Origin of the sequence: Planktothrix sp. PCC 11201 (assembly GCF_900009135.1) — a bacterium.
In the GTDB taxonomy this organism is placed as follows: Bacteria; Cyanobacteriota; Cyanobacteriia; order Cyanobacteriales; family Microcoleaceae; genus Planktothrix.
Genome location: NZ_LT797710.1, coordinates 241,240 through 289,269, shown reverse-complemented (window position 1 = coordinate 289,269; position 48,030 = coordinate 241,240). Strand labels below are relative to the sequence as shown.

The following is a 48,030-nucleotide window of genomic DNA, read 5'->3' as shown; positions in this document are numbered from 1 at the left end:
TTATCAGAGAAAGGGTATAAATAGACCTAAATCTGTTAATCCAAAGCATCAAAAAGTTGATCTTCAATTAGGGGTAAAAGAGGTTCTAACCTTTTAAATTCTTCAGGGGATAGTTGTTTATATTCTCCTTCTTCATTGGCTTTAGCCAGAATAAAAAATGGATCAGCCGGGGTATAAATACCGTATTCCTGTTCCTCATGGTAGAAACTGGCTAACCAGAGCAGTTCCTCATATTCTTGTTCATCGGGTTCAGCAGAATCCAGATCCAGATTCGAGTCTCCATCCTCGGGAAAATCTGGTAATTCCCCGGCTGCGGTTAGGGTAATTCCTGTTCGTTTCAGATCCAAATTGTGTTCTGCTAAAACCGCTTTAGCCGTTTTAAAAATTCTGTCAATTTCTTCTTCTGATTCCACCGGAACTGCGGATTCATCATCATCCTCATCGTCATTCCAAGTTAGAATTTCGATGGGCGAGTCCACGGGTAGAAGTAACCCATAATCTTGACCTTCTAACTCAATTGAGGATTGTAAGACGCAAACGAGCGATCGCCCCTGTTCGTCCGTCAGGGTCACGGTCACTTGTTCTTCCTCAGAACGTCCATTTTCTTCGGGAAATTTAGATGGGAACATCATTTATATCGTACTATTTTTAACCATATTAAACGTTACTGGTAACAACTTATTCAGGGATAAAATAATCACTACTCCCCATGCTCCCCCTGCTCCCCCTGCTCCCCCTACTTCCCCTGCCTCCTCTGGTCTAACCATTGTTGCAAAATCAAGGCGGCGGCTTTGCGATCAATCATGCTTTTATTGCGAGAGGGAGCAATATTGTCCGCAATCATTAATTGTTCTGCTTGGTAGGAAGTGAGCCGTTCATCCATATATTCCAGGGGTAAATTCAAGGCATGGGCTAACCGTTGAGCATAGTTTTGTGTATATTTAGCCTGAGAACCCAAAGAACCGTCGAGATGGTAGGGTAAACCTGCCACTAATACCTGTACTTGCCTCTGCTGTACCAGGTCTTGAAATTGAGCAATATCCTGGGCAAAAGAACGTCGCAGAATTGTAGTGAGTCCCGTCGCAATTAAGCCCGTACCATCACAACCGGCGACACCAATCCGTTTACGACCAATATCTAATCCCAAGGCGGAAATAAACAGGGATTTTCCCATAATTACACAGGATCAGACGGTAAATCTAAGGACTTTTGGGTGGAGTTTTTCGGGTCTAATTCCGGTGTTTCAGAGATCCCCTCGACGGTAGATTTTTGTACTGGGGAAGGATGTTTAACCGTTGGCCCCAACCAAGACATCGGAGTGGGTACGGGTTTATGGGCAGGTTGCCAACTTGGTAAGACATCGGATAATTGCAACCCTTCCAGGGAAGATTTAGACTCCCGTAATTTATGCCAAACGGAACGGGACATTAACAAGGTATGTTCCACCCGGGTGGCTCCAATTTTTTCTAAATAGGCTTCTCGTTCGGGTTGATAGTCAGCCGATGCCAATTTTAGGGACTGGGGGCTAAATTCCTGGGCTAAATGGGCCATCTGGGATAGTAATTCGGGGTAAAGCCAGGTATAGGCCGGATGCACGGTTAACTCAGCAACATGGGGTTGACTGCCATCCCGGGATAACTGCACCTGAAAATATCCAATTGCCGCTTTTCGTTGGGGTTCAAACACATAGCCACTGACCTGTTCACTGCGGCTAAACCATTGTTTGATCGCATCCACAAGAGCCTGAATAAAACTGGTTTTAAAATCTAAAATATGACGGTCAAATACTTGTCGCAACAACGGAGGCATGGAAACCGTATCTAGTTGATACAGCAGTTGGGCATCCGCATTACTGACGGGTAAGAGGTTGGGTAAATCCGGTTGAGAATTTGCCAAGGTTTGCAGTAGTTCCGGTTCCACCACCCAATAGGTGATTTGAGCTAAGGGTTGAAACCCATTTTGCCGATAGAGTGCCATCAAACCGCTATCATTAACATTCACTTCTAATAGCCAGGTTCGTGCTTCCCAAAGGGTTTCAAAACAATACCGTAACAGTTGTGAACCGATACTGCTTTGATTATTTAACTGATCTACAAATACTCGATCAATTCGCCAAGTGCTGCGGGTGGTGTTGAAGGGAGAGACCTTAATCATCCCCAAAACTTGACCGAATTGTTCAGCAATATAGGCATTAAATAAATTTTGGCAGGGGTTCGGAAACCAACTTAAAAATTTTAGCAACCCATACCACCGACGCAGGTATTCTAACTCCTGGGCCGACGCCGTGTCATCAGCTTGGTCATATAGCTGTTCAATCGCCTCTAAGTCTCGGTATTGAAACGGGCGAAGATTAAACTGGTTTTGATTTTGGGAAAGAAATAAATTCATTACATAAACCTAGGTAAACCCGCCCCTAATACAGTGATCTGCAATGGGCAGTTAATTCTAAACAGTTAAGATTCAATTAATAATCAGTAGGTTTCAACTGAGACTCTGACACTGATAACTGATTACTGATGACTGATCACTGATAAAGGGCGAATGAGTACCAGTGGGGTTTGCTCATCGGCATTTCCGGCGGGATTACTTCTTAAGGCTTGCTCGATCAAAGCAGGGGAAAGACCGGAGGTTGCTGCTAATATTTTAACGGCTTTTAAATCATTCACGTCTACAATTGCCGCTCCCAATCCCGTTTCTTTTTGTAGGGTGTTGACCACGTTTTGAGGATCATCTGGCCCTAAGACAATAAATTGATCATAGGGGGGTAGGGTTCCGGTCACATCATCAATCAATCGGGCTTGTTCTCCAGCCAATTGATAAAACACCCCTGGTTTCCCGAGCAGTTTGGCGATAGTTCCTACCACGATAGCAAATAATACCCGGGCTGATCCGACCTGATTCACTAAGGTTTGCATCCCGCAGGCCGTGGCTAAACTGGAAGTAGGCATAAAGAAATAACAGACCCGTTGAGCCACCCATCCCGGCTTGATTTGGCTAGGATGATAAAATCGTCCTTGCATTAGGGCGACGGGGGTTTCTCCCAAGGTGACAATATCCCCGGCTTGAGCATGGGGAAGCACATACCTTTTAATCACCTCAACGGGATCATCGATATGGGTTAATAAATGGGTACGAATCGGATAAACTTCGGCAACTCCTTCTACGACTCGTTTATTCGGAGCCAGGGTCGGATCGGGATATTGGAGAGGGAGGACAAGGTGGCGCACTTTGGGGATGCGTCCTTGGGGCCCGTAGGTCAGATACTTAACTTTCACCCAAGCCGATTGTAAAGCTCTGAGATCAATCCCTTCGATTTCAATTAAAACTTTAATGCGGGTGGTTTTTTGGGCTTTAACAATATACCCAAACCAATAGTTATCTTCCCTAGCACCTGCATCAATATGGGCGGGAATCACTTTAATTGTGTGTTTCACCCCGTCTAAACTCGCTTTAGACAAAAGGGTCAGTTGGGCTCTGACTTCCGGTATCATAATCTCCAGATTTGAGGTCAGGTTCTGGAACTCCAGTTCTCCCCGCAAGACATAATGGCGGTCGTCGGATAAATCCAGATTCCATTCTCCCTGTGTGAGTTCTAGTTTATTCCCCGGACGCAGACGATATTGAATTTCTAGCCCCAATGTTCCTAAACCTAGTAAAACTAATGCGGCTGTTGTTACCAGGCTCAAACCTGCTGCCATTACACCACTTCCCCTTTTAAATTTGCGTAGTTAATGCAAACCGACATCCGATTTGCACTCCCATCCTACCGCAGCCCGTCTGTTCTAAAATTCTTAAGTTAAATTATAAAAACAACCTCTAAGTGCCCCAAAGTATTAATAAGACTTATCCCACCGGGATATGGGGGGAGAGTACACCTGATCTAGCACAAAAGGGTATATCCTTGTTTAAAGATTTGTAAAATTCACCCAAAACGCTTGACGTATCTTAATACTTTTTCAAGGAGTCCCATGAAGCACAAGTCAATTGCGGAACGATTTTGCCTCACGGCTCACGTTGTGTCAACCCTATTTGGACTGACAGGGTTATTGTTTATTCTCCCGAACCCTGAACTGGTCGCTAATTTACCTCCTATGGGGATGAATATCTTCGTCTGGAGTATGGCGACCGGAGGCGTAGCTTATATTGTTTTTGGGGCAGCGACGCTGGCATTATATGGCTATAGAACTTTAGGGTTAGGAACAACCTTAGCTTTTATGATTCCATCCCTATTGTTATCCTTATCCAGTGAACTTTTAGGAACCAGCACCGGATTTCCCTTTGGTCATTATCAATATTTGAGTGGTTTAGGTTATAAAATCGCCGGACTGGTTCCCTTTACTATTCCATTATCTTGGTTCTATATGGGCTTAACTTGCTATTTGTTAGCCCGGGCGGGTTTAAAATTAAAAATGGGAGACAGTTGGGTACGTCAACTTTCAGTCTTAGCGTTAGGGGCTATATTACTAACCGCTTGGGACTTAGTATTAGACCCCGCCATGAGTCAGGCTACTTTTCCCTTTTGGCAATTTCAAGAAGTTGGTGAATTCTTTGGAATGCCCTATCGTAATTTAGCTGGATGGATGGGAACTGGCTTTATTTTTATGGGCGTTGGGGCGTTTTTATGGCGCAAAACTCCGATTGCTTTGTCTCGCTCCCAATTAACCTTACCTCTGATTGTTTATATCACCAATTTCTTTTTTGGAGCGGCGATTACCGTTGTCGAATTAGATGCTCGTTTCCTGTTTCCCGTGGCTTTAAGTATTCTATTTGGAGTGGTTCCGGCGATCGTTTTCTGGTGGAATGCTAAACCCTCTTTAGATACCATGGAAAGTTTATTATCTAGTGATAATATTACTCCCTCAGCCGTTGAAGTGGTTGCAAAGTAAGCATTAAGATTTAAAGAGGATGGGCTTTGCCCATTCTTTTTTATGGGAAAATATTTAATATCCTCTTAATTATTCTTCTTTGTACCTTTGTGTTTCCTATTCCCTTCTATACTAATTTTAATGTTGAATCCAATTTTATTAACAATTCCTGATTTTTTAGAGACTAATTCCTGGGTTATATTATTTTTTGGGGTTATATTACTCTTGCAAATTCCCGCCGCAATTATTTTATTGTCTCGGTTATTAAAAGGGGCGATTCGGGTTCCGCCTCTGCAACCGCAAAACCCCACCTTAGAACTCTTAGGAACTGTGAGTATTGTGGTTCCTACCTTGAACGAAGCTGCCAGGGTAACGCCCTGTTTAGAAGGGCTAACACGGCAAAGTTATGAAGTACGAGAAATCCTAATTGTTGATAGTCATTCCCAGGATGGAACCCAGGATATTATTGAAAAATTTGCTGAATCTGATCCGAGATTTAGACTGATTTTAGATGATCCCTTACCTCCAGAATGGGTGGGTCGTCCTTGGGCTTTAAATACGGGTTTTTTAAATAGTTCTGAAAAAAGTGAATGGATTTTAGGCATTGATGCGGATACGCTCCCGCAACCGGGTTTAGTGGCGAGTGTGGTGAAAACTGCGATCGCCAATCAATATGATTTATTATCCCTATCCTGTAAATTTATTCTTAAATATCCAGGGGAATTGTGGTTACAACCTGCCCTATTAATGACTTTAGTTTATCGGTTTGGATCACCGGATTTATCGCCCCAAAAACCCGAACGAGTCATGGCAAATGGTCAATGTTTTTTATGTCGGCGTTCGGTATTAGAAAAAGTCGGGGGATATTCGAGTGCTAAAAATTCCTTTTGTGATGATGTAACTTTAGCCAGAAATATCGCTCAACAAGGCTTTAAAGTGGGTTTTTTAGATGGAGCAAATGTGTTAACGGTGAGAATGTATGATGGGTTAAAAGATACTTGGGAGGGTTGGGGGCGATCGCTCGATCTCAAAGATGCTTGTTCTAAAACCCAACTATGGGGAGATTTATTTCTCTTATTAGCAGTTCAGGCTTTACCCTTACCATTATTACTCATTAATCTAGGCTTTTCTTCTAACCTTTCCTTACCCGGTTTTTTGAGTTTAACCCTATTAGGATTAAACGGTTTTTTAGTATTTTTACGGATAATATTAACCGCCGCAATTTCTTTATCCTATGATTTGAGTCAAGCTCAAATGCCTTGGGTATTTTGGTTATCTCCCTTAGCTGATCCGGTCGCCGTATTACGATTATGGATATCAGCAACTCAGACTCAAATTCAATGGCGAGGGAGAACCTATGAAAAGAATTAAAACCTAAAAATTGATGATGAATTTTTGATTATCTGGTTTTTTTCCAAGTCTAATTTTGTGTTTGCAAATATTTGTTAAGTCTTAGAAAACTGTCCTTAGTATTGCTATAATTGAAACATCCGATTACTACTTGCCAAGAGTGCCGATTACTGAATTTTTGTGTTTCTGTAATGGTGTCAGGAATTGTTTGTTAGTGTAATTAGGGAAATATTCTTATGGAATACCAATTTGATTTTAATATTGAGAAAGGAATAGAATCTGTTCTTTACATATTAGAGCTATTAGAGAATAAGGCTCAACCAACGTTGCATCGTGTTTCTAAAGTTTTATATTTTGCAGATAAGGAACACTTAGAAAGATATGGGAGACTTATTTTTGGCGATAGCTATTACGCCATGAAACATGGCCCCGTACCAAGTCAGATTTATGATTTACTGAAATTAGTGCGTGGAGATTTGTCTCCTAGCTTTCAGCCACCTAGAGAAATATCTGAACAGGTTCTTCATGCTTTCAAGATAGTTGATAAGCATGACATCAAAAAACTAAGAGAGTCTAATACAGATTTTTTGAGTGATTCTGATATTGAATGTTTAGAACATTCAGCAACAAAATATGGAAATTTATCTTTTGCAGAGCTTACGCAGTTAAGTCATGATCGCGCCTGGGAATCTGCGGATGAGAACGATATAATTAATGTGGAAGATATGATCAAAACCTTTGATAATTCCGAAGAACTGCTTGAACATTTGCAAAATCCACACCCATAGTTTAGAACTTTATGCCAGCAAAGTGGGAAATATTTTATGTGCAATCTTGCCGTTATAGTAAGCCACCCAAGGATAAGTTTGTTTTAATCGCATATATTGATCCTTCACCTTATGGATTTATGATTAATTCCAAAATTAATAACTATATTCAGAATAGAGATTATTTGCTATGTTGTGAGGCAGAAATTATTGCGAGCGAGCATAATTTTCTGAAGTATAATTCTCACGTTGATTGTACGGCAGGGTTTACTTTTAATGCTAGTGAGTTGATTAGTTCAAGAGGATTTTTGAGTGATGCTGGACAGGCTAAGGTAATTAACGCCGTGAAGTTATGTCCTGTGTTAGAGAAAATACATAAAAACAGAATTTTAAAATAGGGCGATCGCTAAATATTTAACTTTGGACAAAATTAAAAGCCTATAAAGTTCTCCCCCGTTATGAGGGAGAACTTTACTAAATCAGCACTCGACAATAAACAATCAACGGTCAGCAAACTGCTAGTTAACTCGTTCCAACTGCCAGAGAATTTGATTACCTTCTCGCCGCACTCTGGATACTTCCCAATTGCGCCAGGCCCAGTTATCCCCTCGACTGGTGACAGCACTAGCATTAATATCCATGAGATCAGCCAGTTCAGAACTACTGATTAAGTAGCCCTTGGTAGCAATTTCATCAGCAATATGCAGGGTTTCGATCAAATTGCGAAGTTGGTTCACCCTAACCTCGCGTGGTAGGTTTTCCAGTGAATCGTTAATTAAGTCAGTCATGGCAAGATCTCAGACAGCAAGATTAGAGTCTATCACACAGCCTGTTAAGAAAAGGTTTCGTTCACACCGTTTCCTCAATTAACCCAGAGGGCGGGGTAATTTCAATCCGTTTTTGTTCTAAATCCACAACTGGAACAATCTCTTTAACAAAGGGAATCAAAACCGTAGGTAGGGGTTTAGGTTTACGTTTCTTTTTAGATTTACGATGAATCCCCTCGGGAATCGGTTCAGAAACGAGGGTATCTTGGGTGGGAGTTGGGGAATTTAACTCCACTTCGAGTAAATCATTCCCGGCTGAAATCACATCTATGACTTTTCCAATCACTTGCGCTTTTCTTTGGTCAAAGACTTCCAACCCAATTAAATCTAAAACATAAAATTCGCCTTCCTCTAAATAGGGACGATCTTGGTCGGTAATCAATAATGGACAGCCCTGTAACGCCTCCGCCTGATTTCGATCTTCAATTCCTTCAATTTCAACCACATAAATGCCTTTACTGGGCATCAAATAGCCGCCCAAAAATTCCACGGGTTCAGGTTCAGTTTGTCCGGGATGTAATAACCAGCGCTGACCCGGTTCGATAAATCGTTCAGGAAAATCCGAATTGGGATAAACCCGCACTTCTCCTGTTAACCCGTGAGCCGCAACAATAGTCCCGATCTCGATCCACTCAGACATGATAATATTTCTTAATTCTTGCTGTTCTTCAATAATTTGATCCTGGGGATATCCAATTTGGATTTCCTCAATTCACGCTTAGATGATATGAAAAACAAAAACAAATTTGCGCTCACCTTCGCCTTTTGTCGATTTGGGACAGTGGGGAAGTTCACACCTAAGCTATTTGATCAACGGAGCCAGATTGCTACCGTTACCATTTTACTGTTTTTTACCTGTTTATCCACATATTCCCTGGCTCAAAATTCCCCGTTATCAGAATCTTCTGTCCGGGAACAGGAGATTAAAAATCAAGTAGAAAATCAGGTTGATAATACCTTCCGTCGCTATCTGGCATTATTAAGTTTAATTTTACTATTGTTATTGCTGTTGAATACGATCGCAGCCTGTGGAGTTTGGTTTTTACTGAAAAAATTAGCCCAACAAACGGCATCCGCAGAGCAGGAAATTGAAAGTCTCAAAACCGATACCCTGACGGAGATGGAACGGGTACTTACCGAAGCTAGACAAATTTTATATCAATTGCAAAATAAAAATGATTTAGCCCACGAAACCTTACAAACTCTAACGACTCAAACTGCTTTACCAGTCATTGAAGCGGTTTGGGTGGAACAGGCAGAAAAAAATGAATCCCTTTCAGACATGGGAGAATTATTACCCGAAACAAATCATCAATCCGCCACACTAGAAACAACATCCCCGGTTAATAATTCTGAGAATATTTTAATCCCGGTTTTCTTACCATCTGCTTCAGAAACTGAAAAAACCGAAGTTGGGGAAAAATCTTCACCAGACACGGGGGCGGAAACTCCAGCTTCAGAAGTTGAACCGGAAGAACAACTTAGACAAGCGATTAGTTTAGCCAAACAGGGAGATAAATTATTTTTAGAAGGGGATTTAGAAGGGGCAGTTCAAAGTTATGATGAGGGTTTAAAATTCAAACCGGATTTAGCAGAAGTTTGGAATAATCGAGGGGTAGCACTGACTCGATTACAACGCTATCATGAGGCAATTGTCTCCTATGAAAGAGCGATTCAATTGCGATATAATTATGCCGATGCTTGGAATAATCGAGGAGTGGCTTTAGGAAAACTGAATCATTATGAAGCTGCGATTTTATCCTACCAACGAGCTATTGATTTAAAGTCTAATTATATGGATGCCTGGAATAATCGGGGCTTTGCTTTAGCGAAACTTCAAAAGTATGATGAGGCGATTTCATCCTATAATCAAGCGGCTAAAATTCGTCCTGATTTTTACCGAATTTGGTATAACAAAGCCCGATGTTATGCGGTTCAAGGGCAAGTGGAATTAGCCCTGGAAAATCTAAAACGGGCTACGCGCTTAAATCCTGAAGCCTGTCAAAAGTTAGTTAAACGGGAAACGGATTTTGACCCGATTCGACAGGACAAAAACTTTAAAAAGTTAAATTTTGACTCCTAATTATTGCAGTTAAATGAATATAATTGAATTGATTTTAGTTGGTTTTTCCGCTTGTTTTAGTATTTTTTATCCAGATTTATTTGATTATAAATCTTATAAATTTCAAGATTTAATCAATTACCCGTATGACAATTCCTTGGCAATATCCGATACCAGTAGCGATGGCGTAGACACCGCCTGGCGGGATCGCATTGTAATTCGAGATTTAGTTCAAACGGAAATTTCCCAGAGTTTCAGGCGGGTTAACCCGTTATTATCAACTTGGGTTTTAGTAGCTGTTTTGATTCCTAGTGCCAGTGTTTTAAGTATTTTAATTTTGTTTTTTAAAATTACCCGAGAGAGCCGGAAATTCTCCCAACATTTAGAGACGGTGAAAGATGATTTTATTCCTGAATTTTATGCCAGAATTGGTGAAGCCCAGGACATTGTTTATGATCTTCAGGATTCTTTTCAAGTCACCGAAGAAGCGATTCAAGGAATACAAGCAAGGCTAGATTCTCTTTCTACTCAAGATGATGATTTAGAAGAATATACGGTAGAAGATGATAAAAAAAGACTCAGAAATCGACGAATGACACCCTCAAAAAATTAGGATATTGCTTGAAATCTGTTTTAGGGGCAATTCATGAATTACCCCTACTTAGTCATGCACCTATTCTGAGTTAATTTTGATTAAACAAATACATATTGATTACTGTCTAATGTTGATGAAATATTACCTTGAACAACTGCTAATAACTGTTGTGACCCATTAGCATTCAGTTTGAAAATTGCCACTCCTGGGGGTACATTGGCGGGTAAATTACCAATAGTATATAAATCGGGAGTCCCGGCTAACAGTAACTTATCTTCATCCCCATTAAAATCCGTAATCAGGGTATAGCCTAAATTATCATTAGAAATGCCTACCAAAGTATCATTGCCTCGGTCGCCTAAGAGCAAATCGTTTCCCGTCCCACCAATTAAACCATCATTACCTTGACCGCCATAAATGCTATCATCCCCACCATCGCCAAACAGTGTATCCTGGTCATTATTCCCAAATATCACATCGGATTCTGTCCCCCCATAAACCGTATCAATTCCGATATCACCAAATAGAGTATCAAATCCGCTACTTCCGATCAGTAAATCACTCCCTTGACCAGAAAATAGAATATCATTTCCATTTTGTCCTTCCAGAAAATCATCTCCCAGGAAACCAATAATCGTGTCATTTCCGTCTCGACCGGCAATTACATCACGAAGCGCTGTTCCTTTTAAAATATCATCATTTTTTGTCCCAATCAGGGATGCAGCCGGGGTTAAGGGTGCAATTTGATCTCCATTACGGCGTAAAAAGAAGGAGTCTGCACCTTCACCGCCGATGAGTGTATCCACTTCATCATTAAACACAATGATGGCTGGGGTAGCAGTGTTGGTTTCTCTGGCCACGGGAATAGATACAGGTTGAAAGTTTGACATTGTACTTAAGGGTAAACAACAAGCGAGGGCAAGAATAAAAACAACATTTTACACTCAATTCACTATTTTTTATACCTTACAAACTTCTCTATAAATGGTTGTGTTGTTTTTTCGCTCTACTCCTCTTGCTCATTAGACTCCGACTAGCACAAAGAATCAGGATTGTTTTTGACAATGTTGGGGATAGGTCGTTTAAAAGGGTAACGGCTGATGGTATCGAAGGATTTAATTATGGTATGGTGTAGGGTTGAATTAACAGGACTTACGCAAAACAACCATATCTAGCGAACGGCCGTTCGCCCCTACAGATGGTGTATAATTGGGTATTCTGCGTAAGTCCTAATTAAATTTTCTAGGGTTGTTGTTTCAAAAACCCATTCTAATCCTTGAGTGTTGACCCCTTTAATTAAGATAATATCTTGCTGGGAAATTTCAGCTAAGGGAAGTTGATAAGACCAAGACCATTGAGCATCAGAATCATGGGGTTTAACAGAAAATAAGCCATTTTGAACGAATCTGCCATTAATTGAAATAAGAATAGAGTCTAATTGACCATTGGGGTTAACTTCTGCTATTGTTCCGGTTAATAAAAGATTTCCCTCTAGGGTTAATTCACACCGTTCTATTTTTCCTTGGGGATGGTGAGTAAATTTTAGGGAAGATAGGGATTTTTGAGGTGTACGAGTGACTAAATATAAATCTTGATAGCCACAAATTCCTTTAGGAATTCGAGAATAAACCGCTTCCCCTTGACTAATTGTTTTTAAACTCTGCGCCACGAAATTTTCACCAACATAACTAGTGCCATATTCATTCATATCTAAACTTCTACTTTCACTATTGGGAATAAATAAAATATCTGAGGAGGAAATAGCTAAATGGCTGGGTAATAAGTCCCGGTCATGAACACTAAACATCAATATTCCTTGAGGAGATAATAAAGAATAGAGTTTTTGTAACCAAGTTAAAAAGGTAGTTTCAGGAAGATGACTAAAAAACGAACAGGCTAAAATGCCATCAAAGGATTGTTGGATTGGATAGTCCTGGGGATAAGTGGTAGAAACAATTCCCTGCACCCCGAATTGTTCGATTTGAAACTGCACCGCCTGGGCATAAATATCAGAAATCCAAAGGTTTTGGGGCGGGATTTCCTGAACTAAAAACCGGGTAAAACGACCATAACCACTGGCAAAATCCAGGAACGAAGAAATCCGATCTAATTGTCCAAACTGCCACTTTAAAACCTGTCTAACACTATCTAAAATCCGACGCCCATTAAAATAATAACGAATACAAGCGCGATCGGGTGTACCGTGATTCGCTAAGGCAAATAAATACATTTCATCCTGATCACAAATAGTCGAATTAAAGGTATCGGGAAATAAGGTTTGATCTTGAATAAACTGTTTCAGAGCTAAGGATTGAGGGGCTAAATTAACAAACTGCATTGATTGTTTTAAAAAATATAAGTTTTCCGATCCAGTTCATCTTACAGAAGACTGGGAATCGAAACAATCTGATCCCCTTGTGAAAAATTCCCCCCTTTGGCGGTAAAATGGTAAAGCAATAGTGATCACAACTTCATCCAAAGCTATGCGAGTTTATGTACTACTGTTCAACGCTGGAACAGAAAATGAAGGAATTCATACGATTCAGATGGGCGATCGCAATAAAGTGTTAATATTTGAAGACGAGGATGATGCCATTCGCTTTGGCGTGCTTCTGGAAGCTCAGGATTTCCCAACGGCTACGGTTGAGGCTATTGACGAGGAAGAAATCAAGGAATTTTGCATTTCGGTTGACTATGACTGGGAACGGGTTGGGTCTGGAGAGTTAGCCATTCCTCCCGAAAATAACGTTGATCAAACGGATTGGCAAGTCGAGGAAGACCAACCCCCAGAGAAAGAGCCGGATTTTGTCTCACCGGAACTAGACGATATTCGCAAACGGCTAGAAGGGTTATTATAGGTGGGTTTAAAGAGTACAGATTGTAGGTCAAGATCAATATGGAACAGTGGGAATCCCGGGGACATTTATTAACGGAACAAATCAACGTCAGCAGTCAGAACTTAGATCAACTGACCTCTTTGGAATTAGTGGATTTGTTCAACAGGGAAGATGTCCAAACCTTGTTGGCGATCGCCCGTTCCCGTGAATCCTTGGCCGAAGCCATTGACCTAGCCACGGCCGCACTGCGTCAGGGGGGGCGTCTATTTTACGTTGGAGCGGGAACCAGTGGCCGTTTAGGGGTTCTGGATGCGGCTGAATGTCCCCCCACCTTCTGTACCCCTCCAGAACTAGTTCAGGGCATTATTGCCGGGGGAGCCGGGGCTTTGGTTCGCAGTTCGGAAGATTTGGAAGATCGGGCCGAAGATGGAGCCGGGGCGATCGCCCTGCGTCAAATTACCCATTTAGATGTGGTGGTGGGAATTACGGCCGGAGGGACAACTCCTTTTGTCCAGGGGGCGTTACAAGCGGCTTGTCAACGGGGGGCAAAAACCGTATTTATTGCTTGTGTTCCGGTGGAGCAGGTGGAATTTGAGGCGGATGTGGATATTCGTCTATTAGTCGGGCCAGAAATCTTAGCGGGTTCAACCCGATTAAAAGCCGGAACTGTGACCAAAATGGCCTTAAATATTCTCTCAACTAGCGTTATGGTTAAGTTGGGAAAAGTCTATGGGAATCGCATGATTGATGTGGCGGTGACCAATAAAAAATTACACGATCGCTCCTTAAGAATATTAATGGATTTGACGGAAATTGATCGAGAAGCAGCTGAAATTTTATTAGAAAAAAGTGGGAAATCCGTCAAGTTAGCTCTATTGATGCAGTGGACAGGATTAGATGCTGTATCCGGTCAAGATTTATTAAATCAGCATCAAGGACAATTAAGACAGGCGGTATTGAGTCGGAATTTGCCATTAAGATGAGATGGGTTTCTCCTACCTCAAAACAGTAGTAAAGATGTCCAGATTGATTTTTCCATGTTTTATGAGCATCCTCTTAAAACTGATTCAAGTTAAGGGTCACTTTAACCATGAATGATCAAGAGTTAAAAGAACAAATTAAAACCCTGATTCATGCGAATACAAATAATTTATTGGCATTAGCTAAACTTGTTGGTATTGATGCAAAACATGATTTAATTGGAATTAATTTACAGGGTATTGATTTAACCAAGGCTGATTTAAGAGAAGTTAACTTCAGTCAAGCTAACCTCAGCCATGTTAACCTGACAGAAGCTAATTTAAGTCAAGCTAATTTAAGTCAAGCCAATTTAAGCGGCGTTAACTTGATGGGGGCAAACCTCAAGAATGCTGATTTAACGGGAGCCAACCTGAGTAATTCCAACTTAATTGGTGCCGATTTAACCGCAGCTAATCTGAGAGAAGCTGACTTAACCGAAGCTTACCTGAGTCAAACCAATTTAAGTGGAGCTAACTTGAGTAAAGCCTATCTCAGTGGGGTCTATTTAGGGAATACAAATCTGGCGGAAGCCAACCTGAATCAAGTCTATTTGAGCAAAGCCAATTTACAAGGGGTTGACTTGAGTGGAATTAACTTGAGTCAAGCTTATCTGATGGGAGCAAATCTGAGTCAGGCTAATTTAAGTCATGCGAACTTGAGTGAAGCCAACTTAAGTCAAGTGAATCTGGCTCAAACCAATTTGACCGAAACTAACTTAAATCAAGCTAATTTGATAGGAGCAAATTTAAGTCGAGCTAACCTCACCAACACCGAACTAATTGGAAGTAATTTAAGTCGAGCCAATTTAACAAAAGCTAACCTATTTCAAGCTAATTTGAGTCTAGCTAATTTGAGTTTCGCTGATTTAAGTTGGGCAAATTTAAGTTTGACTAAAATTAGAGAAATTACTGTTAAAAAAGCTCATTTTAGATATAATTTAGGTATTTCCCAACAAACCAAAGATGAACTAATGAGTCGGGGTGCAATATTTGATGATAATTTAGGCAATGGCTTGGGTATTTTGATCTCTGATTAATTTTATAGAAAAGTTTCATGACAACTTTTTACACGAGAAAAGAATAAGTGCATCTGCCAAACTAACCAAGACCCCACTCGCCAAGCTCCCATGGAAAGTTTTTCTGTTGACGCTTGGGCAGATAATTCAAAATTCGGGTCATAGTGTAACCATTGGGCAGGTAAGTGCCCCATGGGGGTCATCGGGGACAATTTAAAGGTTAGTGCTTCGTAGTCTAACCACTTGCCCTCTTTTCGCCACCCCAGGCGCTCGCCGAGTCTCTTTTCCGTTTCATAATCAACTTGACCCCCCATTTCACTCCAAATTGTTTGCTGAATACTAAAGCCAAAATAACCATAACTATATTGTTCCCAAAGTTGATCAATTGTCTGGAGATCTTGACCAGAAAAGTTATCAATATCTTCCTTATAAACCTCATTCCAATACTTCTTACCCATGACTTTTAGCATTAATTGAGTGGTTTCAAGATCAGCTTCTTTCCAACTATGCTGGGCAAGGAGATCCCGCAATTGGGTATAATCAATATTTCGATCACTGCGAAATTCTTGGGTTAACAGAATAGGACGATTACTTAGTCCCATTGATCTTGTTTTTTCAAAAGTAGATAGGGGGACGGTAGGAACAAACGTTACTTCTGTAATGCCTAGAACTTTTCTTTGATCAGTGAGTTGGTTGGAGATATAGTTAGAGATTAAATCAATACCTTGGTCTAAAAATATACCATTTTCACCGCCATCAAAATTATGAATTTGCCAATCTAATAATTGAGATTGAATAAAAGCATCTTTTAATCGAGCTTTTTTCTCATAACTGGTCACCATAAAATCAAGAAAAGTTTCAGAAATCACCCCATCATCTTCCAGATTTACTAAATTGGCATCATATTTCAAAATATTATCCCCTAGATTTTTAATATCTCCGACCGTGGCATAAAAATATTCATCTACCTTGACAATTTCATCAATTAAAGATTGAAAAGGGCTGAAATAATCTTGTAAAGAGCTATCAAAATTAATAGCATTATGGGCAATTTTTGCTATTTTTTGACGAACTTTATAGGCTTTTCTTTGATATTCATAAATCTCTTGATGGACTTCTAAATCTTTAACTATTTGCTGAACAATTTCTTTCTGATTTTTGGTGTCTTCTGCAAGTTTTTGAATCCCTTCACTAATCAATCTTATTTTTTCTAACATCAAAAAATAAGCATTACTTAACAATAAAACTGCTTTAAAATTTTCTTGTTTCTCCCACTTTAGTTCCTCCAGTATTTTCGGATTTTCAGTGTTTTTCAACTCTAATTTTCTTCTTTCATTTTCCAAAGTTTTTATTTCTAAATATTTTTGTTTGAATAACTTTTTTAAGTCATCAGCCAGGGTTACCAAAAATCCATAATAACTATCCCTATAATTTTCTAATAAATTAATAATATGACTATAATCCTTAATAAATAATTGAATTTCATCAAAAATTTCTCCCTGGCTAATTTCTTCTTTTCGCTTAATGATTCCTCCCAACTGATAACGGTATCGAACACCCTCTTTAATTAATTTCTGATGTTCTCTAATTTTTTTCTGAACTGCTTTTACACCGTTATTTTTGAGGACGGGTAATCGATAGGTTCGTTCATAAATTAAAATGGTTTCGTAAGTAATCAGTTGTCTTTGCTGTTTGGATTGCATATTGTGAAAATCAGTTGAGGCCATTGAAATTGATCTAAGATCGAATCACTTGGTTATTTGACTCTATAGATGATTTAACCCAAAAAACGACTTAAATCAAATTCGCCTTCGGTTTGGGATGGGCGATCATGTTCTGCCATTAATATTAACAATAATCGATCCGAATAATCAACCGTTCCGCGACATTCTTCTCGTAATATCTCTAAGCCACCATTGGCATATTCTTCAAAAATCAATGCCCTTTCTTCTTCTGCTTCTAGTTCAAACGGAGATAAAAGTTTAGTATTTTGGGTTTCTGAAATTGCTACTAATTTGATAACTGCATCATACCCCCGAGAAATAAAAACCTCCAGGGAAATTGGCCCGGGATCTCGCTTAGAAAGTCCATCAACGGTCATCCGTTTTTGCCGTCGTTTTCCTAATAAGGCAGCAAAGGCAATCACGTCGGCGTAGGTTTGAAACGGCCCGGTTTTGCCTTCTATTTCTGTGAGCGATCGCACTAATTCCGCCTTATCTTTAGCAATTTTAATTCGACTAACAGCCATAATTAATCAGTATAAAAACTAAGTGGATTCAGTCCAAAGTAATTTGATTTTATGTTCAAATCCGCCTTTTTCTGCCCGTTTATGATCCCGTTCTAATAAAATCCGTTCATCTTCAATGCCGTAGGTTTCCATTAATGCCGCTATCACTTCCAATAAATCCGCTAATTCCTGGACTAATTCCCCAGGTGAGGCTTGAGCCGCTTCCTGGGCTTCTTCGATGAGTTTATCCCGTAAGGCTTGACGATATTCGGTTTCTGATAACGTTGTAATATTATACTGAAATCCTGATTTTTGAATCAGTTCTGGGATGCGATCGCGGACTAATTTGTTATATTCTTGATGCAAGGTATAATTCTCCTATAAAATAATTGCACCTAATTTTTATTTTGTGCTATTTTTTATAGTTTAACAAGAGTTGCAAGCTAAGTAAACAATGAGCAAATCTTTATATCAATATTTATCCCCGATTCTTTATAGCGTGGCGGTGATTTTGTTGGGATGTCTGTTTAACCCCGATCCCACCCTCGCCTTAACGGCCCCAAAAGTTGATTCTGTTTATGAATACCGTACCCTCCACAGTCCCGACGGGATTGGGAAATTTTATCTGGGCAGAGAAATTGCTCAGGTGATGGGCCATCAGGGAGCCGGATGGTTAGAACGTCCGAGTCGAGAAACCTCCGAACAACCGGAACAAGCGATCGCCGCCTTAAATTTAAAACCCAGCGATATTGTCGCCGATATTGGGGCGGGAACCGGATATTTTAGCTTTAGAATTAGCCCCTTTGTTACCCAGGGAAAAGTCTTAGCTGTGGATGTACAACCGGAAATGTTGGAACTGATTAATTTTGTGAAAACCCAGGAAAATATTCAAAATGTTGAACCCATTTTAGGAACTGAAGATCACCCAAATTTACCCGAATCTACCGTGGATTTAGCCCTAATGGTTGACGCTTATCATGAATTTCAATATCCCCAAGAAATGATGCAAGGAATTGTCAAAGCCTTAAAATCCGGGGGACGGGTGGTATTATTAGAATATCGTCAGGAAAATCCTTTGATTTTTATTAAAGGACTCCATAAAATGTCAGAAAAACAGGTAAAAAAAGAAATGGCAGCCGTGGGTTTAAACTGGAAAGAAACCCAAGATTTTTTGCCCCAACAACATTTTTTAGTCTTTGAAAAACCCTGACTATTAACCAGCTTTAGAGAAAAATTCCTGCCGAAAGGGAACTTAATAATGGTAGGATAGCTGTATCAGTGCGTTTTTACGACTATGTTAAATTAAGAATTGATATCAATATGACTGTTAGAGTTCGTCTTGCTCCAAGTCCCACCGGAAATTTACATATAGGAACTGCTAGAACTGCCGTTTTTAACTGGTTATTTGCCCGCAACCAAGGAGGTACTTTTGTCCTGCGGGTTGAAGATACCGACTTAGAACGCTCTCGCCCTGAATATACGGAAAACATTCTCACCGGGTTGACTTGGTTAGGCCTAACCTGGGATGAAGGGCCATTCTATCAATCCGAGCGGTTAGAATTATATCGCCAAGCTATCCAAACCCTGCTGGAGAAAGGTTTAGTCTATCGTTGCTATTGCACCCCAGAGGAACTAGACGCCATGCGAGAAGGGCAGAAGGCGAGAAATGAAGCCCCTCGCTATGATAACCGCCATCGTCACCTCACCCCGGAACAGCAAGCCGCCTTTGAAGCCGAGGGTCGTCAGGCGGTGATTCGTTTCAAAATAGACGATGATCGAGAAATTAGCTGGAATGATTTAGTCCGGGGAAAAGTCACTTGGAAAGGCAGTGATTTGGGCGGTGATATGGTGATTGCGCGGGCTTCTAGTAGCGGCGAAATTGGGCAACCTCTGTATAATTTTGTGGTGGTTGTTGATGATATTGATATGAAGATTACCCAAGTGATTCGAGGGGAAGATCATATTTCTAATACGCCGAAACAAATTCTGTTATATGAAGCTTTAAATGCCAATATTCCTGAATTTGGTCATACCCCTTTAATTCTGAATGCGGAGGGTCGCAAATTATCCAAACGGGATGGTGTGACCTCGATTTCTGATTTTAGAACTATGGGATATACGCCAGAAGCTCTGGCTAATTATATGACCCTATTGGGTTGGACTCCTCCCGATGCTACGGAAGAATTATTTACCTTGGAAACCGCAGCCAAACACTTTAGTTTTGAGCGAGTTAATAAAGCCGGGGCAAAGTTTGATTGGGATAAATTAAATTGGATTAATAGCCAATATCTTCATAAAATGCCGATCCCAGAATTAACTCAGTTATTAATTCCCTATTGGCAAGAAGCGGGTTATCAATTTGACTCTAATACGGATCAATCTTGGTTAGAACAGCTTACGGCCTTAATTGGCCCTAGTTTAACCACTCTGAAAGATGCGGTGGAAATGAGTCGATTATTTTTCACTGGAAGGGTTGAATTAGACGAGGAAGCAACGACTCAATTGCAACAAGAAAATGCGATCGCCATTGTGCAGGCAATTCAGGATAAAATAACCCAACAACGAGATCAACCCTTAACATCCGATGCTGCTAAAGCAATAATTAATAGTGCGATGAAGGAAACAAACGTCAAAAAAGGGTTAGTAATGCGATCGCTTAGAGCAGCTTTGATGGGAACTATGCACGGCCCAGATTTAATTGAATCTTGGGTATTGTTCCATCAAAAAGGGATTGATTTAATTCGTTTTCAAACTGTTTTACCGGGTTAATATTTAACGAGGCAGATATTATGGCAAATTCTCCCAGATCTCGCAAATCATCCGATGCAAAGGGCAATTCTTCCCAATCTAAAAAACCTAAGCCTACAGTTGATCCTACACCCGCCCCAGCATCCGAGGCAGAAACGGGAGTTGATGTCTCCTTATCCCCATCTTCAGAACCTCCGATCACGGTGGAAGAACCTGTAGCTGAAGAACCAATAATTGAGGAACCTCCTGTGGTTGCAGAAGAACCCGTAGCTGAGGAAACTCCGATCACGGTGGAAGAACCTGTAGGGGAGGAGCCGCCCGTCGAGGAACCTCCTGTGGTTGTGGAAGAACCTGTAGCGGAGGAAACTCCTATTGCAGAAGCACCTGCACCCGCACCCGTAGCTGAGGAAACTCCTCTGACCCTGCTGGAAGAACCCGCGCCGGAACCAATTGTGGAACAAACTATAGCAGAGGAACCTCCTGTTGTAGAGGAAGAACCCACACCGGAGCCCTTGGTTGAAAATCAACCGAAATGGGTGAATACTTCAGCAACGGAAATTTTATTCAATGCTGAACCGATCAGTGCCAGTAAAGTTGAAGTGGTGATTGATTCTCCCACAACTTTCTCCTATGATTCTGTTAACCAATCTGTACAACCCATGAAAGAAGAAATTCTCGCATTTTTATCTGAACTCCCCGAAAATTTAGGCAGTTTCTTTAAAGATTACAAACGTCCCTTAACGACGGTCGGTTTAATCGTTGCCTTCTTAATTACCTTCAAGATTTTAGTGGGATTAGTAGAAATTATTAATGAAATTCCTCTGATTAAACCCACCTTTGAAACCGTTGGTTTAGGATACTCAGCTTGGTTTATTTATCGTTATCTCCTCAAAGCAGATAACCGCAAAGAACTCAGTGCAGATTTTAATACCCTGAAAGAAGAAATCCTGGGTAAAAAATCATAAATAAAATAGTTCTAACAATGACTAATGCCACTCTCAAAAACTTAGCATTGGGCGTTGTGATGGTGACGGTTGGGTTATTACTGCCTCGTGCAGTGGAAGCTCAACCGTTTAACGGCACATCCACCCCCATGTTTGAAAATATCACCCTCAGTCCTCAATTCAGCCCCAACCCCCTGCTGATTCGGGGATTAAGTGGAGGGCCAACTTTGGCTAAGGATATCGCCGGACGCCAAGAAACCCAAACTGGAACTTGTCAGGGTTATGTGGATCAACAACCGGATCATACGGTAATTTTAACCAGTTTTTTTGATTATTTAAAACTGCAAGTCCAAAGTAGCGAAGATACGGTTTTAGTGATTCGAGGGCCAGGGGGAAGTTGGTGTAGTGATGATGCTAAAGACATTAATCCTAGTATTGAGGGTCAATGGTTATCGGGAAAATATGAAATTTGGGTAGGGTCTTATAAACCCAATGCTTATCACCCCTATGTGATTTCAATTACGGATAAACAACAATAGGGTTTTGATGATTACTGACTATGATATTGTTCTCGAACCCAAGTTCTAAAAGATTTTAATGTTGCGGTTTCGCCATCTCTTAAACTTTGACGAATATATTGGGGAATAATTTCTAAAGGCAGCCAGGGAAAATGTAAACTTTGAGTTGATTTTTGATAGAATTGAGTTGTTGTATCTAAAATAAAAACCTCTAATTTTTGACCATTATAACGCCATAGTTCAGGAATTTCAAAAGCAGCATAAATCGCCTGTTTATCTAAAGAACTACTGGTAATATCAATTTCCAATACTAAATCAGGAGGTGGGTCTGATGCCAAATCAATATTCTGTTTATGTCTAACTAAGGGTTCATTATTCAAATAATAACAAGAATCCGGTTCTGCACCTTTTAATAATTCTTCTCGTTTTAAGGTTAAAGATCCCATTTTTTTTAGGTTTAGGTTTAATTCATCTGCGATAGCTCTCACTAAATCATCAATAAACCGATTGTTATTCTCGTGTTCTCCCAATGGAGTCATAATTTCTAATACTCCTTGATCATAATATAAACGAGCAGCACGATTATCCCCTAAATCGTCCAATAAATTAATAAATGTTTGCCAACTGACTTGATTTAAAACCGTGCGCTGTTCAGGTATGGTTAAAGTCGCTGTGGTCATAGTGGGTTTCCCTCCATTAATTTAGTATAACCAAACATTTCAGATCATGATATGTCATAATCAAGGCTGACCTATCTTGATTGTTATTCTCCCAATTATCAATGGTTGCACTTCCCCTGGAACTTACAACAACGGTTTTAGAATTACAAAGACAGTTATTAGCGGTTATTAACCATGCTACAGAAACTAGTTTTGTAATCATGGAAACTTATTCTGAAACCGAAACCACGATTATCACCTTAGAAGATCTGGATAATATTCGGCAAAGGGCAAATACTTACTATTCTCGATTTTATACTCTTATGGCTAGAATGGCTGAATCACAGCGGATTTCTCATTCTACTATGCTGGAGCCACTGACTCGTTCTATTGAGGACGCAATAGTCACAATAGCCAGAGCACAAGCTACAATTGGAGAAGCAAAAAGTAACTTTAATTTGCCATGACCCAAAAACATCAACCCGATTTACAAAAAGTGCAACAAACATCTGTCAAAATTCAGGAAGTTTGCCAACGAGCAGATGCAGGAATTTCTATTTTAGATGATTTGATTTCTCAATTGGAGAGTCAAATCAATACTTCTCCTCTGTATCGTTATCGTTCAAAAAAAAGCTAATAATTTTTTCAATATTTAGCTATAACTATTGCAAAAAATTATCAAATATAATTTGATTTTCCCTACCTTCTCTCGGTTAAAGAAAGAAGAATAGGGAATTGAGTTAAATTAAGCTGTTAACTGTTTTAAGGAATTTTCAACCGCTTGTAACGCCTGATTAACTTCTTCCTCCGTCACAATTAAAGGCGGTACAAAACGTAACACTTTCGGGCCAGCCGGAACTAACAATAACCCGGCTTCCATTGCCACTTTCACGACCTGGGGAGAGGTTAATTCCACATCCTCTTTTAATTCTAAACCATTAATTAAACCCCAGCCTCGGACTTCGGCAATTAAATCAGGATATTTTTGGGCAATTTCTGTTAACTTGCTGCGAAGTTGTTCACCCCGCTTCTGGACATTTTCCAGAATATTTTCTCTTTCTAAGGTTTGACAAACCGCCAACGCCACCGCACAAACAAAAGGATTTCCGCCAAAGGTAGACGCATGACTTCCGGGTTCAAAAACATCACAGAATGCTTTACACATCATCGCCCCGATGGGAATACCACCGCCCAAACCCTTCGCCGAGGTAAAAATATCCGGCTCAATTCCTAAATTTTCATAACCCCATAATTTACCACTGCGACCCACGCCAACCTGAACTTCATCTAAGATTAAAAGAATGCCTTTTTCATCGCAAATTTGCCGAACTCGTTGGAAATATTGAATATCCCCAGGACGGACACCTCCTTCTCCTTGCAGCGCTTCTAACATAATTGCGGCTACCCGTCGCCCGTCTTTATCAACATGAGCAATTGTTGATTCTAAAGCCTGAATATCATTATAAGGAACATACACAAAACCCGGCACTAACGGACTAAAACCTTTTTGATATTTGGGTTGTCCCGTAGCCGTAATTGTGGCTAAAGTTCGACCATGAAAACTGGCGTGGGCGGTGATAATAACCGGGTCTTCAATATTTAATTTGTCGTGGGCATATTTCCGAGCTAATTTAATCGCTCCTTCGTTAGCTTCTGCTCCAGAATTACAGAAAAATGCCTTATCTGCACAGGAATGATCGGTTAACCATTTGGCTAATTCTCCTTGCACGGGAACATAATATAAATTAGAAACATGGTGCAGAGTTTTAATTTGTTGGGTGACCGCTTCAATTAATACCGGATGGGCGTGTCCTAGGGTACAAGTCGCAATTCCGGCGACAAAATCTAAGTATTCTTTGCCATTAGTATCCCAAACGCGACACCCTTCTCCCCGCTCTAAGGCAATGGGAAAACGGGCATAGGTATTCATGACATGGGAATTAAAGTCATCAATACTAAAATCGTGGGTAACAGGCTCTTTTTTCACTAAGGTTTCTGGACTCATAAATTACTCCTAAATTCGGTTTGTGTTTGATTTCTAATTTTAGGGTAAAATCTTCGTTTCAGGGGTTTGTTTTGTTACCAAATCCCTATAATTTATATTCTAAAGGTTGACAAAATTGATCAATTCCCGATTTCACCGCATAAATTACAACCGGGGTAATTAATAGGGCTGGACATTGATTTTCCGCAATTAGAGATTCTACCATGGCTGTAATATTGCCTTGAATTAATTCTTCCCGCAGGTCTTTATTACACAAACTCACTCGATATCGTTTGGCTAAACCATCTAACCAATTTTCAGAAGTATCGGGTGACTGACCCACATAAATTGCCATTTCAATGGCCGCATCTTCGAGATCTCCTTCACAATTTTCAATTCTATCTAAGGCTTCTAAAGCAACGGAATATTCAGCCAGTTGGGAGCGAAATTGAGCGATTTCTTGAGAGGTGAGAATAATCATAAATAATCCGTTATACTTCAGTGAATTAATTCGTATTGGAAAATTATATCAGGATCAAACCAAGCGGTTAAAGCGGTAGCTAAAGCATCCGCAGCATCATCAGGTCTGGGAATTTCTGTTAGATTCAATTCCCGAGCCACTGCTTCTTGAACCTGATATTTGTCCGCATTACCGTGTCCTGTTAAAGCCTTTTTAACTTGACCGGGAGTAAACTCAACTAGAGGAATTTGGTGTTGAGCTAAAACTAATAATAACACTCCTTTGGCTTGGGCAACGGCAATGGTATTTGCCATACGATAAAAAAAGAGTTTTTCCACAATAGCCAAATCAGGTTTTATATGAGTTAATAACTGGTTTAAATCCTCATAAATAATACATAAACGCTTGCCTAATTCGGTTTTGGCTGGGGTTTTAATTACTCCAAAATCAATCATAGAAACGGATTTTTGTTCCTGAGTTTTGTCATCAATTTCACACTCTATTGCCCCAAATCCTAATATTGCTAAACCCGGATCAAAACCTAAAATTATTTTTTTCATCTGAAAAATGCTATAAGTGGCTCCCGGTTTGATCCCCCCTAACCCGCCTTAAAAATGGCAACCGGAGTTATAAAATCCCTGGTTTTTTCTACTTGGGAAATTTCCTATCAAAGTCCCCCTTAAAAATGGGGATTTAGGGGGATCTGATTTCGGCTGCAATCAGGGATTTTCCACTTCAATTAACGCTACACGACCTCACCTGTCACTAGGCATCAGGTAAACCAAAAACTTGACGGAAAACCTTTTGAACTTTGAAACCCGAATCAATGGTTTCTAGGGGATCTTTGCGCAGACGGTGACGCAAACATAAGGTAATCACCCGTTGAATATCATCGACGGTGACTTCTGTACGTCCTTCAAAAGCGGCTAGGGCTTTAGCCGCCCGGTTACTGACAATATCTCCCCGTAAACCATCCACATCTAATTCTGAACAAATCTGGGAAATTTTTACCCGTAAATCATGATCAATTTGGACAGAGGGGAGGAGAGTTTGAGCTTCTACCAGTTTATTTTGTAATTGGTTTTGGTCATTAATATGGGTTTCTAAAAATGTTTGAGGATTTTGATCAAAAGAGGTTCTTTCTTCAACAATTTTAACTCGTAAATTCGGCTCTTTTACGGTTCTAATTTCGGCGTGCATTCCAAACCGATCTAATAATTGTGGGCGTAACTCGCCTTCTTCGGGGTTTCCTGAACCGACTAATACAAATCGCGCGGGGTGACGGATGGAAATGCCCTCCCGTTCTACGGTATTCCAACCACTAGCCGCCGAGTCCAATAAAACGTCAACTAAGTGATCATCGAGGAGGTTGACCTCATCCACATACAAAATCCCCCGATTAGCTTTGGCCAGAAGTCCGGGTTCAAAGGCTTTCACCCCTTCAGATAGGGCTTTTTCAATGTCAATTGTGCCACAAACTCGGTCTTCCGTGGCCCCCAAAGGCAAATCCACCATCGGGACTTTTTTCCGAGATACGGGAATATCCTGATGCTGGCTCAGACGCTCCCGCACGTTATCACTCATCAATTCCGCATCGGTGGGATGGCTATTGAAGGGGTCATCGGCGATCACTTCAATTTCGGGAAGCAGGTCAGCTAGGGCGCGGATGGTGGTGGATTTTCCTGTGCCGCGATCGCCCATAATCATCACACCACCGATTTTAGGATCGATAGTATTTAAAATTAAAGCCAGTTTCATTTCTTCCTGGCCGACAATTGCGGTGAAGGGAAAAACAGGACGACGAGACAGGTTGACCGTTGTTTGTGTATCTTTTGGCGTGACGACAGTTGAACTCACAGTTTACTCTCAATTTCCAATATTACCGTACTTGATTTTTACACATTTGGGGGACAATGGGTTCAATCATCCGTCAACCGCCTGCTGTCATTGGTTCTTGAATTAACTTTAAAGGGTTGGAAAAATGCTTAAACATCTCTATGAAAAAGATTTTCAACTTTGGCTTCAGCAAACAATTGAACAGTTAGAACAAGGCAATTTTGCTGCTGTGGATATGGAACATTTAGTTGAGGAGTTAACCGAGTTGGGAAAATCGGAAAAAAATCGTCTGGAAAGTAATTTGATGGTTCTATTGGCGCATTTACTCAAGTTAGGGGTGCAAGAAGATGCACCAGAAATGATGAAAGGAAGTTGGTATAATTCTGTTGATGAACATCGTCAGCGTGTTCAAAAGCAACTACAACAAACTCCTTCTTTAAAATCTTATTTAAAAACTGCCCTGGAAACGGCTTATGTTGATGGTCGTCGGTTAGCAATTAAAGAAGGAAAACGCGCTCAATTTGGGGTTCGTATTCCTAATCAAGAAGAATATCCTCAGATTTGTCCGTTTTCACTTGAACAAATTTTAGATGAAGATTTTTATGGTTAAAATCCTTAACTAATAAACTGAGTTTCTAGGGAAGAAAACCGCCGGAGAAATATGAAAAATATGAAGATTAACTAGACTTGAATTGTTAAAGGCTTAGGAAGTTCTTTTCCTCTCGCCTGATAATCTTCAATTAAAAGTTCTAATACTTCCTGACTATTTTTTAAGGCTTCTTCGTAGGTTTCCCCATGAGTATGAGCATAAGGCCCAAATTCAGGTAAACTCACCACATATTTTTGATCTTCGTCTGACCATTGAATTAAAATACTATATTGAGAGTTCATTGTTCATCCTCCTGTTGTAACTGTTTTAAATCTCTAAGTGCATTTCTAACATCTCGTTCTTGATAACGATCTGCATCACTTCCATCTTTCCCAGAAATAGTTAGACTATATTCTAATAAAGAATGATTCCATACAGTATGACTCCCTTTACCGGAACGATATAAAAATCCTGCTTTAAGTAGCATAGCTTTTATTTCTCGAATTTTCTTTGGCACGAATTTATTTTCCTCCTTCAGACAATTTCCTTAACCCAAAAGTTTTAGCTACTGTCGCATAAATTTTCGGAAATGGGATTATTTAATCTACAAGCCTAATTTGACTTTCATGAATCCAACCATCTGCACCCTCGCAAGCTGGGGTTCGATACCAACCATTTACAGCGTTCCCAGAAATCCAAACCCTTCTTTTGTCAGGGATCGTACATAGGACTTCACCATTCCATTAGGAGAATATCGTACATTAGAAGGTGGATCATAAACAATCCAAGTTTTCTCTCTTGTACGTTGGCTTGGCTGACTCTGATTAGATTGACGATATTGACTGTTAATTGCAATTCCACAGGCTGTAGATATAAGATTTTGCGTTGCTTGAGATTGAGGAGTATAGTGTGTCGAATCCCCTTCTACAACCCAATATTTATATCTACAGCTAATGCTTGCATCTATTCTTTCGTTATCCAGATAATATGTCGCAGTTATGAATAATCCAGTACCTGATGGTGTGCCTCTTGAGACAGAATCAGTTTGATAAAAAAGATTTTTGCACTTCCTCCGCATCCGGAATCACAACCAAACCATAGAAGAAAGGAAGTTAGATAGGTGGTATTGAGGCGGGGTATCAATTATGCAACTAAATCCGGTTAATGGTTTTGGGATGACAGCACCGACAACAGCAGAGGTCTCTCCTGAAGGTTTACGCTCCCTGGTGCGTCAAATTGAGGCGGAATTATATTGTAGTGAAGTCTATAATATTGCTCTCAAAAGTTTACAAAAAATGTTAGGACAGGCGGCTAGTAAAGCTGAAATTGTGATTAAAGCCGTGGGACGAGAAGCCATTCAATTGTCTTTAAAGCAAATAGCCAGACAAGAAACAGCGATTATTTCTACCCTGTCTTCTGCTGCTAATCATTCTATTTCCGTAACTGCTATTCCCTCGAATGATTCAGATAGTTCTACTCCTACAGAAATTCAAACGGTTGTTGTTTCTCCCCTGGGGTTAGTTGCGGGATATCAAGCACCGGATTTAACGGTAGAATCTCCAGAAAAAACTCCGGGTGTTTCTGAATCAGATAATATTCCTAAAACTAAAACTAAAAATAAACCTCAGAATCAAGCAGAAATTAACCATCAAATTCAGGAAAAACAAAAGATCTATTTACAAGAAATTGGGATAGAACTGCGTAATGCTCGAGAATCCTATAGTCTTACATTACAGCAAATGCACTATTTTACTTTAGTTCCTCTCCATCATTTAGAGGCTTTAGAACAGGGAAAACTTGAGGCTTTACCCGAAGATATTTATATTCGCGGGTTTATTTATCGGGTGGCGAATGCCTTGGGATTAGAAGGAGGAAAAATGGCATCATCTTTTCCTTGTTTGGAATTTAATCAACCCGTAGGAAAGTCTAATTCTAAGGTTGATGTGGATTCAGAATTTTACCTCAATTCAGCCCATTTATATTTAGGTTATGCGGCTATTTTAGCAAGTTCTATGGGAGGAGTTGCCTGGTTATCTCAACAAAGTGTTCCTGATGTGACTCTCCCTCCCGATATTCAGAATTTATTAGAACAACAAGTTCCTCAATCTCGCCATCAAGAACCAACAAATCCTATACCCGGGAGACAATCACAAACCCATGATATTCAGATTAGCTCGGATTTTTCTCCGCCAGAAATGATGGAGGTTGCAACTTCTTAAACCTACTTAATTATATCCTATATTTTCTTAAAAATCAAGGATAAATTATTAGCGGGCATGGGGATAACTTCTACTAATTGCAAATTTTCTAATGTTGCAATTTCGCTCACCGCCTCCAAATCCCTGACTCCCCATTCTGGATTAGATAACCGCAAAGAAGTATCAAACTCTTGATTACTGGGTGCGGTATGTTTGCCATTTTGTTTATAGGGGCCGTATAAATATAAAATTCCTCCTGGGGGTAAAATTCGATTTGCACCTGCCATTAATTTGAGGCAAGCTGACCAGGGGGAAATATGAATCATATTAATATTAACAATGGCAGTAATCGGAAATTCCTGTAAGCAAAAGGGAAATTTTAAATCGGGATTTTCGACTAACCAAATAGATTTTTGTACATCTAATTCTAAAGGAGGAAATAAATTATCTGAAGGAAAATAGGTTTCCCAAGCTAAAATACTCGCTTGCAAAATCGGATTAACTTCCGATGGCAACCATTTTCTCGGCTTCAATTCAGGTGCAAAAAATACCGCGTGTTGTCCCGTACCACTGGCAATTTCTAACACCGTCCCATTCACCGGAAGTACCCGTTTTAAGACCTCTAAAATGGGTTGTTGATTTCGTTCTGTCGCCGGGGCATATTGTCGAGCATCGTGGGAAATATTCATTTTATTCATGGGTAATGGGTAATGGGTAATGGGTAATAAACTGATAACTGATGACTGATTTTACCATTGAGGATTAGATTCAACAAAAGCTGTTACAATATCTGGAGGAACAGGTTTAAGAAAGAAATAACCTTGGGCATATCCACATCCTAAAGACCGTAATTGTGCCAATTGATAAGCGGTTTCTACCCCTTCTGCAATCACCTCTTTATTTAAGGCATGAGCTAACCGAATAATCGTGCGGACAATGACTAAATTTTCTCCTGCTTCATCTGCTTCTATTTTCCCCACAAAAGACCGATCAATTTTAAGTGTATCAATGGGAAATCGAGGTAAATAACTTAAAGAAGAAAACCCCGTCCCAAAATCATCAATACTTAATTTTAACCCTAGGGATTTTAATTGTTTTAATAAATTAATAGTTGCCTCCAAATCATCCATAATCACACTTTCTGTAATTTCCAATCTCAACCCATTGGGGTTAATTTCTGAAGTTTGAATAATCTCTTGAATTTGTTCGATTAAATCAATTTGAAAAAACTGTCTGGCAGATAAGTTAACTCCTAAAATTAATTCGGGTTGCCAATGAAATTGTTGTTGCCAAATTTTTAATTGATTACAGGCTTCTTGAATTGCCCATTTCCCCATGGGGACAATCAATCCCGTCTCTTTTGCCGTAGCCATAAATCGTTCTGGGGTAACTAATCCTTCCCCGGGATGTTGCCAACGAATTAAAGCCTCAAACCCAGAAATTTGACCGGATTTCAATTCAATCACTGGTTGATAATATAACACAAATTCTTGACGTTCTAGGGCTAATCTCAAAGAGGTTTCTAATTCTAATTGCTCAATGCCATTAACGTGCATGGTCTGTTCAAAAACCTGGATCATTCCCTTTCCTAAACTTCGGGCGCGATACATGGCAGTATGGGCATTTCTTAATAAATAATCTGCCTTTCCTTCGGCGGTTTCACTAAAAGCAATTCCCATACTTAAAGTCATAAAAATATTATGATTATTCAAGTTAAAAGGAGAAAGGAGAGTATTTTGAATGCGATTGGCGACAAAAATAGCATTTTCAGGGGACTTTAAATGTTCAATTAAAATCGCAAATTCATCTCCACCCAGCCTAGCAATAATATCTTTATTTCTCAAACAATGCTTGATTCTTTGGACAATCTCAATTAATAATTGATTTCCCGCTTCATATCCTAAACTATCATTAATTCTTTTAAATCGATCAATATTTAAAAACAGAACTGCACATTGAGATTGCTCATTCTTTGTATTTACAATTGACCATCCCACCCGATCTAAAAATAAAATACGGTTAGGTAATCCGGTCAGGGCATCATGCAAAGAATTATGAATTTGTTTATAAGCAATTACCCCTATTCCTGACAAAAATAAGGAGAAGATAGGAGCAATAACAGGAACCCAAATATTTAATAAAAATACTCCATAGCTCGTTCCCAATAAACTCACAATTCCGATTATTAAAGCTACTCCCTGATTCAGAGGATGGGAAATTTGCCACATTAATATCCCTCCAACTATTGCCCAAATTCCTATCCACAATAGTTCTAAAGATTGGGGCATAAACCTAAATAAATCTGAAGGATATAAAATTTGGGATAATAGATTGGGAGATTGATAACTTAGGGTAGAATTAATAATCTGGCTCACCATTTGAGCATGAATCAGTACCCCAGGCATTTTAAAATCATCCCCAGCCTTCATACTATAGGGGGTTAAAAAAACATCGGGAATACTCGGGGCGGTTGTCCCAATTAAGACAATTTTATTTTTAATCCAATTGGGATTAACTTGATTTGATAAAACCTCTCCGATACTGACAATTCTAGCAATTTCTGGAGTCCGATAATTGAGCAGAATTTGGTATCCTCGGTCATCGATATTAGCATAGCCTCCATCTCCCGATTTTAAAGGGAAAAATATGCTATTTTTAAGTTCCATGTATTGGGGATATCGGCTATTATTCTTAGGTTCAATTCCCTGGGCTTTTAAGTAAGTTAATGCTAGTTGTAAAGAAAAAGCAAAAACCGTTTGATTATCCTGGCCACTGGCAAATAATAACTGGCGACGCACCACCCCATCCGGGTCTAATACTAAATCATTAAATCCAATTTGCTCTGGAGAAATTCCCGGGGGCGGTGACACACTGGGATTTTTAGAATTGCCGATTTTAGTAATTACAATGACATTATCTGCTTTTAACTGCTGTAATAATTGGGTACCCCCCGGTTCTCGGGGTAAATCTCGGTATAAATCTAAGCCAATTACCCGGGGTTGATGTTGTTGAAGTTGAGAAAAAACCTGTGCCAAAATTTTATCCGTCAACGGCCATTGTTTTTGAGATTGGATATCATCTTCAGTAATAGCAACAATTAATAAGTGAGGGTCAGGTTCAGGCATAGACCGCAAACAGACCAACGCATCAAACATTCTTAATTCTAAAGGTTCTAACCAGCCTAATTTTTGACATCCGACCACAAGCACCGTAACGATTAAACTGGTCGATAAAGCCGGGGATAACCGGACTAAGGAGGGTAAAACTTCCCCTTCATCTCCGGGCATCGGTAAGGATAACCAAGTTTTGAGAAAACGCAACTTTCGAGAAAACATGAATTTAAGGTAAAATACAAATACCGAAAGGATTTTAATTAAATACTCCTTCTAGGTATAATTTACGCGAAATCTTTTCTGTGACTGGAAATTTTGACCGAGATCTATTGAATTTATTATGACTAATTCCCTTCCTATTCCTGTAATTGTTAATGGCGCTGGCGGAAAAATGGGCCGCGAAGTGATTAAAGCGGTCGCCGCCTCTCCCGATATGACCTTGTTAGGGGCGATTGATCATAACCCGGCTTATCAAGAACAAGATGCGGGAACTTTAGTCGGAATTGAACCCTTGGAAGTTCCGATTACTAATGACCGAGAAGGAATGTTAGCCATGGCAGCCCAGGAAAAACAGCCCGGGGTGATGGTAGATTTTACCCATCCTGATTCAGTGTACGACAATATTCGGGCGGCGATCGCCTATGGGGTGCGTCCAGTTGTGGGAACTACGGGGTTAAGTCCGGCACAGATTCAAGACTTAGCAGAATTTGCGGATAAAGCCAGTATGGGGTGTTTGCTGATCCCTAATTTTTCCATTGGCATGGTGTTATTACAACAAGCAGCAATTGCCGCCTCTCGCTATTTTGATCATGTAGAAATTATCGAATTACATCATAATCAAAAAGCCGATGCTCCCAGTGGTACAGCCATTCAAACGGCACAATTATTAGCAGAATTAGGGAAAACCTATAATTCTCCTCTGGTCACGGAAACCGAAAAAATCACGGGGGCAAGGGGGGCCGAAGCTGGAGAGGGAATTAGAATTCATAGTATCCGTTTACCCGGATTAATTGCCCATCAAGAGGTGATTTTTGGGGCTGCGGGTCAAGTTTATACCTTGCGTCATGATACTAGCGATCGCTCCTGTTATATGCCCGGAGTTCTACTGGCGATTCGCAAAGTCTTAGCCTTGAAAACCTTGGTTTATGGATTGGAAAAAATTTTATAGTAGGGAACAGGGAACAGGGGAGGCAGGGGAGGCAGGGGAGGCAGGGGGAGTAAACTATTACCTATTACCTATTACCCATTACCTATTCCTTTTTCTCTTTTCCCTTAAATTAAGGATTAGAACACTTAAACTTCCCTTGTCTCGATTAATAACTGATGACTGATAACTGATAACTGGTAACTGAAAAATGCTTGTTCCCATAACTCGTCAAACTTTTGAAGAATTAATTCCATCTGTAGCTACAGGTGAACAATATAAGTATTGTTGGGGAAAACCCAGAGATTTTTTAAAACGTCTATTGGTTTCTGCGGTTTGTTTAGCGGTTTGGATTTTTCTGGAATATACCGTAGAAGGAGATACCCTGAGAATCCTAATATTAATCGCCGGGATTAGCTCCTCTTTATATTGGTTATGGATGCCCGTTTGGGAAGCGAGTTGGCGGAATATTAAATATCGAAAATATCCCTATGCAGGATTTTTACAGGGAAAAATTCTTGATTCTTATATTAGTGAAGCGGTCACAGAACAACAGGAATCTGTGAATAAGCGCGGAGAACTAATTATTATTGAAAACTTGGAAAGAAGAATTAACGTAGAAATCGGAGATGCTACCGGGTTTAGTACCTTAATTCAAGCCCCCCTAAATCGCAATCATAAACGCTTACGTCGAGGTCAAGTTGCCCAGATGATTGTGATGTCTTATTTAGATGATTTAAGCGAAATTAATGAAGTTTCCGATGTCTATATTCCCAGTCAAAATCTCTGGATTAGTGACTATCCCTACGTCCGTCGAGATATTTTTAGAGAAATTAGTCATCGCTTCCAGTCCCGTCGTCCCAAAAAAGCACCCCCCTCTCCCCAGACTTCTGCTATTGAACGTTATCAACCCGCAAACGGTTATGATCAGGTTTATGATGATGATCAACCCTAACCTCAAAATCCCCCAAAATAGATTAACTAATCTAATACCTACAACCGAATAATTTTAAAATTTAAAATTATCCCCATTTCACAATTCTTAATAAAAGCCCAATTATTGAGAATAACTTCTATTAAGCCCACCACTTGACAATACTTTCAGCGAATGTTAGAGTTTTAGTAAATAGACTAAGATAGCCTTTCTTATAACCATACCCCAAATCAGGAGCCCCAAAGCCTATAAAAACTCTAAAAATCAACCAAAACCCCAAAAACCACCCCTAAAAAAAACCCATAATTAACTTTTTAAATTCCACCCTTTCCGAACACCCCTTGACAAAAACACCAAAATATGATATGGGAATCAGCAGGTTAGTATGTACAACCCCTTTGTGTCTTTGTGGTTAAATTAATTAATTAATTCCCATTCCCTTCTCGACCATAGGCTTGCCAAGCCAGATCCACCAAAGCATCCACCAAAGCCACGGCTACCACCGCACTGCCCTTGCGTCCATCAATCCGAATATGGGGAACCATCGAATCATTCAAACGAGACTTAGCCACATCAGCCCCAACAAAACCCGAAGGGGTGGCAATCACCAAAGCCGGCTTAATTTCCTCCGCCTCAATTAAATCGACTATCCCAGAAAGGGCCGTTTGTTCCTGACCAATCACAAAAATCGCCTCGGGATAGCGCCGGGCCAACGTCTCAATTCCCCAAGCCGAGCGAGTTTTTTCCCGTTGCGGTCGAGTTACCGCCTCCATGGAACAATAAACCGGATTCGCAAAAGTCGAAAGAATGCGAGGAGTAATCCCGACTTGTACCATGGGGACATCCACCACAATCGTTGTCCGGGCAGCTAAGGCCGCCGCCCCACCTTGTAAAGCTTGGTCAGAAAACCGCACTAAACTTTTATACTCAAAATCCGCCGTCGCATAGACCACCCGGCGCACAATTTCATATTCGGCTGGCGAAAAGACATGATCGCCAATTTCATCGTCAATAATTCCTAAACTCTGGGCATCCGTAATATGCCATTCCATTGTGACTCGCCGATTATTACTGAAGTTCTGGGGCTAAATAAAGTTTACTTAGGGGAACCAGATTACAACTCACCCAGTGTATCAGGTTGTTGCCGTGATTTCCAAAAAAAGTGAGGGAAAATCGGTCAGACTCTATTAACTCCCACCGACTTTCCTCACTCTGCTTAACCTTCCTGGGAGAAGGACTGATTTAATATCGGAGTCAGATAGGCTACTAAGAAACCAATTAAAAACCCCGAAATATTGCGGACAAGGGGAAGCCATTCTTGGGTACGGGAGATCACCGGGCCAATTCCGAAGGCAATAAATAAAATTCCCCATAGCGGCGAGAAAATTAACGCCCACTGCCAGGAAATCAATTGTCCCGACTTGCGGGGAATACTTGCCACACCACAAATAACCCCACCGATAGCAGAAGTAATGAGGGTTAAAATCCATTGTTCTGGAGGAAGTCCCGGAACTACCCGACAACCGCCTTGGATTAAACAACTTTGAATGGTATCAATCGATTGAATAATTGATTGGTCTTCGCCATTTTCTCTCACAAAATATTGATTTCCGAAGCGAGTTTGTAACTCCACCCAGAATGTCCGAGATAGGAAGGGGTAAATCTGACGACCGACGCTAAAGTTTAGGATATTGCCACCCCGCTCATCGGCGACGACTAATACACTTTTATCATCGAGTCCCCAATAGTCCTTAACGGCGCGACCGGGGGTTTGGTCAAATTGAGTTAATACCCGAACTTTCCAACCCGTTTGGGTTTCAAAGTTTTCTATGTCCTTGGCTAAGATATTTTCTTGGACATCGGTAAAAATTCCCGCCAGGTCAATGACCGGAGTTTGAATTTCAGGAAGTAACTCAGGATTATTAAACGCATGAGCAACCGGGGTAATTGCCCAAGTGGAGAGGGTTATAGCTAATATAGCAATAGAGAGAAGCAATCTATTGAGCCAATTCTGTTGCATGGGAGATCCTATAAATGTTTATAAGTGTGATCAATATTGGTTTTTTGTTAACCGAGAGATCATCAGACTCTCATTTTCTTTACAATTTTTAACTTTATCATAAAGTTACCACGCAGCGAGCAGATACGGGCCAGAGGCGGAGGCAAAATTTCACCCGTCGCTGGCCTAATTATTTTTCGCCAAGAAAGAAACCGGGTTTCTGACCCAATTATTAAAATAAAACCCGTAGGGGCGGGTTCGACAAAGTTTTTCAAATCCGAAAAATAATCTTGATAAACCCGCCCGACCTCACCAAAATTTAACGTTAATAAAACCGGGTTGATATTGATTCCTATTATGGAGTTGGGTGGGTTTATTTAGGTTAATTATTGTTAACAAAAATCCCGTCTAACCCGCCCCTACATTCACTAAAACCGTAGGGGCGGGTTCGACAAAATCTTTCAAATCTGACAAATAATCTTAATAAACCCGCCCGACTCACCAAAATTTAACGTTAATAAAACCGGGTTGATATTGATTCCTATTATTGGGTTGGGCGGGTTTATTTGGGTTAATTATTATTAACAAAAATCCCGGCGAACCCGCCCCTACATTCAATCAATGTCATCAATCTTTACGAATATCTGTAAGCCTTATATGTTACATTCATCAAGTCTCGACGCGAGAGAAGAAACAAACAAAGCCACCTCACCAAAGCCGCCCGTTCCAGGCCCACCATTTAGCTGACTTTAATTCTGTATTGGGTTGGGGTGTTGGTTTAACTTTTAATTGTAATGCTTCTAATACTTCTTGAGCAGTTTGAAAACAAGTCTCGACGCGAGAGAAGAGACCAACCCCACCCACCCCATAACGACCCCACCCGACCCCCAAACGGCCTGATAGAAAGGGGAGGTAGCCTACTGGTGCTGTCTGATTGAATTTTAGATCTTCGTAATATAACCAGCTACCTCCTACACGCCAACCCACCTGATCACCAAACGCTTCCCAGACTTTATCCTCATAACTCCGGGTTCCACCCAGACTTTGATAGATGCGCTTCTGTACCGAAAATCCGAAGCGTCCATTGCTATATTTTACCCAAAGTTGGTCAATGGTGCGTAAATCCTCACAGGAAAAATTATCAATATCTTCAACCCTTAACCATCCTTCCTTTGTTCTTCCGGCGACTTCTAACATTTTATTGGCCGTTTCTTCATCAGCTTCTTTCCATTTTCTCGCTTTCAAAAATTGTTCTAATTGACGATAATTAATTCCTTTAGCTGGCTTTAATTCTATATTGGGTTGGGGTGTTGGTTGGGGAGTTGGTTTGACTGTTGGTGGCGGTGTAAATTGTGGTGTTGGTGGTGATATCGGTTTAACGGTTAATTGTAATGCTTCTAATACTTCTTGAGCCGTTTGAAAACGGTTTTTTGTTCCCTGTTGTAAGAGTTTATCTAAGACTTGACCCAAAGTATTATTGACTTTAACTGTTAAATAATCTCGCCAAACCCAATCACATTCACTACTATCAAATAAATCAAACGGTTCAATATTAGTTAATAAATGAATACAAGTTACCCCTAAACTATATAAATCACTAGCAAAAGTCGCTTTTCCTATCGCTTGTTCGGGTGCAGTATATTGGGCTGAACCAATAACTGTTCCTGTCCTCGCCAACGCCGTGTGGGTGGCTGCTTTAGCTGCTCCAAAATCAACTAAAAATAATTTATTATCGCTTTTTCTTCTAATAATATTTTCCGGTTTAATATCTCGATGAATTACCTGTTTTTGATGAATAAACGCTAAAACAGGCAATAAATCTCCTAAAAGATTAATAATTTTAGTTTCTGAAAATGCCCCAGTTTGAGCTAATTCTTGTAATAAATTTTGTCCTTCAATATATTCTTGAACTAGATATTGACGGTTATCTTGGATTAAATAGGCGAATAATTCAGGAATTTGTTGATGTTTGCCTAAATGTTCTAATTGTATCGCTTCCTGTTTAAAAAGTTCTCCCGCTTTTTCTTGAGTATTCGTACCTTGATCTTTCGGTAAAAATTGTTTAATTACACAATAGGGTTGAGAAGGTTTCTGCTCATCAACCGCTAGAAACGTCCGACCAAAACCTCCTTGTCCTAATATTTCTAACGCCCGATATCGATCTGTTAACAGTAATTTAGAACCACACTTTTGACAAAAGGCTGTTTTAGAGTTAATTTGTGAACAACCGGGGTTAAGGCATTTACTCATGTTTAAGCCTATGGATAGATGACAATGCTGATTTAATTATAGCCGTAAGTGGTTCTGCTTGTATCAAGAAATCCCACTAAACTAGGTTTCTGTAATAACTTTTTTTACTAATGGCTAATCACTTTTTTCTATCCCCTATTCCCTATTTTCTTTTTCCTCCTGTTCCCTTTTCCCTATTCCCTGCTATTGAGATTAACAATTGGTTTCACAAGCCCCAATACTCACCCAACTACTTGAACCATCTTTCCCATGTTCTTTTTTCCAAATCGGTGCTGTATGCTTTAAGGTATCAATCGCATATTGACAGGCTTCAAAGGCTTCTCGACGGTGAGGACAACCCACTGCAATTAAAACACTAATTTCACCAATTCTTAACCGTCCAATACGATGATGAATCACCACACGGGTCACATCTGACCAGGAAGTGCGAATATCTGTGGCAATTTTTTCAAATACCCTTATCGCCATCGGTTGATAGGCTTGATATTCTAAAGATTCTACGGGCTGACCATTGGTTTGATTTCTCACCATTCCACTCATCACCACAATGGCCCCATTTCTTTGATCATCGGCTAAAGTATAAATTTCCTCTAATAAAAGAGGCGCAATTGTAATTAAAAAACTATCCTGAAACTGAGGTTTATTTTCCGTTAATTTCGGTTCCAAACTATTAGAAATAATCACAACCTTAAACTCCTAAATTAACTAATTAACCTGTAGGGGCGGGTTTATTGAGATCTTTGTTAATCACCTAAATCTCGATGAACCCGCCCCTACGAACTTTCCGTTGTCACTAATCCTAGATTAATTATGGATTTAAGGTTGACTGCTATCGGTCGGTTGAGATGGTTCAACCGGTTTTTGATCGGCGAGTTTTAATAGTTCAGGAACTGTGACAAAAGTATAACCCTGCTCTTTGAGTTTTTTGATTACAATGGGTAATGCTTTTACCGTTTCCGAACGATTTCCTCCCCCATCGTGCATTAAAATAATGCCACCGGATTTAGCCTGTTTTAAAACATTATCAATAATTTTGTCCGATGAAGATTTCCAGTCCTGAGAATCCACTGACCACATGATATTCACATGATTCTGCTTCAACGCATAGTCAACTAACCCATTATCCAAAACTCCCCCGGGGGGTCGAAATAAGGGACTTTCAACCCCAGTTACTTCTTCAATTAATTTATTGTTGCTTTCAATTTCCTCCGTGGCTCCGGCTGCACTATATTTTTGGTAGCGATGACTCCAGGAATGGTTAGCAATAACATGACCTTCGTTAACCACTTCCTTGCCAATATCCTTCTGATTTTTTAGAGCATAACCCACCCAAAAGAAAGTAGCTTTAATATTATTATCTTTGAGAATATCTAAAACTTGTCGGGTACTCTTGGGCCAGGGGCCATCATCAAAGGTAAAGGCAATTACTTTTTGTTCCCCAGAAAGACTCACTTGTTTAACGGTTTTCCCTTGAAACTGTTCAGGAATGGTATAGTTAAAGCGTTGAGTTTCTAGTTGTGCTAAGGTCTTTTCCAGGCTCTCCACACCTTGGGAGATCGCCTCTTTCGGATTTAAGTCCGACCTGGATATCTCGGGAGCAGTTGTCTGCACCGAAGCAGTATCTTGAGCTTTTTCAGATCCTTGAGAAATCCTCCTTTGGGGTGGTGAAGAAACCGCAGCAATACCCTGTTTACTGGCGCGTTCAACACGCAGATTAAATGGTAATATCACACCCATCACAAAACTTGTAGTCGCCGCTACAAGAGCAAAGAGGGCGATTTTTTGTTGTCGCAGGATAGGACTATACTGAGCCACGAGATTACTCCTTCACACCGAAATGAATTGTAGAATTGAGATCGATTAAGCTGCACCTAAAAATATCCACCGATCTAACCTGAAGATCAGCATTATAGACGCATAGTTTCAATAAAAAGTCAAGAAAAAGACTACAAATGTAACCTAACTAATTTTCAGAGGTTTCAAGATAAAACCCTTAAAATCTTAGTATATAAAGCTATCAACAGGAATATATTTTTTCTTATGACTAATTTATATTTGATTCGTCATGGCATTGCAGCAGAACGGGGAACCTATGAAAATGATGATCAACGTCCTTTGACCCAAGAAGGCGATCGCAAAACCCGCCAAGTGGCAACTCGCTTGAAACAACTCAACTTACAATTTGATCAAATTCTCACCAGTCCCCTAATTCGCGCCCGTCAAACCGCAGACATCCTCAAAGCCGTAGGATTATCCCCTAACCTAGAGGAATTTGCCCCCTTAGCTCCCGATGGCAAGATTGAGGATTGGATCTCTTGGTACAAAACTTGGCAGTTAACGGGGGGTAAAAGTTTAGCCTTAGTGGGACATCAACCCGATTTAGGATATTGGGCGGAATTATTGATTTGGGGACAGCCTAAAGCATCCCTGATGGTCAAAAAAGCCGGAATTATGGGAATTACCCTGCCCGCCACCCACCCGATGGGGAATAGTCAACTGTTCTGGCTGACTCCCCCCAAATTTTTGTTAAATTAAAGCGCCGAGGGTATTGCATGAGTGTCAGAAAGAGATAACAAAATCCTGTCAAAACGAAAACACTATCAATTGCTCTGGTAATGTAGCTTGATAAATATCCACACACATACACAAACTTCTATGACTACCGTTAGTGAATTCAAACCCGGTCTTGAGGGGGTTCCGGTCACCTTATCCAGTATTAGCTACGTTGATGGACAAAAAGGCATATTAGAGTACCGAGGAATTGGTATTGAACAACTGGCGAACCAGAGTACCTTTCTGGAAACTTCCTATTTACTGATCTGGGGAAAACTCCCCACCAAAGATGAATTAGTCGAATTTGAACATGAAATTCGCTATCATCGACGGATTAAATATCGAATTCGGGACATGATGAAATGTTTCCCCGAAACCGGACATCCCATGGACGCCTTACAAACTTCGGCGGCGGCTTTAGGACTATTCTATTCTCGTCGGGCTTTGGATAATCCCGAATATATTCGAGAAGCCGTTGTTCGGTTAATCGCTAAAATTCCGACAATGGTTGCAGCCTTCCAATTGATGCGAAAGGGTAACGATCCCGTACAACCCCGGGATGATTTGGATTATTCCGCCAACTTTCTCTATATGTTAAATGAGCGCGAACCCGATCCGATCGCGGCACGGGTCTTTGATATTTGTCTCACCCTGCATGCGGAACATACTATTAACGCTTCCACATTCTCAGCCATGGTGACGGCCTCCACCCTCACCGATCCCTATGCGGTGGTGGCTTCTGCTGTAGGAACCTTAGCCGGGCCATTGCACGGAGGAGCGAATGAAGAAGTTTTGACCATGTTAGAAGAAATTGGGTCGGTGGAAAATGTTGGCCCCTATGTGGATCATCTGATTGCTACAAAATCAAAAATCATGGGATTTGGACATCGGGTTTATAAAGTTAAAGATCCCCGGGCTACCATTTTGCAAGAATTGGGAGAGCAACTATTTGAGAAATTTGGTCATGATGAATATTATGAAATTGCTTTGGAATTAGAACGGGTAGTTGCTGATCGTTTAGGGCAAAAAGGCATTTATCCTAACGTTGATTTCTATTCCGGTCTGGTTTACCGCAAATTAAACATTCCCTCCGATCTATTTACCCCGATTTTTGCGATCGCCAGGGTTTCGGGTTGGTTAGCCCACTGGAAAGAACAACTCACCAAAAACCGGATCTTCCGTCCGACTCAAATTTATACCGGTTCCCATAATGAAACCTATATTCCCATTCATGAACGCAACTGCGCCATTAACCTAGAAGGAGAAACCCTGTAAAGCATTTTTACAGCCGCATTCCAGGTGAATTTTCACACTATGACCCTAAAGTTTTGAGAGCAGTCAAACGCTATACTGGTTTACGGCAAAAAATTAGTGATCAGTTCTACACTGATGACTGATGACTGATTACTGATTACTGATTCCATGAACCCAGGAATTGACTTACAAGCAAGTTTTGTAGAAGGCCTCACAGGTCTGGGCCTACCCTTAGAGATTGCCAAATTGTTTTGGCTGCCTCTGCCCATGGGATTAATGATTGTGTCTGCCACCGTTGGTGTTTTAGGAACGGTATGGCTAGAACGGAAAATTTCCGCCGCCGCCCAGCAGCGTATTGGCCCTGAGTATATGGGCCCAATGGGAATCTTAGCCCCTTTAGCCGATGGTTTGAAATTACTGTTCAAAGAAGATACGATTCCCTTTAATGCAGACCCCTGGTTATTTACCTTGGGGCCTGTTATTGTGTCCATTCCCGTGTTTTTGTCCTATTTAATTGTCCCCTTTGGACAAAACATGGTGATTACGGATCTCAGTACCGCCATTTTTCTCTGGATTGCCCTTTCAAGTATTCAACCGATTGGGTTGTTAATGTCCGGTTATGCCTCCAATAATAAATATTCTTTATTGGGAGGGTTACGAGCCGTCGCCCAATCGATTAGCTATGAAATTCCCCTAGCCTTAGCAGTTCTAGCCGTGGTGATGATTTCCAATAGTATGAGTACCTTGGATATCGTGAATCAGCAGTCTGGCTATGGCATTCTGGGGTGGAATATCTGGCGTCAACCCGTGGGCTTCCTAATCTTCTGGATTGCGGCCCTAGCCGAGTGTGAGCGCTTGCCCTTTGACTTACCCGAGGCCGAGGAAGAACTGGTGGCTGGTTATCAGACCGAATATTCGGGGATGAAGTTTGCTCTGTATTATTTAGCATCCTATGTCAACTTGGTACTGTCGGCTTTGATTGTGGCAGTCTTATATTTGGGGGGTTGGGATTTCCCGATTCCGGTAGATGTAGTTGTCCGAGTCTTGGGATTGAGTGAAACCACACCCTGGTTACAGGTGATTTTGGCGATGTTAGGTATCACCATGACGGTTCTCAAAGCCTATCTGTTGGTCTTTACGGCGGTTCTACTACGGTGGACATTACCTCGGGTACGGATTGACCAATTGTTAAATCTAGGCTGGAAATTCCTATTACCCATTGGCTTGGTCAATTTACTATTAACGGCGGCACTCAAGCTGGCTTTTCCCGTTGCTTTTGGCGGATAAGGTGGGTAGCAGTTATCAGTGATCAGTTATCAGTTATCAGTTATTCAGTGTAAGATTTTAATTTGAAAGCTACTGATTACCAACTGAGTCTGAAATGCTGATTACAGATGACTTAAAACTGATTTTTTTCTTTACTGATAACTAATTAATGTTTACTGATAGCTGTTGGAGGGAGACATCATGCTCAAGTTTCTGAACCAAGTTACCGATTACGCGAAGGAAACCTTTCAATCTGCAAAATATATCGGCCAGGGGCTTGGGGTTACCTTTGACCATATGCGTCGTCGCCCCATTACGGTTCAGTACCCTTACGAAAAATTGATTCCTTCTGAACGGTTTCGGGGGCGGATTCATTTTGAATTTGATAAATGTATCTCCTGCGAGGTTTGTGTTCGTGTCTGTCCGATCAATTTGCCCGTTGTCGATTGGAACTATAATAAGGAAACCAAGAAAAAGCAGCTTAAACACTACAGTATTGATTTTGGGGTCTGTATTTTCTGTGGAAACTGTGTGGAATACTGCCCTACCAATTGCCTCTCGATGACGGAGGAATATGAACTAGCGGCCTATGACCGTCATGAGTTGAATTATGACAACGTGGCCCTCGGACGTTTGCCCTATAAGGTGACGAATGATCCCATGGTCACACCGTTGAGGGAGTTCGCTTACCTGCCAGCCGGGGAAATTGACCCCCATGATTTACCGGAAACGGCGGTTCGACCCGGGTTACGCCCAGAATCGATTATTGAACAAAAGTCAAAAGGCAATCAGGAGTAACGCTAGCGTTTCAGGTGCAAGCCACGCATCCAACCACTGATAACTGATGACTGATGACTGATAACTGATTAAACTGATTACTGATAAGGATGAAATTGTGAATTTAGCGGAAGGGGTTCAAATTGTTGCCTTTGGCTTATTAGCTGTGATCATGATTGGGACAGCTTTAGGTGTGGTGCTGCTCAAGAATATTGTCTATTCTGCGTTTTTACTCGGGGGTACATTTATTAGTATTGCTGGATTATATATTCTGCTCAATGCTGATTTTGTAGCCGCCGCCCAGGTTTTAATTTATGTGGGTTCGGTGAATGTTCTAATCCTATTTGGGATTATGTTAGTTAACAAGAGAGAAACCTTTAAAGAACTTCCTGGAAACTGGCTGCGAAAGGGGGCAACCGCCATTGTCTGTGGGGGATTATTTGCCCTCCTAGGAACCATGGTCTTATCGACTTCTTGGTTAATTACTCCGATTGTTGAACCCGTGGGCGGTTCGGTGACCTTAATTGGACAGCACTTTTTTAGTGATTTCCTGTTACCGTTTGAGTTAGCCTCGGTATTTTTATTAATGGCGATGGTGGGGGCAATTATTCTTGCCCGTCGGGATTATATTTCTGATCTTTTACCCACCCAAAAAAGTGAGCCTCCGGTTTTAACGCTACAGGAACGTCCCCGGGAGTTGATTTCAGTGGCAAGTGATCGCCCTCAAAAGGGGGAGTAGGGGAGCAGGGGGAGCAGGGGGAGCAGGGGGATGTAAACTCTTTCTATTCCCCATTCCCTATTCCCCATTCCCCATTCCCCATTCCCTACTTTTGAATTAAAATAAAATCGGAGAAAAATAGAGAGTTATGCAATTACAACTGGAGTATTTTTTATTAATAGCAGCGGCTCTTTTCTGCATTGGTATCTATGGGTTAATTACCAGCCGTAATGCTGTTAGGGTTTTGATGTCGATTGAATTATTATTGAATGCCGTCAACTTGAACCTCATGGCATTTTCTAACTTTTCGGATTCGGCTAATATTAGGGGTCAAGTCTTCACTGTTTTTGTGATTACCGTAGCTGCGGCGGAAGCGGCTGTAGGTTTAGCAATTGTTCTGGCTATTTATCGCAACCGAGATACTATAGATATGGAAGAATTTAATTTGTTGAAATGGTAGACCCGCTCAGGATTTAAGGATGAACAGAATCCTTGTATTAATCCTTAAATCCTAGGGTTTAACCACCATTACCGCATAATTTTCTAAATTTAGCAGTTCCTGCAAAATAGCTTGCAATTCTAAGGGTTCAAAGGATTTAATTTGAGTCGGATAGGTTACCGATATCTGAGGTTCTGCTACTGTAAAATAGTATCCATATAGTCCCGCTAATTGTCCGGGGGTCTCCGTTGAAAAGGAATAGTCATTACAGAGAAACCTTTGACTTCTCCTCAGTTCTGATTCTGAAATCGGCTCGTTCATTAACTGATTAATTTCTTCACAGATCAAATCTTCTACTTTCTCTAAATTTTTAGGTTCTAATAAAGCACTAATTGTAAACAAACTAGACTCTTGTTGTAAGGAAAAGTCGCTACAAATATCATGGACAAGTTGCAGTTTTTCCCGCAGTTTTTGGACTAATCGAGAGGTTCTTCCCGAAGCAATCACCGAGGAGAGTAAATCGAGTCCATAGGCCTGTCTTAATTGCTCTACCCCTGGCCCCGTCCAAGCCAAGGTTAAACGGGCTTCTTCAACATAAGGTAAACGCAGTTCCCGACGATGAATTCCCCGAATTCGGGGCTGCACCACTTCATAAAGATGGGTGTAAGTGGTTGGGGGTAAAAAATTCCCAAAAGCCTGATTTACCAAATCTAGGGCTTGTTGTTCTGCCACATCCCCAATCATCACCACAGCCATATTGTCCGGTTGGTAGCGACATTGATGGAACCGTCGCATTTCATGGGGTGCTCGCTCCATTAATTTGGCTTCTGTTCCCAAAACAGAACGACCGTAGGGATGACGTTCATATACCGTTTCCATTAAAACCTGGAAACTCAGCCAATCGGGATCATCAGTCGCCTGACGAATTTCTTCCAAAACCACATCCCGTTCTCGATTAAATTCACCATCGGGAATCGTGGCATGGAGCAGCAACTCCCCCAGGGCGTTTAAGGTTTCCTCTAAATACTGAACGGCGGTTGTAATATAAAAATGGGCATAATCATGGCTGGTTGCAGCATTGGCGACACCCCCGCAACTTTCAATCACTTGATCGAACATCCCCGGCCCAATCCAATCTGTGCCTTTAAAAATCATGTGTTCCAAAAAATGTGCCATCCCCGACCACATATCCGGTTCGTAAATGGCACCCGCCCTAACCCAAACATCCACAACCACAACCGGGGTGGCGGTCATCTGCTGATGAATCACCGTTAAACCATTGTTTAACTTAAAAGTGCGGGCGGGAAAGGTTGAAGTTGTCAAAACTTGAGACAAATTATTAGGTGTTAAACTCCACTTAATGTAGCCTACTTCAAATTAATCAGCAGTAGTAGAGAAAATCTGAGTACCTGGATACAAAATTGCTAGAGTTCTTTTTTCCAGGGAATTTGCCTTGCCAAAAAATATCACCCTAGAGAAGAAGCTAATTCTAAAGATTAGTGCTCCCCTAGGATGAAAATTAATTAAACAGATCGATGTATCAATCAATCACTAAATTTAAACGACTGGGAATCCAGTGTTAGGAAGGAAAGGGTTTTGGGCAACGACTTGGACTCCAGGAACGGGAATCAAAGTTTTTTCGTTAATAGCGGGCTTAGGTTGAACACCAGACACACCTATAGCCAGTTGGGCAGCTTGACCCGAGCCTAAGATGACATTAGGAATTGCCGTTGTCGGGAACTTCCCGCTACTGGTTGTCCGTACAATATAGTCGCCCGGGGTGGTCAGGTTAAAGAAGCCAAAGGAACCCGACGCATCGGTAACAGAAGCCGGCTCAACCAAAGAAGTATCATTATCTCGTTTGCCGTTGTTGTTGAAGTCAAGATAGACTTGGACTCCGGCTTGGTTGGGTTCACCCGGTTGCAGAATCCCATCTGAGTTTAAATCATTGAAAACAAATCCTGTAATGCTATCACGCAGCACCGCCGTAGGTGTCTGAGCAAAAGTATACAGGAAGTTGGCTTGAGCCGAACCACCTGGAATCACAGGAGCATCAATGGTGGCTCCGGGTGTTGGTGATGT

At 40.8% G+C, this 48,030-nt stretch carries 52 protein-coding genes (1 of these 52 only partly in view); 25 read left to right on the top strand and 27 right to left on the bottom strand.

Annotation, left to right across the window (positions count from 1 at the left end):
* Positions 1 to 35: 35 nt before the first annotated feature.
* From PL11201_RS20610 to PL11201_RS20595, 4 genes are all read right to left on the bottom strand, one after another.
* The gene (locus tag PL11201_RS20610) at positions 36 to 629 is read right to left on the bottom strand and encodes a DUF3727 domain-containing protein (protein WP_079680740.1); all 594 of its coding nucleotides are present in this window, start codon (positions 627 to 629) and stop codon (positions 36 to 38) included.
* A 107-nt stretch (positions 630 to 736) separates the two neighbouring features.
* The gene (ruvX, locus tag PL11201_RS20605) at positions 737 to 1,174 is read right to left on the bottom strand and encodes a Holliday junction resolvase RuvX (RefSeq protein ID WP_079680739.1); all 438 of its coding nucleotides are present in this window, start codon (positions 1,172 to 1,174) and stop codon (positions 737 to 739) included.
* 2 nt (positions 1,175 to 1,176) lie between these two features.
* A complete protein-coding gene (locus PL11201_RS20600; protein WP_079680738.1) occupies positions 1,177 to 2,388 on the bottom strand; it encodes a GNAT family N-acetyltransferase in 1,212 nt (403 codons plus the stop codon).
* Between the two features lie 122 nt (positions 2,389 to 2,510).
* Complete coding sequence (locus PL11201_RS20595) at positions 2,511 to 3,698, bottom strand: F420-0:Gamma-glutamyl ligase (protein ID WP_079680737.1); 1,188 nt, start codon at positions 3,696 to 3,698, stop codon at positions 2,511 to 2,513.
* A 270-nt stretch (positions 3,699 to 3,968) separates the two neighbouring features.
* On the opposite strand from PL11201_RS20595, the gene cruF reads away from it, so the two are divergent.
* The 4 genes from cruF to PL11201_RS20575 all read left to right on the top strand — a co-directional run bounded on the left by cruF (position 3,969) and on the right by PL11201_RS20575 (position 7,380).
* Entirely contained in the window at positions 3,969 to 4,886 is a 918-nt protein-coding gene (cruF, locus tag PL11201_RS20590) for a gamma-carotene 1'-hydroxylase CruF (RefSeq protein WP_079680736.1), read from the top strand.
* A 120-nt stretch (positions 4,887 to 5,006) separates the two neighbouring features.
* Entirely contained in the window at positions 5,007 to 6,236 is a 1,230-nt protein-coding gene (cruG, locus tag PL11201_RS20585; RefSeq protein ID WP_144017836.1) for a 2'-O-glycosyltransferase CruG, read from the top strand.
* A 215-nt stretch (positions 6,237 to 6,451) separates the two neighbouring features.
* Positions 6,452 to 7,003, top strand: coding sequence for a Panacea domain-containing protein (locus tag PL11201_RS20580; RefSeq protein WP_079680735.1), 552 nt, complete (start codon positions 6,452 to 6,454; stop codon positions 7,001 to 7,003).
* Positions 7,004 to 7,014: 11 nt separating this feature from the next.
* Positions 7,015 to 7,380 carry a hypothetical protein gene (locus tag PL11201_RS20575; RefSeq protein WP_079680734.1) on the top strand — a complete coding sequence of 122 codons (366 nt, stop codon included), beginning with the start codon at positions 7,015 to 7,017 and terminating at the stop codon, positions 7,378 to 7,380.
* Positions 7,381 to 7,500: 120 nt separating this feature from the next.
* Here the strand turns inward: PL11201_RS20575 and PL11201_RS20570 are convergent, their stop codons facing one another.
* Complete coding sequence (locus PL11201_RS20570; protein WP_026787989.1) at positions 7,501 to 7,770, bottom strand: hypothetical protein; 270 nt, start codon at positions 7,768 to 7,770, stop codon at positions 7,501 to 7,503.
* A 61-nt stretch (positions 7,771 to 7,831) separates the two neighbouring features.
* A complete protein-coding gene (gene rimM / locus PL11201_RS20565) occupies positions 7,832 to 8,449 on the bottom strand; it encodes a ribosome maturation factor RimM (protein ID WP_079680733.1) in 618 nt (205 codons plus the stop codon).
* Positions 8,450 to 8,536: 87 nt separating this feature from the next.
* Here rimM and PL11201_RS20560 point away from each other — a divergent pair, with 87 nt between their 5' ends.
* Both PL11201_RS20560 and PL11201_RS20555 read left to right on the top strand, forming a co-directional pair.
* The gene (locus PL11201_RS20560) at positions 8,537 to 9,892 is read left to right on the top strand and encodes a tetratricopeptide repeat protein (protein ID WP_079680732.1); all 1,356 of its coding nucleotides are present in this window, start codon (positions 8,537 to 8,539) and stop codon (positions 9,890 to 9,892) included.
* Between the two features lie 13 nt (positions 9,893 to 9,905).
* Positions 9,906 to 10,484, top strand: a complete 579-nt coding sequence (locus PL11201_RS20555; protein WP_079680731.1) for a hypothetical protein — start codon at positions 9,906 to 9,908, stop codon at positions 10,482 to 10,484.
* Between the two features lie 80 nt (positions 10,485 to 10,564).
* Here PL11201_RS20555 and PL11201_RS20550 read toward each other — a convergent pair whose 3' ends face one another.
* Positions 10,565 to 11,356, bottom strand: coding sequence for a calcium-binding protein (locus tag PL11201_RS20550; protein WP_079680730.1), 792 nt, complete (start codon positions 11,354 to 11,356; stop codon positions 10,565 to 10,567).
* Positions 11,357 to 11,658: 302 nt separating this feature from the next.
* Entirely contained in the window at positions 11,659 to 12,804 is a 1,146-nt protein-coding gene (locus tag PL11201_RS20545) for a class I SAM-dependent methyltransferase (RefSeq protein ID WP_079680729.1), read from the bottom strand.
* Between the two features lie 145 nt (positions 12,805 to 12,949).
* Between PL11201_RS20545 and PL11201_RS20540 the strand changes: the two genes are divergently transcribed.
* The 3 genes from PL11201_RS20540 to PL11201_RS20530 all read left to right on the top strand — a co-directional run bounded on the left by PL11201_RS20540 (position 12,950) and on the right by PL11201_RS20530 (position 15,359).
* Entirely contained in the window at positions 12,950 to 13,324 is a 375-nt protein-coding gene (locus PL11201_RS20540) for a DUF3110 domain-containing protein (RefSeq protein ID WP_079680728.1), read from the top strand.
* Between the two features lie 38 nt (positions 13,325 to 13,362).
* Complete coding sequence (gene murQ, locus PL11201_RS20535; RefSeq protein ID WP_079680727.1) at positions 13,363 to 14,286, top strand: N-acetylmuramic acid 6-phosphate etherase; 924 nt, start codon at positions 13,363 to 13,365, stop codon at positions 14,284 to 14,286.
* A gap of 107 nt (positions 14,287 to 14,393) precedes the next feature.
* On the top strand, positions 14,394 to 15,359 hold the full coding sequence (locus PL11201_RS20530) for a pentapeptide repeat-containing protein (RefSeq protein WP_079680726.1): 966 nt from the start codon (positions 14,394 to 14,396) through the stop codon (positions 15,357 to 15,359).
* Between the two features lie 2 nt (positions 15,360 to 15,361).
* Here the strand turns inward: PL11201_RS20530 and PL11201_RS20525 are convergent, their stop codons facing one another.
* The 3 genes from PL11201_RS20525 to PL11201_RS20515 form a co-directional block, all read right to left on the bottom strand.
* Positions 15,362 to 17,041: a GUN4 domain-containing protein gene (locus PL11201_RS20525; protein WP_079680725.1), complete on the bottom strand. Its 1,680-nt coding sequence runs from the start codon at positions 17,039 to 17,041 to the stop codon at positions 15,362 to 15,364.
* A 74-nt stretch (positions 17,042 to 17,115) separates the two neighbouring features.
* Positions 17,116 to 17,586, bottom strand: coding sequence for a DNA phosphorothioation-associated protein 4 (locus tag PL11201_RS20520; RefSeq protein ID WP_079680724.1), 471 nt, complete (start codon positions 17,584 to 17,586; stop codon positions 17,116 to 17,118).
* 18 nt (positions 17,587 to 17,604) lie between these two features.
* Positions 17,605 to 17,931: a nucleoside triphosphate pyrophosphohydrolase gene (locus PL11201_RS20515; protein WP_079680723.1), complete on the bottom strand. Its 327-nt coding sequence runs from the start codon at positions 17,929 to 17,931 to the stop codon at positions 17,605 to 17,607.
* 88 nt (positions 17,932 to 18,019) lie between these two features.
* Between PL11201_RS20515 and PL11201_RS20510 the strand changes: the two genes are divergently transcribed.
* From PL11201_RS20510 to PL11201_RS20495, 4 genes are all read left to right on the top strand, one after another.
* Complete coding sequence (locus PL11201_RS20510) at positions 18,020 to 18,775, top strand: class I SAM-dependent methyltransferase (protein ID WP_079680722.1); 756 nt, start codon at positions 18,020 to 18,022, stop codon at positions 18,773 to 18,775.
* Between the two features lie 110 nt (positions 18,776 to 18,885).
* The gene (gene gltX, locus PL11201_RS20505) at positions 18,886 to 20,334 is read left to right on the top strand and encodes a glutamate--tRNA ligase (protein WP_079680721.1); all 1,449 of its coding nucleotides are present in this window, start codon (positions 18,886 to 18,888) and stop codon (positions 20,332 to 20,334) included.
* Between the two features lie 20 nt (positions 20,335 to 20,354).
* Positions 20,355 to 21,278: a CAAD domain-containing protein gene (locus tag PL11201_RS26915; RefSeq protein ID WP_200816825.1), complete on the top strand. Its 924-nt coding sequence runs from the start codon at positions 20,355 to 20,357 to the stop codon at positions 21,276 to 21,278.
* Between the two features lie 17 nt (positions 21,279 to 21,295).
* Complete coding sequence (locus PL11201_RS20495) at positions 21,296 to 21,796, top strand: hypothetical protein (protein ID WP_079680720.1); 501 nt, start codon at positions 21,296 to 21,298, stop codon at positions 21,794 to 21,796.
* Between the two features lie 11 nt (positions 21,797 to 21,807).
* Here the strand turns inward: PL11201_RS20495 and PL11201_RS20490 are convergent, their stop codons facing one another.
* A complete protein-coding gene (locus tag PL11201_RS20490; protein WP_079680719.1) occupies positions 21,808 to 22,455 on the bottom strand; it encodes a Uma2 family endonuclease in 648 nt (215 codons plus the stop codon).
* Positions 22,456 to 22,556: 101 nt separating this feature from the next.
* On the opposite strand from PL11201_RS20490, the gene PL11201_RS20485 reads away from it, so the two are divergent.
* Entirely contained in the window at positions 22,557 to 22,901 is a 345-nt protein-coding gene (locus PL11201_RS20485) for a hypothetical protein (RefSeq protein WP_079680718.1), read from the top strand.
* Positions 22,898 to 23,071: a hypothetical protein gene (locus PL11201_RS26910; protein WP_200816824.1), complete on the top strand. Its 174-nt coding sequence runs from the start codon at positions 22,898 to 22,900 to the stop codon at positions 23,069 to 23,071. Before PL11201_RS20485 ends, PL11201_RS26910 begins: the two co-directional genes overlap by 4 nt.
* A gap of 108 nt (positions 23,072 to 23,179) precedes the next feature.
* On the opposite strand, the gene PL11201_RS20480 is transcribed toward PL11201_RS26910, so the two are convergent.
* The 4 genes from PL11201_RS20480 to bchI all read right to left on the bottom strand — a co-directional run bounded on the left by PL11201_RS20480 (position 23,180) and on the right by bchI (position 26,735).
* Positions 23,180 to 24,439: an aspartate aminotransferase family protein gene (locus PL11201_RS20480; RefSeq protein ID WP_079680717.1), complete on the bottom strand. Its 1,260-nt coding sequence runs from the start codon at positions 24,437 to 24,439 to the stop codon at positions 23,180 to 23,182.
* A gap of 85 nt (positions 24,440 to 24,524) precedes the next feature.
* The gene (locus PL11201_RS20475; RefSeq protein WP_079680716.1) at positions 24,525 to 24,899 is read right to left on the bottom strand and encodes a hypothetical protein; all 375 of its coding nucleotides are present in this window, start codon (positions 24,897 to 24,899) and stop codon (positions 24,525 to 24,527) included.
* A gap of 17 nt (positions 24,900 to 24,916) precedes the next feature.
* Complete coding sequence (gene ruvC / locus PL11201_RS20470; protein ID WP_079680715.1) at positions 24,917 to 25,438, bottom strand: crossover junction endodeoxyribonuclease RuvC; 522 nt, start codon at positions 25,436 to 25,438, stop codon at positions 24,917 to 24,919.
* 205 nt (positions 25,439 to 25,643) lie between these two features.
* Positions 25,644 to 26,735: a magnesium chelatase ATPase subunit I gene (gene bchI / locus PL11201_RS20465; RefSeq protein ID WP_079680714.1), complete on the bottom strand. Its 1,092-nt coding sequence runs from the start codon at positions 26,733 to 26,735 to the stop codon at positions 25,644 to 25,646.
* Positions 26,736 to 26,859: 124 nt separating this feature from the next.
* Between bchI and PL11201_RS20460 the strand changes: the two genes are divergently transcribed.
* Positions 26,860 to 27,324: a DUF29 domain-containing protein gene (locus PL11201_RS20460; protein ID WP_079680713.1), complete on the top strand. Its 465-nt coding sequence runs from the start codon at positions 26,860 to 26,862 to the stop codon at positions 27,322 to 27,324.
* Positions 27,325 to 27,395: 71 nt separating this feature from the next.
* Here the strand turns inward: PL11201_RS20460 and PL11201_RS20455 are convergent, their stop codons facing one another.
* Both PL11201_RS20455 and PL11201_RS20450 read right to left on the bottom strand, forming a co-directional pair.
* Positions 27,396 to 27,605 carry a type II toxin-antitoxin system HicB family antitoxin gene (locus tag PL11201_RS20455; protein WP_079680712.1) on the bottom strand — a complete coding sequence of 70 codons (210 nt, stop codon included), beginning with the start codon at positions 27,603 to 27,605 and terminating at the stop codon, positions 27,396 to 27,398.
* Positions 27,602 to 27,820 (bottom strand): type II toxin-antitoxin system HicA family toxin, encoded by a 219-nt coding sequence (locus PL11201_RS20450; RefSeq protein ID WP_026795910.1) that lies wholly within the window; start codon positions 27,818 to 27,820, stop codon positions 27,602 to 27,604. The genes PL11201_RS20455 and PL11201_RS20450 overlap by 4 nt, the downstream gene beginning before the upstream one ends.
* Positions 27,821 to 28,448: 628 nt before the next feature.
* Here PL11201_RS20450 and PL11201_RS20445 point away from each other — a divergent pair.
* Complete coding sequence (locus PL11201_RS20445) at positions 28,449 to 29,522, top strand: helix-turn-helix domain-containing protein (protein WP_079680711.1); 1,074 nt, start codon at positions 28,449 to 28,451, stop codon at positions 29,520 to 29,522.
* A 17-nt stretch (positions 29,523 to 29,539) separates the two neighbouring features.
* Here PL11201_RS20445 and PL11201_RS20440 read toward each other — a convergent pair whose 3' ends face one another.
* Both PL11201_RS20440 and PL11201_RS20435 read right to left on the bottom strand, forming a co-directional pair.
* The gene (locus PL11201_RS20440; RefSeq protein WP_079680710.1) at positions 29,540 to 30,190 is read right to left on the bottom strand and encodes a DUF938 domain-containing protein; all 651 of its coding nucleotides are present in this window, start codon (positions 30,188 to 30,190) and stop codon (positions 29,540 to 29,542) included.
* Positions 30,191 to 30,250: 60 nt separating this feature from the next.
* Positions 30,251 to 32,836: an EAL domain-containing protein gene (locus PL11201_RS20435; protein ID WP_079680709.1), complete on the bottom strand. Its 2,586-nt coding sequence runs from the start codon at positions 32,834 to 32,836 to the stop codon at positions 30,251 to 30,253.
* A 118-nt stretch (positions 32,837 to 32,954) separates the two neighbouring features.
* Between PL11201_RS20435 and dapB the strand changes: the two genes are divergently transcribed.
* Together dapB and PL11201_RS20420 are read left to right on the top strand one after the other, a co-directional pair.
* Complete coding sequence (dapB, locus tag PL11201_RS20430; RefSeq protein ID WP_079680708.1) at positions 32,955 to 33,782, top strand: 4-hydroxy-tetrahydrodipicolinate reductase; 828 nt, start codon at positions 32,955 to 32,957, stop codon at positions 33,780 to 33,782.
* A 187-nt stretch (positions 33,783 to 33,969) separates the two neighbouring features.
* Complete coding sequence (locus PL11201_RS20420; RefSeq protein ID WP_079680706.1) at positions 33,970 to 34,713, top strand: phosphate ABC transporter permease; 744 nt, start codon at positions 33,970 to 33,972, stop codon at positions 34,711 to 34,713.
* 404 nt (positions 34,714 to 35,117) lie between these two features.
* Here the strand turns inward: PL11201_RS20420 and PL11201_RS20415 are convergent, their stop codons facing one another.
* The 5 genes from PL11201_RS20415 to PL11201_RS20395 form a co-directional block, all read right to left on the bottom strand.
* Positions 35,118 to 35,744 carry a precorrin-8X methylmutase gene (locus PL11201_RS20415; protein ID WP_079680705.1) on the bottom strand — a complete coding sequence of 209 codons (627 nt, stop codon included), beginning with the start codon at positions 35,742 to 35,744 and terminating at the stop codon, positions 35,118 to 35,120.
* A 164-nt stretch (positions 35,745 to 35,908) separates the two neighbouring features.
* Complete coding sequence (locus tag PL11201_RS20410) at positions 35,909 to 36,712, bottom strand: TPM domain-containing protein (protein WP_079680704.1); 804 nt, start codon at positions 36,710 to 36,712, stop codon at positions 35,909 to 35,911.
* Positions 36,713 to 37,399: 687 nt separating this feature from the next.
* Positions 37,400 to 38,941 (bottom strand): serine/threonine-protein kinase, encoded by a 1,542-nt coding sequence (locus tag PL11201_RS20405; RefSeq protein ID WP_079680703.1) that lies wholly within the window; start codon positions 38,939 to 38,941, stop codon positions 37,400 to 37,402.
* Between the two features lie 192 nt (positions 38,942 to 39,133).
* Positions 39,134 to 39,607: a molybdenum cofactor biosynthesis protein MoaE gene (locus PL11201_RS20400; protein ID WP_200816842.1), complete on the bottom strand. Its 474-nt coding sequence runs from the start codon at positions 39,605 to 39,607 to the stop codon at positions 39,134 to 39,136.
* 150 nt (positions 39,608 to 39,757) lie between these two features.
* Positions 39,758 to 40,756, bottom strand: a complete 999-nt coding sequence (locus PL11201_RS20395) for a polysaccharide deacetylase family protein (RefSeq protein ID WP_079680702.1) — start codon at positions 40,754 to 40,756, stop codon at positions 39,758 to 39,760.
* A 225-nt stretch (positions 40,757 to 40,981) separates the two neighbouring features.
* On the opposite strand from PL11201_RS20395, the gene sixA reads away from it, so the two are divergent.
* From sixA to nuoK, 6 genes are all read left to right on the top strand, one after another.
* Positions 40,982 to 41,476, top strand: a complete 495-nt coding sequence (sixA, locus tag PL11201_RS20390; RefSeq protein ID WP_079680701.1) for a phosphohistidine phosphatase SixA — start codon at positions 40,982 to 40,984, stop codon at positions 41,474 to 41,476.
* Positions 41,477 to 41,596: 120 nt separating this feature from the next.
* On the top strand, positions 41,597 to 42,769 hold the full coding sequence (locus tag PL11201_RS20385; RefSeq protein ID WP_079680700.1) for a citrate synthase: 1,173 nt from the start codon (positions 41,597 to 41,599) through the stop codon (positions 42,767 to 42,769).
* A 147-nt stretch (positions 42,770 to 42,916) separates the two neighbouring features.
* Positions 42,917 to 44,035, top strand: a complete 1,119-nt coding sequence (nuoH, locus tag PL11201_RS20380) for an NADH-quinone oxidoreductase subunit NuoH (protein WP_079680699.1) — start codon at positions 42,917 to 42,919, stop codon at positions 44,033 to 44,035.
* Between the two features lie 180 nt (positions 44,036 to 44,215).
* The gene (gene ndhI / locus PL11201_RS20375; RefSeq protein WP_079680698.1) at positions 44,216 to 44,812 is read left to right on the top strand and encodes an NAD(P)H-quinone oxidoreductase subunit I; all 597 of its coding nucleotides are present in this window, start codon (positions 44,216 to 44,218) and stop codon (positions 44,810 to 44,812) included.
* Positions 44,813 to 44,909: 97 nt separating this feature from the next.
* Positions 44,910 to 45,530, top strand: a complete 621-nt coding sequence (locus tag PL11201_RS20370; protein ID WP_079680697.1) for an NADH-quinone oxidoreductase subunit J — start codon at positions 44,910 to 44,912, stop codon at positions 45,528 to 45,530.
* A gap of 127 nt (positions 45,531 to 45,657) precedes the next feature.
* Positions 45,658 to 45,969: an NADH-quinone oxidoreductase subunit NuoK gene (gene nuoK, locus PL11201_RS20365; protein WP_079680696.1), complete on the top strand. Its 312-nt coding sequence runs from the start codon at positions 45,658 to 45,660 to the stop codon at positions 45,967 to 45,969.
* Positions 45,970 to 46,020: 51 nt separating this feature from the next.
* On the opposite strand, the gene PL11201_RS20360 is transcribed toward nuoK, so the two are convergent.
* Both PL11201_RS20360 and PL11201_RS20355 read right to left on the bottom strand, forming a co-directional pair.
* The gene (locus PL11201_RS20360; RefSeq protein ID WP_079680695.1) at positions 46,021 to 47,283 is read right to left on the bottom strand and encodes a M16 family metallopeptidase; all 1,263 of its coding nucleotides are present in this window, start codon (positions 47,281 to 47,283) and stop codon (positions 46,021 to 46,023) included.
* A gap of 222 nt (positions 47,284 to 47,505) precedes the next feature.
* Positions 47,506 to 48,030, bottom strand: the final stretch of a protein-coding gene (locus tag PL11201_RS20355; protein WP_079680694.1) for an SdrD B-like domain-containing protein. Its footprint extends 1,107 nt past the window's final position; 525 of the gene's 1,632 nt are visible here — the last part of the coding sequence; the start codon falls outside the window, past its right edge; its stop codon occupies positions 47,506 to 47,508.

Bases quoted from the DNA above. Each gene is read 5' to 3' on its own strand.
- murQ (WP_079680727.1), top strand. From the start codon at position 13,363: ATGGAACAGTGGGAATCCCGGGGACATTTATTAACGGAACAAATCAAC.
- PL11201_RS20610 (WP_079680740.1), bottom strand. From the start codon at position 629: ATGTTCCCATCTAAATTTCCCGAAGAAAATGGACGTTCTGAGGAAGAA.
- PL11201_RS20385 (WP_079680700.1), top strand. From the start codon at position 41,597: ATGACTACCGTTAGTGAATTCAAACCCGGTCTTGAGGGGGTTCCGGTC.
- PL11201_RS20550 (WP_079680730.1), bottom strand. From the start codon at position 11,356: ATGTCAAACTTTCAACCTGTATCTATTCCCGTGGCCAGAGAAACCAAC.
- PL11201_RS20510 (WP_079680722.1), top strand. From the start codon at position 18,020: ATGAGCAAATCTTTATATCAATATTTATCCCCGATTCTTTATAGCGTG.
- dapB (WP_079680708.1), top strand. From the start codon at position 32,955: ATGACTAATTCCCTTCCTATTCCTGTAATTGTTAATGGCGCTGGCGGA.
- PL11201_RS20420 (WP_079680706.1), top strand. From the start codon at position 33,970: ATGCTTGTTCCCATAACTCGTCAAACTTTTGAAGAATTAATTCCATCT.
- PL11201_RS20440 (WP_079680710.1), bottom strand. From the start codon at position 30,190: ATGAATATTTCCCACGATGCTCGACAATATGCCCCGGCGACAGAACGA.
- cruF (WP_079680736.1), top strand. From the start codon at position 3,969: ATGAAGCACAAGTCAATTGCGGAACGATTTTGCCTCACGGCTCACGTT.
- PL11201_RS20545 (WP_079680729.1), bottom strand. From the start codon at position 12,804: ATGCAGTTTGTTAATTTAGCCCCTCAATCCTTAGCTCTGAAACAGTTT.
- PL11201_RS20490 (WP_079680719.1), bottom strand. From the start codon at position 22,455: ATGACCACAGCGACTTTAACCATACCTGAACAGCGCACGGTTTTAAAT.
- PL11201_RS20575 (WP_079680734.1), top strand. From the start codon at position 7,015: ATGCCAGCAAAGTGGGAAATATTTTATGTGCAATCTTGCCGTTATAGT.
- PL11201_RS20480 (WP_079680717.1), bottom strand. From the start codon at position 24,439: ATGAGTCCAGAAACCTTAGTGAAAAAAGAGCCTGTTACCCACGATTTT.
- PL11201_RS20520 (WP_079680724.1), bottom strand. From the start codon at position 17,586: ATGGCTGTTAGTCGAATTAAAATTGCTAAAGATAAGGCGGAATTAGTG.
- PL11201_RS20525 (WP_079680725.1), bottom strand. From the start codon at position 17,041: ATGCAATCCAAACAGCAAAGACAACTGATTACTTACGAAACCATTTTA.
- PL11201_RS20595 (WP_079680737.1), bottom strand. From the start codon at position 3,698: ATGGCAGCAGGTTTGAGCCTGGTAACAACAGCCGCATTAGTTTTACTA.
- PL11201_RS20555 (WP_079680731.1), top strand. From the start codon at position 9,906: ATGAATATAATTGAATTGATTTTAGTTGGTTTTTCCGCTTGTTTTAGT.
- PL11201_RS20475 (WP_079680716.1), bottom strand. From the start codon at position 24,899: ATGATTATTCTCACCTCTCAAGAAATCGCTCAATTTCGCTCCCAACTG.
- PL11201_RS20485 (WP_079680718.1), top strand. From the start codon at position 22,557: ATGGTTGCACTTCCCCTGGAACTTACAACAACGGTTTTAGAATTACAA.
- PL11201_RS26915 (WP_200816825.1), top strand. From the start codon at position 20,355: ATGGCAAATTCTCCCAGATCTCGCAAATCATCCGATGCAAAGGGCAAT.
- PL11201_RS20410 (WP_079680704.1), bottom strand. From the start codon at position 36,712: ATGCAACAGAATTGGCTCAATAGATTGCTTCTCTCTATTGCTATATTA.
- PL11201_RS20540 (WP_079680728.1), top strand. From the start codon at position 12,950: ATGCGAGTTTATGTACTACTGTTCAACGCTGGAACAGAAAATGAAGGA.
- nuoH (WP_079680699.1), top strand. From the start codon at position 42,917: ATGAACCCAGGAATTGACTTACAAGCAAGTTTTGTAGAAGGCCTCACA.
- gltX (WP_079680721.1), top strand. From the start codon at position 18,886: ATGACTGTTAGAGTTCGTCTTGCTCCAAGTCCCACCGGAAATTTACAT.
- PL11201_RS20600 (WP_079680738.1), bottom strand. From the start codon at position 2,388: ATGAATTTATTTCTTTCCCAAAATCAAAACCAGTTTAATCTTCGCCCG.
- ruvC (WP_079680715.1), bottom strand. From the start codon at position 25,438: ATGAAAAAAATAATTTTAGGTTTTGATCCGGGTTTAGCAATATTAGGA.
- PL11201_RS20580 (WP_079680735.1), top strand. From the start codon at position 6,452: ATGGAATACCAATTTGATTTTAATATTGAGAAAGGAATAGAATCTGTT.
- PL11201_RS20560 (WP_079680732.1), top strand. From the start codon at position 8,537: ATGAAAAACAAAAACAAATTTGCGCTCACCTTCGCCTTTTGTCGATTT.
- PL11201_RS26910 (WP_200816824.1), top strand. From the start codon at position 22,898: ATGACCCAAAAACATCAACCCGATTTACAAAAAGTGCAACAAACATCT.
- ruvX (WP_079680739.1), bottom strand. From the start codon at position 1,174: ATGGGAAAATCCCTGTTTATTTCCGCCTTGGGATTAGATATTGGTCGT.
- PL11201_RS20435 (WP_079680709.1), bottom strand. From the start codon at position 32,836: ATGTTTTCTCGAAAGTTGCGTTTTCTCAAAACTTGGTTATCCTTACCG.
- nuoK (WP_079680696.1), top strand. From the start codon at position 45,658: ATGCAATTACAACTGGAGTATTTTTTATTAATAGCAGCGGCTCTTTTC.
- PL11201_RS20405 (WP_079680703.1), bottom strand. From the start codon at position 38,941: ATGAGTAAATGCCTTAACCCCGGTTGTTCACAAATTAACTCTAAAACA.
- PL11201_RS20415 (WP_079680705.1), bottom strand. From the start codon at position 35,744: ATGGAATGGCATATTACGGATGCCCAGAGTTTAGGAATTATTGACGAT.
- cruG (WP_144017836.1), top strand. From the start codon at position 5,007: ATGTTGAATCCAATTTTATTAACAATTCCTGATTTTTTAGAGACTAAT.
- rimM (WP_079680733.1), bottom strand. From the start codon at position 8,449: ATGTCTGAGTGGATCGAGATCGGGACTATTGTTGCGGCTCACGGGTTA.
- PL11201_RS20445 (WP_079680711.1), top strand. From the start codon at position 28,449: ATGCAACTAAATCCGGTTAATGGTTTTGGGATGACAGCACCGACAACA.
- sixA (WP_079680701.1), top strand. From the start codon at position 40,982: ATGACTAATTTATATTTGATTCGTCATGGCATTGCAGCAGAACGGGGA.
- PL11201_RS20570 (WP_026787989.1), bottom strand. From the start codon at position 7,770: ATGACTGACTTAATTAACGATTCACTGGAAAACCTACCACGCGAGGTT.
- PL11201_RS20530 (WP_079680726.1), top strand. From the start codon at position 14,394: ATGAATGATCAAGAGTTAAAAGAACAAATTAAAACCCTGATTCATGCG.
- PL11201_RS20455 (WP_079680712.1), bottom strand. From the start codon at position 27,605: ATGAACTCTCAATATAGTATTTTAATTCAATGGTCAGACGAAGATCAA.
- PL11201_RS20460 (WP_079680713.1), top strand. From the start codon at position 26,860: ATGCTTAAACATCTCTATGAAAAAGATTTTCAACTTTGGCTTCAGCAA.
- ndhI (WP_079680698.1), top strand. From the start codon at position 44,216: ATGCTCAAGTTTCTGAACCAAGTTACCGATTACGCGAAGGAAACCTTT.
- PL11201_RS20495 (WP_079680720.1), top strand. From the start codon at position 21,296: ATGACTAATGCCACTCTCAAAAACTTAGCATTGGGCGTTGTGATGGTG.